This window comes from Pseudomonas sp. LS_2 (genome assembly GCF_042709235.1).
GTDB lineage: Bacteria > Pseudomonadota > Gammaproteobacteria > Pseudomonadales > Pseudomonadaceae > Aquipseudomonas.
The window spans coordinates 1-56761 of record NZ_JAVAYC010000028.1 but is presented as its reverse complement, the minus strand read 5'-3'; the positions used below and the strand labels follow the sequence as shown (position 1 = coordinate 56761).

At 65.8% G+C, this 56761-nt stretch carries 48 protein-coding genes and 1 pseudogene (1 of these 49 cut by a window edge); 25 read left to right on the top strand and 24 right to left on the bottom strand.

Annotated features, from left to right (window positions below; all coding sequences use genetic code 11):
* Positions 1-500, bottom strand: the 5' portion of a protein-coding gene (locus tag RAC97_RS20550; protein WP_375101316.1) for a transcriptional regulator. It extends 214 nt beyond the left edge of the window; only the first 500 of its 714 coding nucleotides appear in the window; the start codon lies at positions 498-500; its stop codon lies off the left edge, out of view.
* Positions 501-958: 458 nt separating this feature from the next.
* Between RAC97_RS20550 and RAC97_RS20545 the strand changes: the two genes are divergently transcribed.
* Positions 959-1156 (top strand): hypothetical protein, encoded by a 198-nt coding sequence (locus RAC97_RS20545; protein WP_375101317.1) that lies wholly within the window; start codon positions 959-961, stop codon positions 1154-1156.
* On the opposite strand, the gene RAC97_RS20540 is transcribed toward RAC97_RS20545, so the two are convergent.
* Complete coding sequence (locus RAC97_RS20540; RefSeq protein ID WP_375101318.1) at positions 1107-2288, bottom strand: multidrug effflux MFS transporter; 1182 nt, start codon at positions 2286-2288, stop codon at positions 1107-1109. The genes RAC97_RS20545 and RAC97_RS20540 overlap by 50 nt on opposite strands.
* A 133-nt stretch (positions 2289-2421) precedes the next feature.
* Positions 2422-2619 carry a heavy-metal-associated domain-containing protein gene (locus tag RAC97_RS20535; protein ID WP_375101319.1) on the bottom strand — a complete coding sequence of 66 codons (198 nt, stop codon included), beginning with the start codon at positions 2617-2619 and terminating at the stop codon, positions 2422-2424.
* Positions 2620-2764: 145 nt separating this feature from the next.
* On the opposite strand from RAC97_RS20535, the gene RAC97_RS20530 reads away from it, so the two are divergent.
* The 5 genes and pseudogenes from RAC97_RS20530 (at position 2765) to RAC97_RS20510 (ending at position 8067) form a co-directional block, all read left to right on the top strand.
* Entirely contained in the window at positions 2765-3148 is a 384-nt protein-coding gene (locus tag RAC97_RS20530) for a hypothetical protein (RefSeq protein WP_375101320.1), read from the top strand.
* Positions 3149-3201: 53 nt separating this feature from the next.
* Positions 3202-5604 (top strand): heavy metal translocating P-type ATPase, encoded by a 2403-nt coding sequence (locus RAC97_RS20525; RefSeq protein ID WP_375101321.1) that lies wholly within the window; start codon positions 3202-3204, stop codon positions 5602-5604.
* Positions 5601-6005 (top strand): Cu(I)-responsive transcriptional regulator, encoded by a 405-nt coding sequence (gene cueR, locus RAC97_RS20520; protein WP_375101322.1) that lies wholly within the window; start codon positions 5601-5603, stop codon positions 6003-6005. The genes RAC97_RS20525 and cueR overlap by 4 nt, the downstream gene beginning before the upstream one ends.
* Before the next feature lie 115 nt (positions 6006-6120).
* Positions 6121-7209 (top strand): annotated as a pseudogene (locus RAC97_RS20515) (cache domain-containing protein); the annotation flags it as partial.
* Positions 7210-7299: 90 nt separating this feature from the next.
* A complete protein-coding gene (locus RAC97_RS20510) occupies positions 7300-8067 on the top strand; it encodes a methyl-accepting chemotaxis protein (protein WP_377748366.1) in 768 nt (255 codons plus the stop codon).
* A gap of 139 nt (positions 8068-8206) precedes the next feature.
* Here RAC97_RS20510 and RAC97_RS20505 read toward each other — a convergent pair whose 3' ends face one another.
* Complete coding sequence (locus tag RAC97_RS20505; RefSeq protein ID WP_375101323.1) at positions 8207-8995, bottom strand: helix-turn-helix transcriptional regulator; 789 nt, start codon at positions 8993-8995, stop codon at positions 8207-8209.
* Positions 8996-9049: 54 nt separating this feature from the next.
* A complete protein-coding gene (locus RAC97_RS20500; protein ID WP_375101324.1) occupies positions 9050-10327 on the bottom strand; it encodes an acetyl-CoA C-acetyltransferase in 1278 nt (425 codons plus the stop codon).
* Positions 10328-10494: 167 nt separating this feature from the next.
* Between RAC97_RS20500 and RAC97_RS20495 the strand changes: the two genes are divergently transcribed.
* From RAC97_RS20495 to RAC97_RS20465, 7 genes are all read left to right on the top strand, one after another.
* The gene (locus RAC97_RS20495; RefSeq protein WP_375101325.1) at positions 10495-11847 is read left to right on the top strand and encodes a 3-oxoacyl-ACP reductase; all 1353 of its coding nucleotides are present in this window, start codon (positions 10495-10497) and stop codon (positions 11845-11847) included.
* A gap of 3 nt (positions 11848-11850) precedes the next feature.
* A complete protein-coding gene (locus RAC97_RS20490) occupies positions 11851-12702 on the top strand; it encodes a MaoC/PaaZ C-terminal domain-containing protein (RefSeq protein WP_375101326.1) in 852 nt (283 codons plus the stop codon).
* A 67-nt stretch (positions 12703-12769) separates the two neighbouring features.
* Entirely contained in the window at positions 12770-13075 is a 306-nt protein-coding gene (locus tag RAC97_RS20485; RefSeq protein ID WP_375101327.1) for a MazG-like family protein, read from the top strand.
* Entirely contained in the window at positions 13072-13821 is a 750-nt protein-coding gene (locus tag RAC97_RS20480) for a methyltransferase (RefSeq protein ID WP_375101328.1), read from the top strand. The genes RAC97_RS20485 and RAC97_RS20480 overlap by 4 nt, the downstream gene beginning before the upstream one ends.
* A gap of 22 nt (positions 13822-13843) precedes the next feature.
* Positions 13844-14476 carry a DUF4136 domain-containing protein gene (locus RAC97_RS20475; RefSeq protein ID WP_375101329.1) on the top strand — a complete coding sequence of 211 codons (633 nt, stop codon included), beginning with the start codon at positions 13844-13846 and terminating at the stop codon, positions 14474-14476.
* A 19-nt stretch (positions 14477-14495) separates the two neighbouring features.
* Positions 14496-15056: a DUF4136 domain-containing protein gene (locus RAC97_RS20470; protein WP_375101330.1), complete on the top strand. Its 561-nt coding sequence runs from the start codon at positions 14496-14498 to the stop codon at positions 15054-15056.
* 224 nt (positions 15057-15280) lie between these two features.
* Positions 15281-17236: a pilus assembly protein TadG-related protein gene (locus tag RAC97_RS20465; protein WP_375101331.1), complete on the top strand. Its 1956-nt coding sequence runs from the start codon at positions 15281-15283 to the stop codon at positions 17234-17236.
* On the opposite strand, the gene RAC97_RS20460 is transcribed toward RAC97_RS20465, so the two are convergent.
* Both RAC97_RS20460 and RAC97_RS20455 read right to left on the bottom strand, forming a co-directional pair.
* Complete coding sequence (locus tag RAC97_RS20460) at positions 17221-19863, bottom strand: ATP-binding protein (RefSeq protein WP_375101332.1); 2643 nt, start codon at positions 19861-19863, stop codon at positions 17221-17223. The genes RAC97_RS20465 and RAC97_RS20460 overlap by 16 nt on opposite strands.
* Positions 19860-20300, bottom strand: coding sequence for a TadE/TadG family type IV pilus assembly protein (locus RAC97_RS20455; RefSeq protein WP_375101333.1), 441 nt, complete (start codon positions 20298-20300; stop codon positions 19860-19862). Before RAC97_RS20455 ends, RAC97_RS20460 begins: the two co-directional genes overlap by 4 nt.
* A 77-nt stretch (positions 20301-20377) precedes the next feature.
* On the opposite strand from RAC97_RS20455, the gene RAC97_RS20450 reads away from it, so the two are divergent.
* Both RAC97_RS20450 and RAC97_RS20445 read left to right on the top strand, forming a co-directional pair.
* Positions 20378-20848 carry a prepilin peptidase gene (locus tag RAC97_RS20450; RefSeq protein WP_375101334.1) on the top strand — a complete coding sequence of 157 codons (471 nt, stop codon included), beginning with the start codon at positions 20378-20380 and terminating at the stop codon, positions 20846-20848.
* Between the two features lie 122 nt (positions 20849-20970).
* The gene (locus tag RAC97_RS20445; protein WP_375101335.1) at positions 20971-21747 is read left to right on the top strand and encodes a response regulator; all 777 of its coding nucleotides are present in this window, start codon (positions 20971-20973) and stop codon (positions 21745-21747) included.
* 131 nt (positions 21748-21878) lie between these two features.
* Here RAC97_RS20445 and RAC97_RS20440 read toward each other — a convergent pair whose 3' ends face one another.
* The 8 genes from RAC97_RS20440 to cpaB are packed head-to-tail and all read right to left on the bottom strand — an operon-like array spanning position 21879 to position 29275.
* Positions 21879-22133, bottom strand: a complete 255-nt coding sequence (locus tag RAC97_RS20440; RefSeq protein WP_375101336.1) for a DUF3613 domain-containing protein — start codon at positions 22131-22133, stop codon at positions 21879-21881.
* 25 nt (positions 22134-22158) lie between these two features.
* Complete coding sequence (locus RAC97_RS20435; protein ID WP_375101337.1) at positions 22159-22836, bottom strand: tetratricopeptide repeat protein; 678 nt, start codon at positions 22834-22836, stop codon at positions 22159-22161.
* Between the two features lie 10 nt (positions 22837-22846).
* Entirely contained in the window at positions 22847-23740 is an 894-nt protein-coding gene (locus tag RAC97_RS20430; protein WP_375101338.1) for a type II secretion system F family protein, read from the bottom strand.
* Positions 23737-24618, bottom strand: a complete 882-nt coding sequence (locus RAC97_RS20425; protein ID WP_375101339.1) for a type II secretion system F family protein — start codon at positions 24616-24618, stop codon at positions 23737-23739. The genes RAC97_RS20430 and RAC97_RS20425 overlap by 4 nt, the downstream gene beginning before the upstream one ends.
* The gene (locus RAC97_RS20420) at positions 24615-25871 is read right to left on the bottom strand and encodes a CpaF family protein (RefSeq protein WP_375101340.1); all 1257 of its coding nucleotides are present in this window, start codon (positions 25869-25871) and stop codon (positions 24615-24617) included. Before RAC97_RS20420 ends, RAC97_RS20425 begins: the two co-directional genes overlap by 4 nt.
* On the bottom strand, positions 25868-27058 hold the full coding sequence (locus RAC97_RS20415) for a pilus assembly protein (protein WP_375101341.1): 1191 nt from the start codon (positions 27056-27058) through the stop codon (positions 25868-25870). The genes RAC97_RS20420 and RAC97_RS20415 overlap by 4 nt, the downstream gene beginning before the upstream one ends.
* A complete protein-coding gene (locus RAC97_RS20410; protein WP_375101361.1) occupies positions 27055-28299 on the bottom strand; it encodes a type II and III secretion system protein family protein in 1245 nt (414 codons plus the stop codon). The genes RAC97_RS20415 and RAC97_RS20410 overlap by 4 nt, the downstream gene beginning before the upstream one ends.
* 34 nt (positions 28300-28333) lie before the next feature.
* Positions 28334-29275, bottom strand: coding sequence for a Flp pilus assembly protein CpaB (cpaB, locus tag RAC97_RS20405; RefSeq protein ID WP_375101342.1), 942 nt, complete (start codon positions 29273-29275; stop codon positions 28334-28336).
* 285 nt (positions 29276-29560) lie between these two features.
* Between cpaB and RAC97_RS20400 the strand changes: the two genes are divergently transcribed.
* Positions 29561-29782, top strand: a complete 222-nt coding sequence (locus RAC97_RS20400; RefSeq protein WP_375101343.1) for a Flp family type IVb pilin — start codon at positions 29561-29563, stop codon at positions 29780-29782.
* Between the two features lie 51 nt (positions 29783-29833).
* A complete protein-coding gene (locus RAC97_RS20395) occupies positions 29834-30241 on the top strand; it encodes a response regulator (RefSeq protein ID WP_375101344.1) in 408 nt (135 codons plus the stop codon).
* Between the two features lie 58 nt (positions 30242-30299).
* Here RAC97_RS20395 and RAC97_RS20390 read toward each other — a convergent pair whose 3' ends face one another.
* From RAC97_RS20390 to pbpC, 3 genes are all read right to left on the bottom strand, one after another.
* Positions 30300-31973, bottom strand: a complete 1674-nt coding sequence (locus tag RAC97_RS20390) for a ShlB/FhaC/HecB family hemolysin secretion/activation protein (protein WP_375101345.1) — start codon at positions 31971-31973, stop codon at positions 30300-30302.
* A 95-nt stretch (positions 31974-32068) separates the two neighbouring features.
* Positions 32069-33556: a collagen-like triple helix repeat-containing protein gene (locus tag RAC97_RS20385; protein WP_379671505.1), complete on the bottom strand. Its 1488-nt coding sequence runs from the start codon at positions 33554-33556 to the stop codon at positions 32069-32071.
* A 252-nt stretch (positions 33557-33808) separates the two neighbouring features.
* Complete coding sequence (pbpC, locus tag RAC97_RS20380; protein WP_375101348.1) at positions 33809-36148, bottom strand: peptidoglycan glycosyltransferase PbpC; 2340 nt, start codon at positions 36146-36148, stop codon at positions 33809-33811.
* Between the two features lie 68 nt (positions 36149-36216).
* Between pbpC and RAC97_RS20375 the strand changes: the two genes are divergently transcribed.
* Positions 36217-36510, top strand: coding sequence for a hypothetical protein (locus RAC97_RS20375; protein WP_375101349.1), 294 nt, complete (start codon positions 36217-36219; stop codon positions 36508-36510).
* Positions 36511-36547: 37 nt separating this feature from the next.
* Here the strand turns inward: RAC97_RS20375 and RAC97_RS20370 are convergent, their stop codons facing one another.
* Complete coding sequence (locus RAC97_RS20370; RefSeq protein ID WP_375101350.1) at positions 36548-41446, bottom strand: alpha-2-macroglobulin; 4899 nt, start codon at positions 41444-41446, stop codon at positions 36548-36550.
* 259 nt (positions 41447-41705) lie between these two features.
* Between RAC97_RS20370 and RAC97_RS20365 the strand changes: the two genes are divergently transcribed.
* Positions 41706-43043 (top strand): MATE family efflux transporter, encoded by a 1338-nt coding sequence (locus tag RAC97_RS20365; protein WP_375101351.1) that lies wholly within the window; start codon positions 41706-41708, stop codon positions 43041-43043.
* A 27-nt stretch (positions 43044-43070) separates the two neighbouring features.
* Here the strand turns inward: RAC97_RS20365 and RAC97_RS20360 are convergent, their stop codons facing one another.
* The 5 genes from RAC97_RS20360 to RAC97_RS20340 all read right to left on the bottom strand — a co-directional run bounded on the left by RAC97_RS20360 (position 43071) and on the right by RAC97_RS20340 (position 49606).
* Positions 43071-45131, bottom strand: coding sequence for a prolyl oligopeptidase family protein (locus RAC97_RS20360; protein ID WP_375101352.1), 2061 nt, complete (start codon positions 45129-45131; stop codon positions 43071-43073).
* A gap of 130 nt (positions 45132-45261) precedes the next feature.
* On the bottom strand, positions 45262-47175 hold the full coding sequence (gene speA / locus RAC97_RS20355; RefSeq protein WP_375101353.1) for an arginine decarboxylase: 1914 nt from the start codon (positions 47173-47175) through the stop codon (positions 45262-45264).
* Between the two features lie 149 nt (positions 47176-47324).
* Positions 47325-47696 carry a translation initiation factor Sui1 gene (locus tag RAC97_RS20350; protein ID WP_375101354.1) on the bottom strand — a complete coding sequence of 124 codons (372 nt, stop codon included), beginning with the start codon at positions 47694-47696 and terminating at the stop codon, positions 47325-47327.
* A gap of 303 nt (positions 47697-47999) precedes the next feature.
* On the bottom strand, positions 48000-48536 hold the full coding sequence (locus RAC97_RS20345; RefSeq protein WP_375101355.1) for an NUDIX hydrolase: 537 nt from the start codon (positions 48534-48536) through the stop codon (positions 48000-48002).
* Positions 48537-48538: 2 nt separating this feature from the next.
* On the bottom strand, positions 48539-49606 hold the full coding sequence (locus tag RAC97_RS20340; RefSeq protein ID WP_375101356.1) for a DUF2333 family protein: 1068 nt from the start codon (positions 49604-49606) through the stop codon (positions 48539-48541).
* A 249-nt stretch (positions 49607-49855) separates the two neighbouring features.
* Between RAC97_RS20340 and RAC97_RS20335 the strand changes: the two genes are divergently transcribed.
* From RAC97_RS20335 to RAC97_RS20310, 6 genes are all read left to right on the top strand, one after another.
* Positions 49856-51472 carry a diguanylate cyclase gene (locus tag RAC97_RS20335; RefSeq protein WP_375101357.1) on the top strand — a complete coding sequence of 539 codons (1617 nt, stop codon included), beginning with the start codon at positions 49856-49858 and terminating at the stop codon, positions 51470-51472.
* Positions 51473-51645: 173 nt separating this feature from the next.
* Positions 51646-53607, top strand: coding sequence for a methyl-accepting chemotaxis protein (locus tag RAC97_RS20330; RefSeq protein ID WP_377748361.1), 1962 nt, complete (start codon positions 51646-51648; stop codon positions 53605-53607).
* Positions 53608-53933: 326 nt separating this feature from the next.
* A complete protein-coding gene (aroQ, locus tag RAC97_RS20325; RefSeq protein ID WP_011535870.1) occupies positions 53934-54386 on the top strand; it encodes a type II 3-dehydroquinate dehydratase in 453 nt (150 codons plus the stop codon).
* 97 nt (positions 54387-54483) lie between these two features.
* The gene (gene accB, locus RAC97_RS20320) at positions 54484-54948 is read left to right on the top strand and encodes an acetyl-CoA carboxylase biotin carboxyl carrier protein (RefSeq protein WP_375101358.1); all 465 of its coding nucleotides are present in this window, start codon (positions 54484-54486) and stop codon (positions 54946-54948) included.
* A gap of 17 nt (positions 54949-54965) precedes the next feature.
* Positions 54966-56321 (top strand): acetyl-CoA carboxylase biotin carboxylase subunit, encoded by a 1356-nt coding sequence (gene accC / locus RAC97_RS20315; protein WP_375101359.1) that lies wholly within the window; start codon positions 54966-54968, stop codon positions 56319-56321.
* Positions 56322-56445: 124 nt separating this feature from the next.
* On the top strand, positions 56446-56761 hold a 316-nt coding region (locus RAC97_RS20310), incomplete at its 3' end, for a transposase domain-containing protein (RefSeq protein WP_375101363.1).

The following is a 56761-nucleotide window of genomic DNA, read 5'->3' as shown; positions in this document are numbered from 1 at the left end:
GGCGCCAATGCGTCGATGTACACGCCCAGGGCACTCAGCGCCTGCCTCCCCTCCCTGCTCACCGAGGGGCTCGCCTCATCCCCCTCGAGCCAACCGGCCGCGACCAGTCGATGATAGAGGTCGACCGCAAGCTCGCCGCCCAGGTGGTCACCGCAACGCCGTGCCCGACGCATCGACAGAGGCACCTGCAACGGCTTGGCCCCCACGGCTGACCCGAATTGCGAACCCAACTGCACGCTGGCCAACGCCTCGACCGCAGCGCCTACTTCAGGTGTCGCCAGTCGAAAATAGCGCTTGCGCCCACGCGCCTCGAGCCTGAGCAAGCCAGCAGCCGAGAGCAACGACAGGTGCGCACAGGCAGACGAAGAGGTAACGCCGGTGATGACCGCAATTTCGTCGGCCGGGCGGGCCGTTCCGTCGATCAACGCCCAGAGCATGGCGCTTCGTTTGGGGTCGGCCATGAGGCCGGCGATCTGGCTGATGCTGTTGGCTGCTTTCATGTTCCTTCATCTCTCTGCAAAGTCAGTCTCGTTCCCGGTTGGCCACCCATGGCACCGCACACAGGCGCATCTTGCCTGGATAAAGCTGCCCCATCATCAATGGTCGCCGGGGGCAGTATAAGCCGCTGAAACCCACGCGCCCTGCCCTCCCCAGACCATTGGGGGCGAGGGTTGCCGCCCCTTGTGGAGCAGTTGCGGAAACGGAGATAGGGGGTATTTCCCAGTGAAACGCCCGCCATTAAAAGCTTCCAGCACGCTCATGGGCGGGCTCGGCCCAGCAGGAACAGGAACAATGCCGACACAGCGTTTCGCCATGTAGCGCAAGGAAAAGCGAAGGTTCGTATCACGCAGAGATGCTTGGAGGATGACCGTCAGTCAGGACGCAGGGGGCAGCCGATGGCGTGAACCGGGGGCAGCGCTACACTGGTTCAGCGCTCGCCCACTGGAGGTTGTTCGCGATGAAGATCGTCGTCAGCACGTCGAAGCGTCACCCCAACTGCCCCTGGCAGGTCCAGCTCGACCAACACGTGGTGAGCTTTCGCAGCGAAGCCGAGGCACGGGCGTTCGTAGCGGTCCTGGAAACCCGCCTGAACGCCCCCCACGTCCTCAGGCAAGACGTCTGGACGACAGGCGTCGGGTCAACATCGCGGCACTGACCACTAGCACCCCGCACAGGCTGAGCACCAGGGTCATGGGCACCGCGCTGCCGTCGTGCAGTACCCCCACCAGCGCCGCAGCACCCGCCGCCACGCTAAATTGCAGGCAACCCATCAATGCCGAGGCGCTGCCCGCACGGCTACCCTGGCCACTCATGGCGCAGGCCGAGGCATTGGGCAGGATGCAGCCCAGGCTGGCGATGCACACGAACAACGGCACCAGCAGCGGCCACAGCTGCACAGGGCGCGTCAGCGCCACCACCAGCAGAACCAGCCCCGCCACCAGGTACAACCACACCGCGCGCGACAGCAGCACAGCCGGGCCGAAGCGGGTCAGCAGCCGTGCATTGAGTTGGGCGACCAGGATGAACCCTGCGGCGTTGGTTCCGAACAGCCAGCCATAGTGCTCCGCCGGCACCCCATAGAGCTTGATGAAGACGAACGGCGAGCCGGCGATGTAGGCGAACATGCCCGCGATGGCGATGCCGCCGGTCAGCGCATGGCCGATGAACACGCGGTCGCCCAGCAGGTTCAGGTATTGGCGCAAGGCGCCCGACAAAGGCTGGCGCGGGATATTCGCCGGCAGGCTTTCCGGCAGGCCCAGCAGGACCGCCACCAGGCAGGCGGCGCTGAACAGGCTCAAGGCCAGGAAGATCGACTGCCAGCCGGTCACATTCACCAGCACGCCGCCGAGCATGGGTGCAAGAATGGGCGCCAGGCCCATCACCAGCATCAGTTGCGAGAACACCTTGGCCGAGGCCACCGCATCGCATTTGTCACTGACGATCGCCCGCGACAGGACCATGCCCGCGCAGCCGCCCAGGGCCTGGACGAAGCGCGCCAGCACCAGCGCATCGAGGCTTGGTGCGTAGGCGCAGGCCAGCGATGCCAGGGTGAACAGCGCCACACCAAACATCAGCGGTTTGCGTCGACCGAAGCGGTCCGCCACCGGGCCATAGGCCAATTGGCCTATGGACAGGCCGAGGAAGTACGCCGCCAGGGTGGTCTGGATATGTTTTTCATCGGTGGCGAAGGCATGCGCCATCGCCGGGAAGGCAGGAAGATAAAAGTCGATCGCCAACGGCGCGAAGGCCGAAAGCGCGCCGAGAATCAACAGGGTTCGCAGGTTCATCGGAAATCCATAGCAGGCTAAGCAATACGCTAGTCTACCTGCACCCGGACGCTGCTAGATGAAAAGCTTTGTAATAAATTCAGGGCCTCATCACTGCTGCAGCGAGGCCCTGGGTTCGAATGGGTCAGTGCATTCAAGCCACTTCGGCCTGGTAACCCTCCTCACGGATCGTCGTCAGCAGTCGCTCGGCCTCCAGAGTGCTCTCCACTCGTACCTTTCCTGCGGCCAGGTCCACCTCCACTCGCGCCGCCGTATCCTGCTCCTGTATCGCGCGGGTTACGGCCTTCACGCAGTGGCCGCAGGTCATGCCTTGAACGTTGAACACTTGCATGGAACACCCTCCTCCAGTGATTTGCCGAGAGTTTCAAGCTTGCCATCAGGTCAAGGTCAAGTTCTGCGTTGAACGGCCGGGCTGGAAATCCGCTCGCCGCTCGGCCAAGCTGCGAGTCTGAAGATTTTCAAGCAGGAGAAGTTTCATGGTCAGGGCAGCATTGGGCCTCGTCGGGCTGCTGGGTGCACTGGCAGTGCCGCCAGCCAGCGCCGAGGGCAACTCGGACTTCAGCGTGCTGATTATTTCCCGCGAGCGCCTGGAAGTGGCGACTACGTGTGAAATCGGCATCTACCTTAACGACCAGCTTTCCGCTCGGCTGTTCCAGGAGCAATCCACCTCGTTCAACCTACCGCCAGGCCCGGTGGATGTTCGCCTGCGCCTGCTGCCGGGGCAGGTGCCGGGTTGCGCCAACGGCATCGAGAACCAACGCAATACGCGTCTCACGCTACAAGCCGGGCAAATCAGCAAGTATCGAATTGCCTTGAGCCAGCAAGGCCTGCAATTGCAACGGTCCGATTTGGGCTATTGACCTTGCCCACATGGCAAGGTTGAAGCTGCAGGCCTGACCCAAGGAGCAGAGCCATGTCCGCAGCCACCCTCTTCAACCTGCCCATTTCCGGCATGACCTGCGCCAGCTGCGCCGCTCGTGTCGAACGCGCCTTGGGCAAGGTCGCCGGCGCCGAGCAGGTCAGCGTCAACCTGGCCACCGAACATGCCCGTGTCCAGGCGCCCGGCGACAGCCTGGCGGCCCTGGTCGAGGCTGTGCGTCGAGCGGGCTATGCAGTGCCTACCCGCAGCCTCGAACTGCAGGTGGGCGGCATGACCTGCGCCAGCTGTGCTGGCCGGGTCGAGCGGGCACTGGGCAAGCTGCCAGGTGTCGAGCAGGTGACCGTCAACCTGGCCAGCGAGCGTGCCCATGTGCAGGTGCTGGAGAACGTCACCGATGACTCGCTGATCGCCGCCGTGGAAAAGGCCGGCTATAGCGCAACTCTTCCCCGTACGCCTCACGACGAACAGTCCGACAGCACACGCCGCCTGCGCAACGAGCGCCTGGCGGTTGCGGCGGCCTTGCTGCTGGCCCTGCCGCTGGTGCTGCCAATGCTGGTACAACCCTTCGGCCTGCACTGGATGCTGCCGGCCTGGGCACAGTTCCTGCTAGCCACGCCGGTGCAGTTCATACTCGGTGCGCGCTTCTACAAGGCGGCGTGGAAAGCCGTGCGTGCCGGGGCGGGGAACATGGACCTGCTGGTAGCGCTGGGCACCAGCGCAGGCTACGGCCTGAGCCTCTACGAGTGGGCCAAGGCCCCTGCGGACATGGCCCCGCACCTGTACTTCGAGGCCTCGGCAGTAGTCATCGCCCTGGTGCTGCTGGGCAAGTACCTGGAAAGTCGCGCCAAGCGCCAGACCGCCAGCGCCATCCGCGCCCTGGAAGCCCTGCGCCCGGAGCGCGCCCTGCGGGTGGTCGATGGCCTTGAAGAAGATGTCGCGATCAGCCAACTGCGCCTGGGCGACCGAGTGCTGGTCAAGCCCGGTGAACGCTTCCCGGTGGACGGCGAGGTGCTCGAAGGCAGCAGCCACGCCGATGAGGCGCTTATCAGCGGCGAAAGCCTGCCGGTGCCCAAGCAGCCCGGCGACAAGGTCACCGGCGGCGCGATCAATGGCGAAGGGCGCCTGCTGGTAAGCACCCAGGCCCTTGGTACCGAAACCGTCCTGGCGCGCATCATCCGCCTGGTTGAAGACGCCCAGGCGGCCAAGGCGCCGATCCAGAAGCTGGTGGACCGAGTCAGCCAGGTGTTCGTGCCCGCCGTGCTGGTACTGGCGCTGATGACCCTGCTGGGCTGGTGGCTGGCAGGCGCGCCCGTGGAAACCGCACTCATCAATGCCGTTGCCGTGCTGGTGATCGCCTGCCCATGCGCCCTGGGCCTGGCCACGCCTGCGGCGATCATGGCGGGTACCGGCGTGGCCGCACGCCACGGTATCTTGATCAAGGACGCCGAGGCCCTGGAGCGCGCCCATGCGGTGAACCGGGTGGTGTTCGACAAGACCGGCACCCTTACCTCCGGCAGCCCGCGTATCGTCCACAGCCAGGCAGCGAGCGGCACGCCACACGACCTGCTGCGCCTGGCCGCAGCCCTGCAACGTGGCAGCGAACACCCGCTGGCCAAGGCCGTGCTGGATGCCGCCACCCAGCAAAGACTGGCCATTCCTGCACTGAGCGCCAGCCGGTCGCTGACCGGCCGTGGCATTGCAGGCACGGCCGAGGGCCGCGAACTGGCCCTGGGGAACCGTCGTCTGCTCGACGAAAGCGGGCTACGGCCGGGTGACCTGGCCGAACAAGCGCACGCCTGGGAAGCCGAGGGCCGTACCTTGTCGTGGCTGGTCGAGCGCGCCCCGCAGGTACGGGTCCTGGGCCTGTTCGCCTTTGGCGACAGCCTCAAGCCCGGCGCGGGTTCCGCCATAGCGGCCCTGCACAGCCAAGGCATAAGCAGCCACCTGTTGACCGGCGACAACCGCGGCAGCGCGAAGGTGGTGGCCGAGGCCCTGGCCATCGATGACGTGCACGCCGAGGTACTGCCCGCCGACAAGGCAGCGACCATTGCCGCGCTCAAGCGCAATGGTGTGGTGGCGATGGTCGGCGACGGTATCAACGACGCCCCCGCGCTAGCCGCCGCCGACATCGGCATCGCCATGGGGGGCGGCACCGACGTGGCCATGCAGGCCGCCGGTATCACCCTGATGCGCGGTGACCCACGCCTGGTCCCTGCGGCCCTGGAAATCAGCCGCAAGACCTATGCGAAAATCCGCCAGAACCTGTTCTGGGCATTCATCTACAACCTGGTCGGCATCCCCCTGGCCGCGTTCGGCTTGCTCAACCCGGTGCTGGCCGGTGCCGCCATGGCCCTGTCCAGTGTCAGCGTGGTGAGCAATGCGCTGTTGTTGAACACCTGGAAACCCACCGGCATCCCGTCCAAGGAGGCTCCATGAATATCGGCCAGGCTGCCCGGCGCAGTGGGCTCAGCGCCAAGATGATCCGCTACTACGAGTCCATCGGCCTGCTCAAGCCCGCGACCCGCAGCGACAGCGGCTATCGCCTGTACAGCCAGCAAGACCTGCACAGCCTGGCTTTCATCAAGCGCTCGCGCGACCTGGGCTTTTCCCTGGACGAGGTGGGCAGGCTACTCACCCTGTGGCAGGACCGCGGGCGTGCCAGCGCCGATGTGAAAGCACTGGCGATGCAGCATATCGATGAGCTGAACAAGCGCATCGAGGAGCTGGTAAGCCTGCGCGACACCCTGGGCGACCTGGTCGCCCACTGCCACGGCGACGATCGGCCAGACTGCCCGATCCTCAAGGGTCTGGCCAACGGCGGCGAGTGCTGCCATTGAAACCTCGCACATGACATTCATCCGATAGCGCACTGTTCACTCAATAAACCTTCTCGCCTGCCGATAGCTTGGTATACCAACCAGCCAAGCGCACAAGAACAATCCGGGAGCGTGGATGAACATCAAGCAAAAACTGACCTGGGCCTTCGCCATCATCGCCGGCCTGCCCATCATCCTCGTGGCTACGCTGGTAGTGCTGAACCTGCGCAGTGAGGCCCGCGAGGACTTCCTGGACGGCAGCAGCCGGGAAATCCGCCAAGTGGGCAACGCGATGAACCTGTTCTTCCAGGGCATCTCGCAGAACGTCGACTACCTGGCCAGCCAGCCACTGGTGGCAGCCACCGGCAGCGATGTGAAGAAACACCTGTCCGCTGATGCCGCGCAAATCCAGCCTGGCCCCCAGGACAAGGCACTCGGTGACCTGTTCACTCGCCTGGCCCAAAGCCACCCAGACTACGCCTACGTGTCCTACGGCGTGAGCGACGGCGGCTACGCCTTCTGGCCAGGCGACCCGAAGATGGCCAACTACGACCCGCGCACCCGTCCGTGGTACCAACTGGCCATGGCCAACCCTGGCAAGACCCTGCGCACCGCGCCCTACTACTGGGCCGGCGACGACGCGGTGCTGGTCAGCACCGTGCGCGCGGTGGCCAACCAGCTCGGCAACCCCGGCGGCGTGGTCAACATCGACGTTTCCCTCAAGGGCCTCACCGAAATCGTCAAGCAGATCAAGATCGGTGAAAGCGGCTACCTGATCCTGATGGAGAACAACGGCAACGTGATGGTCGACCCGCGCGATGCCAGCCACAACTTCAAGCAGCTGGAAAGCTTCGGTGGCGGCTACGCCGAGCTCGCCAAGGCCGGCAAGGGCCTCGCCGAAGTGGAGCTCGACGGCGAGCGCTACATGGCCAACCTCTACCCGGACGAACGCCTGGGCTGGACCTTCATCGGCCTGATCCGCCAGGACGAAGTGATGCAGACCACCACCCGCCTGACCTGGCTGATCGGCAGCATCGCCCTGGTGCTGGCTGCGGTGTTCGCTGGGGTCGGCGCCGCCTTCGCCAAGCTCATCGTGAGGCCGATCAACAGTGTCACCAATGGCCTTGAGGACATCGCCCAGGGCGAGGGCGACCTGACCCGCAACCTGCAAGTGCGCGGTCGCGACGAAACCGCCCAGTTGGCCAACTGGTTCAACCAGTTCCTCGGCGCCATCCGCAGCCTGATCCAGCATATTGGCGGTGCCGCCGGGCAGATCCTCAGCACCTCGGCCAGCTCCACGCGCGTCTCCGGCGACATGGCCGAGGCGGCCGGGCGCCAGCGCGAGGCGGTGGACATGGTGTCGACCGCCTTCCATGAAATGGTCGCGACCGCCAACGAAGTGGCGCGCTCTTGCAGCCAGGCCGCGCAGTCGGCCGACAGCGGGCAGCAACAGGCCCGCGATGGTCAGCGGCAGATCGATGCGGCGGTGCAGAGCGTCGATCGCCTGAGCCAGGAGATCGAGCAATCGGCCTTGTCGATCCAGCAGCTGGAGCGCGACAGCACCGCCATCCAGTCGATCCTCGGCACCATCCGTTCGATCGCCGAGCAGACCAACCTGCTGGCGCTCAACGCTGCCATCGAAGCTGCGCGCGCCGGCGAGCAAGGCCGTGGTTTCGCCGTGGTGGCCGATGAGGTGCGAGCCTTGGCCAAACGTACCGCCGACTCCACTGCCGAAATCGACGGCCTGCTGGGCAACCTGGCCAGCCGCACTTCGCAGGTGGCCGAGCAGATGCATGCCAGCCTCGAGGTGTCGCAACAGTCGGTCAGCCGCATTGGCCTGGCGCGTGACAGCTTCGGGCAGATTCGCGAGTCGGTGGATGTGATTCGCGACATGAATACCCAGATCGCCACCGCCGCCGAGGAGCAGCACCAGGTGGCCGAGGACATCAACCGGCATATCAGCCAGATTCATGGCGATGCGCAGTTGGTGGCCGAACTGGCCCAGGCAGCGCGTCAGGACTCCGAGAGCCTGGCGGGATTGTCCAACGAGCTGGATGCGCTGGTGCGCAGGTTCCGAACCTGAGTCAACATCGGTAGCGCCCCATTCGCGGCGGTTCGGCGCCCCGACAAGCCCGCTCCTAAAGGGTCAACGATATCCTTGTGGGAGCGGGCTTGCCCGCGAACCCCGGCACAGCCGGTGCCAAACGCCCGCTATCGATACCTCAAAACCTCAATTCCCCCGGCGTCGAGCCAAACAACTGCTTGAACGCCGCGATATACGCCGAGGTAGAGTCATAGCCACAGGCCAACGCCGCCTCGGTCACACTCTGCCCCATCTCCAGCACCGCCAGCGACGACAGCAAGCGCATGCGCTGGCGCCAGTTGCGAAAGCTCAGGCCGGTCTCGCGCTGGAACAGGCGCATCAGGGTCTTCTCCGAACACTCCAGTTGCAGCGCCCATTGCTGCAAGGTCTGCGGTTGGTCAGGCGCGGCGATCAACTGGTTGCACAGCCTGAGCAAGCCCGCATGACGCGGCAGCGGCAAGGAGAACCCCACCTCGGGCAGGGCACGCAGCTGGTCGAGCAACACCGCCACCAGACGCGCCTCGGCACTGTCGCCTTCCGGGTAGTGCACCGGCAGCAGGCAAAACTGCTTGATCAGCTCGCGGGCCAGCGGCGTCACCTCCAGCACCCGGCAATTGCCAGGCGCCCATTGGCAGGCATCGCGCCGCACATAGACGCTACGCATTTCCGCCTGCATCGAGGACACCACCTCGTGCTCGGTGCCTGCCGGGATCCACACGCCCCACTGCGGCGGGGCGAAGTAGTTGCCTTCACTGGTAAAGACACCTAGCACGCCGCTGATCGCGTAGGAAAACTGCACCCAGTCATGGCGGTGACGCGGGGTCCAGGAACCGGCACCCAGGCTTTCGGCACGAGCGTACAGCGGCCTGGGCAGGTGATCCAGGTCGGGGATGGCGCGGGGTGGGCTGACAGGTTCGTGGCTCGGCATGCGGCGTATTTTCTTGTGCGTGGCCTGGCAAGCCTATCAGTTTTGCAGGCGTGCTCAGCGCTCGATGATTGCCGTCACGCCCTGCCCACCCGCCGCGCAGATCGAAATCAACCCACGCCCCTTGCCAGCCTTGGCCAGCAGCTTGGCCATGTTCGCCAATATGCGCCCGCCCGTGGCGGCGAAGGGGTGCCCGGCGGCCAGCGAACTACCTTTGACATTGAGCTTGCTGCGGTCGATGGCCCCCAGCGCGCCGTCCAGGCCCAGGCGGGTGCGGCAATACTCGTCGTCCTCCCAGGCCTTGAGGGTGCACAGCACCTGGGCGGCGAACGCTTCGTGTATTTCGTAGTAGTCGAAGTCCTGCAAGCTCAGGCCATTGCGCGCCAGCAGGCGCGGCACTGCATAGGCCGGCGCCATCAGCAGGCCCTCCTGACCTTTGACGAAATCCACCGCCGCCGCTTCGCCATCCACCAGGTAGGCCAGCACCGACAGCCCGCGCTCCTCGGCCCAGGCTTCGCTGCCCAGCAGCACCAGCGAGGCGCCGTCGGTGAGCGGCGTGGAGTTGCCAGGGGTCAGGGTGCCCTTGGCGCTGCGCTCGAACACCGGCTTGAGCTTGGCCAGTTGCTCCGGAGTCAGGTCGGGGCGCAGGTTGTTGTCGCGGGTAAGGCCCAGGTAGGGCGTGAGCAGGTCGTCGTGCCAACCCTCGCTGTAGGACGCGGCCAGATGGCGGTGACTGAGCAACGTCAGTTCATCCTGCGCTGCCCGCTCGATGCCCCAGGTTTGCGCCATCTGCTCGCAGTGTTCGCCCATCGACAACCCCGTGCGCGGCTCGCCGTTGCGTGGGAATTCAGGCTTCAGGTGGCGCGGGCGCAGCTTGAGGAACGGCCTGAGACGCTCGGCCAGGCTCTTGCCACGGTTGGCCTCCAGCAACAACCGGCGCAAGCCTTCGTTGACGCCGATGGGGGCGTCGGAGGTGGTATCGACGCCACCGGCAATACCACTGTCGATCTGACCCAGGGCGATCTTGTTGGCCACCAGCAGCGCGGCCTCGAGGCCCGTGCCACAAGCCTGCTGGATATCGTAGGCCGGGGTCTGCGGCGACAGCCGCGAGCCCAGCACGCATTCGCGGGTCAGGTTCATGTCGCGGGCGTGCTTGAGCACCGTGCCTGCGGCCACCTCGCCCAGGCGCAGGCCGTGCAGGCGGTAGCGTTCCACCAACCCTTCGAGGGCAGCGGTGAGCATCGCCTGGTTGCTTGCCGTGGCATAGGCGCCGTTGGAGCGGGCGAAGGGGATTCGGTTGCCGCCCAGAATCGCGACACGGCGGATGGAACGCATACGCAGGGTTCTCCTTGAACAATCAAGCAACAATTTCGTGGAGGCAGCTACATCTGGCTACTACCACCGCTACAGCCGTACATAGCCTAGGTGTTTTTAGCGCATTCGAACGACCTTGCCATAAAGTTGGTCCACACTTGCATGCTTGCCTTCAGGGAGACCCACACATGAGCGATCGCTATCTCGGCTTTGCCAACTCCAACCTCGGCCGTCGCCTGGTAGACGCACTCGGCCTGCCTCGCCCGGCCCCGCTGGAGCGCTGGCAGGCAGGCCGCCTGCGCCCAGTGGAAGGCGCCCTGGTGCTGGGTGGCGGGCCGCTGGCGAGCGCTGTCGAAAGCTTCGCGCCCGCCCTCACCGATGAGTGCTACAGCTTCGCCAGCGAAGCCTTGCAGGCCCCCGCCTGGGTGGCTGGGCTGGGCCCGAAGCTCAAGGCCCTGGTGTTCGATGCCAGTCACTTGTCCGACAGCGACCAGCTCAAGCAGTTGCGCGAATTCTTCCAGCCACTGCTGCGCAGCCTGGCCCCGAGCGCCAAAGTGGTGATTCTCGGACGCGCGCCCGAACAGCTGGATGACCCGCAAGCCAGCGTGGCGCAACGTGCCCTGGAGGGTTTCAGCCGCTCGCTGGCCAAGGAGTTGCGCAATGGCGCCACGGCGCAGTTGCTGTATGTCGGCCAAGGCGCGGAAAACCAGCTCGAAGGTGCGCTACGTTTCTTCCTCTCGCCCAAGAGCGCGTTCATCTCGGGCCAGGTCCTGCGCCTTGAGGCCTGTACTGCCCAGGTGGCGGACTGGACCCGCCCGCTGGCCGGTCGCCGTGCCTTGGTGACCGGCGCTGCCCGCGGCATCGGTGCGGCCATCGCCGAAACCCTGGCACGCGACGGTGCCGAAGTGATCCTGCTGGACGTTCCCCCCGCGCAAAAAGACCTCGATGCCCTCGCCGCGCGCCTGGGGGGCCGTGCCCTGGCCCTGGATATTTGCGCCAGCGAGGCACCGGCGCAGTTGCTCGAAGCGCTGTCCGAAGGCATCGACATCGTAGTGCACAATGCCGGTATCACCCGCGACAAGACCCTGGCCAACATGACCCCGGAATACTGGGACGCGGTCATGGCTGTGAACCTCAAGGCCCCACAGGTGCTGACCCAGGCGCTGTTCGACGCCGGCAAGCTCGGCCAGGATGCGCGCATCACCCTGCTGGCCTCGGTCAGCGGCATCGCCGGCAACCGTGGCCAGGCCAACTACGCAGCGAGCAAGGCCGGGCTGATCGGCTTCGCCCAGGCCTGGAAACCACGCCTGGCCGAACTCGGTGCCAACATCAACGCCGTTGCGCCGGGCTTTATCGAAACCCACATGACCGCAGCCATGCCCATGGGCCTGCGCGAAGCCGGGCGGCGCCTGAGTTCCCTGGGCCAGGGCGGACGCCCGCAAGACGTCGCCGAGGCCATCGCCTGGCTCAGCCAGCCGGGCAGCGGCGCGGTCAGCGGCCAGGCGCTGCGGGTCTGCGGCCAGGCACTGATGGGGGCCTGACCAATGAGCCACGCCTACCAGGAACTGCACAGCCCCGATTCGCGCGCCAGCCTTTACCTGCGTGCACTGGGCAAGCGCAAGATCACCGGCAGCAGCTTGCCCGTCCAGGGCCTGCGCTGCTTCCTGCGGGTCGACTCCGGCAACCTGGCCGCCTACCGCAGGCTCTGCCATTTCGCCGACGACGGCCGCCTGCCCCCCACCTATCTCCACGTGATGGCATTTGCCCTGCAACTGCAATTGCTCACCGCCCGCGACTTTCCCTTCCCACTGCTGGGCCTGGTACACGTGCACAACAGCGTGCAGGTAATACGTCCGCTAGGTGGCATCGATGGCCTGCGTTTCACCGTGCAGGCCAACAACCTGCAAGCCCATGCCAAGGGCGGCACCTTCGACCTGGTGACCGAGGCCGAGGACGGCCTGGGCGTGCTGTGGCGCGAAACCAGCCGCATGCTGGTGCGTGGCCTGAAGCTCGAAGGACAAGGCGCCGAGGACTTGCACATCGAGCCACAGGCCCTGCCAGAGGTGACGCGCTGGTACGCCGACAGCGACATTGGCCGGCGCTACGCCAAGGTCTGCGGCGACTACAACCCAATCCACCTGAGCGCCCCCAGCGCCCGCATGTTCGGTTTTCCCAAGGCCATTGCCCATGGCATGTGGAGCAAGGCCATGGCGCTGGCAGCCTTGCGTAGCCACCTGCCAGTGGCCGGCTTCGAGTTCTGCGTAGACTTTCACAAGCCCGTGCGCTTGCCGTGCGAGGTGTTCCTCAGTGCCAGCGAGACAGCCACCCAAGGGCGACTGAAACTCGAAGGGCATGCAGGCTTGCTGCATATGTCGGGGGCCTGGCGCACGCTGTAGCGCACCTGCAATTCACTTGCTTTGCTCCCTCGCGCCGCCGAAGCTATGCGCCAGAAGGAGAGCCCCGATGAACCTGCAAGAACTGACCGAACGCCTGCACCGCATCCGCGACAACAACCACTGGCGCGGCTTCCACAGCCCGAAGAACCTGGCCATGGCAGCCAGTGTGGAAATGTCCGAACTGGTGGAGATCTTCCAGTGGCTGAGCGAAGACCAGTCGCGACAGTTGCCCGCCGAACAACTTGCCCATGCCGGCCAGGAAGTGGGTGATGTGGTGCTGTACCTACTGTTGCTGTGCAGCGAGCTAGGCCTGGACATGGAGCAGGTGGTGCGGGCCAAGCTTGCCGACAGCGAAAGGCGCTTCGGCAAATGAACGACCGTCACTTCGATGAACTGGCCAGCCGCTTCGCCGAGAAGATCTACGGCGGCGCCAAGGGCGCGATCCGCCTGGCGGTGCTGCAGGCAGACCTCGCCGAGACCCTTCCCGACCGCCCCTTGCGCATCCTCGACATCGGTGCCGGCCTTGGCCATATGGCGCTATGGCTGGCCGAGCGCGGCCACCAACTGACCCTGGCCGAACCCGCGGCGCCCATGCTCGACGGCGCCCGTGCACGCTTCGCCGAGGCCGGCCAACACGCCACGTTTATCCAGGCGCCCTGGCAGGAACTGCTCGGCCAGCTCACCGAGCCGTTCGACGTGGTGCTGTGCCATGCCGTGCTCGAATGGCTGGCCGAGCCGGAAAGCATCCTGCCTGTGCTGCACCAACTGACCGCCCCGGGCGGCTGGCTGTCGCTGGCTTTCTACAACCGTGATGCATTGGTGTACCGCAACCTGCTCAAGGGCCACTTCCGCAAGCTGCGCAGCGACAAGCTGGCCGGCGAGAAGCAAAGCCTGACCCCTCAAAAACCGCTTGATCCGCGTGAACTCAAGGCGCAACTTGAAGGCTTGTGGCAGGTCGAAAGCGAAAGTGGGGTCAGGGTGTTCCACGACTACATGCCCAAGGAGTTCCAGGACAAGGCCGAGCTGCTCGACCTGCTGGAGATGGAGCTGGCCCACCGCCGCCACCCCGGCTTCGCGGGGCTCGGGCGCTACCTGCACTGGGTCTGCCGACCCCGCTGACCCCGCCTGTCGGGAGGAACACATGCCATACCGTCTGCTGTGCCTGGCCCTGCTTCCCTTCGCCCTGGCTGCCTGCCAGGGCACCAACCCCTATGTGGCGAGCTCCAGGCCACTGCCACCGGCACCGCCCCAGGCCGCCACGACCTTCGACGCCAGCGCCTACCCTGCACCGCCACGCGACTACGGGCGCTACCGCAGTTGGGCCTGGCGCAACGACCAGCTGCCCGCTGGCAGCGTCAATGCCGACCCCGCGCAGCTAGCCGCAGCCATCAGTGGCGCCCTCGACCAGCACGGCCTGCGCCCGGCGCGCGGCGCCAACGCCGACCTGCTGGTGAGTGCCGACATGCGCCTGGAGCGACGCCTGCGCCAGGTACGCGACTATGACTACGACCCCTACTACGGCCCCTACCCCTACGGCAGCGTCGGCTATGGCGGCTATCGCAATGGCTACGGCGCCTATGGCAGCGTGCCGATCGTGCGCACCTACCAGGTCGAAGTAATGGTGGTGCGCATCGACCTGTTCGATGCACGTAGCGGCCAGCCGGTGTGGAGCGCCAGCGCCGAGAGCGGCAGCGACAAGGATTCGCCACGCGAACGCGAGAACGCGTTGCGCGACTCGGTGCACAAGGCAATGGCCGGCTACCCCCCCAGTTGATCGCCCAGGAGATTTTTTCATGTTGCGCCGTTTCGCTCTGCTGTCCCTGGCCCTGCTGCTCACCGCTTGCGCCAGCAACAACGTCACCCAGGACTTCGACGCCAGCCGCGATTTCGCCGGCTATCGCAGTTGGGCCTGGCAGGAACCGGCGCTGCAATACAGCCCGGACGATCCGCGCATCAAGAGCGACCTGACCGAGCAGCGCATCCGCCAGGCAGTCGCCGACCAGCTCGACCAGCGCGGCCTGCGCCCGGCGCAGGGCAGCGCCAAGGCCGATGTGAAGGTGCGCGCCTACCTGATCGTCGAGCAGCGCCAGCAGCAGGTCACCACCAACTACGGCGGTGGCTGGGGCGGGTACTGGGGCAACTACTGGGGCGGCCCGATGTACAACGAGACCCGCAGCGTCGACTACAAGGTCGCCACCTTGCAGGTCGACTTGTTCGACGGGCGCGACGGCAAGCTGGTGTGGCGTGGCAGTGCCGAACAGGTGATGAACAACTACCCGCCAAGCCCACAGGAGCGCAATGCCGCAATCCAGAAGACCATAGCCCAGCTGATGGCCAACTACCCTCCGCGCTAACACGCGAGAACGACGCCATACCTGTAGAGGCGGGCTCGCCCGCGAAAACCGGCGACGCCGGTGCCATACACCGAGGTGCCCGATTCGCGGCGGTTCGGCGCCCCGACGAGCCCGCCCTACAGGGTAAGCGCCGGTCGCCTAGGCAGGGCAACTTGCCACCACCTTGACTACACTCCTTGCACCGCAGCTGCACTGTGTGGCCAGTGGCCTGCAAAGGAGTGCCCGTGGTTTTCCGTTCCGCTGCGCGCCAAGGTGGCGCGATCGGCTTGATGGCCGCCCTGACCCTCGGCCTGGCATTGGCGTTCATGGTGCTGGTGGTCGACAGCGGACGCCTCTATCTCCAGCAGCACAAGCTGCAACGCATCGCCGACATGGCCGCCCTGGAGACAGCCGGGCTATTCGCCGTGTGCATCGGCAGCGGCCCGCAAGCCACAGCCATCGCCCGCGCGGCGGCCACGCGCAACGGCCATGCGCCCGGCAACCCGCTGGTGGCCAGCTGTGGCTACCTGCAAACCGGTGCCAACAGCCTGCGTACCTTCACCCGCGATGCCACGCGCAACGAGGCGATCAGGGTGCAGGTCGACGAAACCGTCACCACCAGCATTGCGGCAGGGCTCTACACCCTGACCCAAGGTGAAGGCCTGCCGCTGACCACTACCCTGCGCGCCACGGCAGTGGCTTCGGCGCCGATGCCGCCGCAGGCGATGCTGAGCATCCGCAGTACCCTGCTGACCGTCGACTCGCGCCAGTCGGTTTTGCTCAATGCCCTGCTAGGCGCCCTCGGCGGCAACGTGCAACTGGATGTCGCGGGCTGGAACGGCATTGCCGGCACCGATCTCAACCTGCTCAAGTACCTCGACCAGCTTGCCGTGGACCTGAACCTGACGGTCGGCGACTACCAGCAAGTGCTCAACGCCAACGCCACCGCCACGCAATTGCTGCAAGCGGCAGTCAGGGTACTGCAGCAAAGTGGCGCGGCGGTCGATGTGGTGACCAACCTGGGCAATGTCGCGGTGGGCGTTGGCAATGGCACGCTGCTGCACCTGGGCGAAATTCTCGACATCCAGAACGGCACCGTCCAGGCCGGGCTGGATACCAGCATCCAGTTGCTTCAGCTGGTGCAGGGGGTGATCCAGCTGGCAGCCAGCGAGTCGGCCGCCAATGTCGACCTGCCGCTAAGCGTGCTGGGCCTGGTCAATGGCCGGGTACGCCTGAAAGTGATCGAGCCACAGCAGATTTCCGCGGTGGGCGACCCGCGCAGCGATGATCTGCGTGTGCACACCGCACAGGTGCGGGCGATGATCTCCCTTGACCTGCCGCTGCTCACTACGGTCTTCGGGCTGGCGAACGCCGTGCTGGATCTCGTCTCGCCACTGACCAACGTGGTCAACAACCTGCTCAGCCTGAACCTGGTCTCCACCGTTCAATCGGTGCTGTGCTTGATCGGCATTCCCTGCAATGTCAGCGACATCAAGCTGGTGCCTGAACCACTGCACGTGGATATCGGCCTGGAAGTTGCCGAGGGCACGGCCCGCCTCCCGCCCAGCCCGCCGGACAACTACAGCTGCTCGCCGAAAAGCCTGACCACCCTCACCCAAAGCGCCGGGGCGAAGATCGCCGTGGGGCGCTTCGAGTCGCCGGAGGCGTTCTTCGGCCAGGGCACCACGGCGATCAAGGCATTGCCCCTGATCGATATCGGCACCAAGGTCTGCACACGCTTTCTGATCCTGCCTGCCACCTGCCAGCCCCGCGTGCCCTTCGCGGGCGGCGGCATCGGCCTGCGGGTGGACAGCAAGGTACTCGGTAGCGGCCCGCTGGAGCACGCGCTGGTGTTCAGTGGCAATGCCCAACCGCCCAATATAGGCCAACCCGCCGCTTTCCTGCCTATGCGCAGCGCCAACGACAATGTCGTCGGCAGCCTCAGCGACACCTTGCTGGGTATTCACCTGGAGGCCTACAGGCCCACCGGCAACAGTGGCCTGGGCGAGGTGCTGGTGATTCTCGGCGGCGTGCTCGATGGCGTGAAGGCCATCCTCGAGCCGCTGATCAGGAACCTGCTCAGCCCGCTGCTCGATCCCCTGGTGAACGTGCTGCTGGAAGTGCTGGGCATCGACCTGGTCAACGCCCAGGTCGGCGCCAACCTCAGCTGCGCCAACGGCCGCGCTCAACTGGTGCTGTAGACCGGCAAGGTCACTGTGAAACAGGCGCCGCCGCCATGGTTCTCGGCCACCAGACGCCCGCCCATGGCCTCGACGATGCCATGGCTGACCGACAACCCCAGCCCCGTGCCGACACCTGCCGGCTTGGTGGTGAAGAACGGCTCGAAGATCCGCTCCAGCAACCGCGGGTCGATACCGCCACCATTGTCCTCGACCAGCAGGCACACCTGGCCGTGCTCGACCTGCTGGCGCACGGCGATCCAGGCTTCGCCTCGCGCTTGCCCGAGCAGGGCATCGCGGGCATTGACGACGAGGTTGATCAGCACCTGTTCCAGCTGGTCCTGATGGCCCAGCACTAACGCCGTCTCCTGCGGCGCCTCGAGACGCAGCATCACGCCCTTGCTGCGCAGACCTTCGTCGAGCAGTGCCACCGCCCCTTCCACCGCCCCCCAGGCAGCGAAAGGCTGGCGCTCCACCTCGGAGCGACGACCGAACACCCGCATGTGCTCGACCAGCCGTGCCGCACGCTCTACTTGCGCCTCGATGCGGTGCAGCTTGTCGTTCAGGTAGTCCGCGTCCGCCGCGCCGTTCTCCAGGCGCTTGAGGGTGTTGGCCACGGCCATGCGCATCACGTTGAGCGGCTGATTGATTTCGTGCACCAGGCCCGTCGCCAGCTCGCCCAGGATCGCCATCTTCGCGCCCTGCAACAACTGCCGCTGGCTGCGCCGCACTTCGGTGTTGTCGCGGCCCACCGCCTGGATCTCCAGCAGGCGGCCGTCGCCATCGAACAGGCCACGGTCGGCCCATACCCACCAAGCGTGTTCACGACCTGGCAACTCCAGGCAGATCTCCGCACTGCTCAGCGGGTGCTCCGGCGTCAACGTGGCCAGACGCTGGAGGAAGGCCTCGCGCTGGCTGTCCGACATCCATTGGCCGAGGTTCACACCGGCCAACTGTTCAGGCTCGCACTCCAGGTGATCGGCCAAGGGTCGATTGCCGAAGACCAGGCTCAGGTCCGGGCGGTAGCGGCAGATCATCGCTGGCGAGTCCTCCACCAGCACGCGGTAGCGCTCCTCGCTTTGCCGCACCCGCTCGGCGGCCTCGGTCGCTTCGCTCACATCCAGCCACAGCCCGACCACTTCCACCGGCTGGCCAAGGTCATTGCGCAGCAGGCGCGCCTCGTCCAGCACCCAGTGGTAGCCGCCGCGCTGGTCACGCAGGCGGTAGCGGCAACGCACCTGGCCGTCGCGCAGCAGGCTGCGGGTTCGCGCCAGCCACAGCGGGCGGTCGTCCGGGTGCACGGCGAGCCCCGGCTGGCGCGCCAGTTCGCTGTCGGCGGGCCAGCCCAGAAGCGGCATCAGGCTGGCGCTGAAGAATTCACTGTGCAGCGCGCCTTCGGCATAGCGCTGGATGTAGATCACCGCCGGCGAGCTGGCGATCAGGTTTTCCAGGCGCGCGCGGGCGGCGCCGGCTTGCAGCTCCTGGGCCTTGAGCGCGCTGATGTCGAGCAGGAAGCCACGTAGATGAAGACCTTGCAACTGGCCCACCCAATGCAGCCAACGCGGAGCATCCAGGCTGTCGTCCTGCAACAGCCGCAGGCTCAGGCTCAGGCCCTGGCCTTCGCGGGCCTGCTCCAAGGCCATCTGGGCATTTTCCCGGTCGGCCGGGTGCAGGCGTTCCAGCCACTGCTCGGTGCTTGGCTGGCATGGCAGGCCAAGGTTGGCGGCGAGGGTCGGGTCCAGGTGCAACGGGCCGTGCAGCGGCCACTCCCACCAACCGGCACCGAGCTGGCGTTGCAATTCATCGAGGTGACGGGCCTGGTGCAGCCATTGGCGCTGTCGATGGCGGGCCAGCAAGGGCTCGACCAGGGCGTGCAGCAACGGCTGCGCCTCTTCGGCGGCGGGCAGCGTGTTGCCGCCTGCGCACAACAACCATGCCTGAACGGCCTGCCCTTGCAGGTAAGGCACCAGGAACAGCGACATGCCGCACAGAGCAAGCAGCTCCGGGACCTCGCGTCCGTCGACCAGCCCCTTCGTCGGCAGCGATGCCAGGCATGGCTGCATACGCGCGTCATCCGCCCAGGGCCACTGGTCGTCGCTGCTGGCCAGGCTGCGCCAACCCGATGCTTCATGCAGCAGCAGGCGTACCGCCTGCACTCGCCAATGCTCGGCCAGACGCCGCAGCTGCTCGCCGACCGCCTCGCACAAGCGGTCTTCACCGCAGTCGCGCAGCGCCTGGCCCATTTGCCTGGCCAATAGTTGCTCGGCTTGCAACTGGCCGCCTTGCTGGCCAGCGCGCAGCAGGTCGCCGATGTCGAACAGCTGCAACAACCAGCCTTCGGCATGGCGCAGCAGCCAACCCCGAGTGTTCAAGGCATGACCCAGGACCGTGCGGAAATCCAGGTCCAACGGCTGCCCCTGCCAATCGCCCGGCTCGCCTTCAAGTACCAGCCAGCTGTGCGGCTCCAGGTAGTCGTGCACCCGCGCTTCACGCTTCGTGGGCAACGCCAGCAGGGTGCGCAGCGGGCCCGACAGGCGCAACACCCGGGCCTGCTCGTCGAGCCACAGCTGCAAGCCGACTGCCTGGGGCATGCCCGGCTCGTGCGTGGCCAGCTGGCCGCCGCGCCAGCGATCGAACAGGCCACTCACAGTTGCAGGCTCGCTTCTGCGCGCAGGCGTTCAGGCAGGCGCGGCACGTTGCCGACCACGGGCAGCACCAGCACCGGCAGGACATTGGTCAATTTGCTGCTGGGGTAGTCGATGGCCACGGTGAGCAACTTGCCGTTGAGGGTGACCTGGGTGTCGCTGATGGGCTGGAAGTCCAGTGCCCCGGGCATCCACGAAAGCTGCTGGCGCACCACTTCGCGGGCTAGGTTCTGTACGTCGCTGGCGTAGCTGGCGCTGCTCGGGTCCAGCGCCACGCAGCGGCGCACCGCCTCGCTGCTGGCCTGGTTGAACGATTGCAGCATGAGCATCGGCAAGGCGTGGCTGACCAGCCCATAGAAAACCGCGAAGAACACGATGAACACCGCGACGAACTCAATGGCTGCCGCACCTTTTTGCCGTCTTGCCGCGCTTGCTTGCATGATCGCGTCTACCCTGACGTTGAAACCCCTGCTAGACAGCATAGAAGCCTTCAACGAATAGGGATGGCGAATTGCCAATGCAAAGCATTGTTCTCCTGCTGTGGCTTGCCTTGTGCACCCAACAAGATGTCCGTGAACGTCAGATCTCCAACACCCTCACCCTGGGCGTCGCCGCCTGTGCCCTGGCCTGGCTGTTCGCTACCGGTCGCAGTTGGGTCGGCGCCGATGCCAGCGACGCCGGCTGGGCCCTGGCCATCGTCATGCTGCTCACCCTGCCCGGCTACATGCTGGGGCGCTTCGGCGCCGCGGACGTGAAGCTGATGGGCGCCCTGGCCTTGGCTACCAGCCACGAGTACGTGCTCGGCACCTTCATCGGCGCCGGCGTGACAGTGCTGGTCTGGATTCTCGGCCGACGCCGCCTGTGGACCCTGCTCAACCCCAAGGTGAAGAAGCGCCTGCAAAGCCTGGCCGAGGAAATGGGCGACAAGCAGCCCTTCGCTCCCTACGTGCTAACGGGCTTTCTTTTGACCTGCGTATGGATCCACTGACCTCTCCGGTGGTCGAATGGAGTTGTACGAAACTTGTACATAATTGCAAAGTGCAACTACTTTTGAATAGCCAGCAGGGTATTTGGCTACGGAGCAGGACCGTTTCGAACAGGGAGTTGAACGTGAACAAGTCTGCGCATGAAGTGAAGGTGCTGGTCGTCGATGACCAGCCGTTGATCGTCGAGGAGCTCTGCGAGTTTCTGGAAAGCCAGGGGTACCACTGCGTACCCGCCCATTCGACGAACGAGGCCATCGAGCGTTTCAAGGCCGACGAGGCAGTGGGCCTTGTACTGTGCGACCTGCACATGCCCGGACGCGACGGCATTGAGCTGGTGCGTGCACTCAAAGGCCTCGCTGGCCAGCAGCGCCTGTTCGAGGCGATCATGCTGACCGGCCGTGCCGATAAGCAGGACGTGATCCGCGCCCTGCGCGAGGGCTTCGCCGACTACTACCAGAAGCCCATGGACCTGCCCGAGCTGCTCGAAGGTGTGCAACGCCAGGAAGACGCCCTGCTGGAGCGCCAGCGCAACTTCCGCGAGCTGGGCAGCCTGAACCAGCGCTTGCAGGAGCTGGCAGAATCCATCGACGATCTCTACCACGACCTGGAAAAAGCGCGGGGCCAGGGCGTACATCGGCGTGCCGGCGACACTGACGAGGCGGAGGCCGAGCTACCTGCGGTGTTCGAGAAGCTATCGCCTCGGCAACTGGAAGTGGCGAAGCTGGTGAGCAAGGGCAAGACCAACTACCAGATCGCCTGCGAGCTGGGCATCACCGAGAACACCGTGAAACTGTACGTTTCCCAGGTGTTGCGCCTGACCCACATGCACAACCGCACCCAGCTGGCGCTGGCGCTGACGCCGCGTGCTTCGCCGGTGCCACAGCGCTTTACCACGCATTGAGTAGTGATTGACACCGGCTCTGCCGGTGTTCGCGGGCAAGCCCGCTTCTACAGGATTCATGCTGTCCCTTTAGAAGCGCGCTTGTTCGCCAACAGGCCGGCGCTGACACAACACACACCGCAGCGCAAACCTCACTCCCCCGACGACTTCATTTTGCTCCAGCTAAACACCTCTGGGATCGGGTGCTTGTAGCTGTCCAGCCAGCGCTGCATCGACTGGTCGCGTTCGCGCGCGGTCTGCACCTGCGGCTGCACCGAGGCCTGCGTGCCACTGGACTGCACCCGTAGCAAGGCCTCGGTCGCGGTTTCCGATGGCGGACGGCGCGCAGGCTCCTCGGCCTGGACGGTAAGCGGCAGGAGCATCGCCAACAATATGTATCGAATCATCTGCTTCTCCTTTCTCTGCGATGCGTCAACCCATCGGCAGCGCGCTACGCCCGGTCGCCTTCAACTGCTGGGCACGCGCCTGGGCCTCGGCGAACTGCGCGGGCTTCAAGCGCAGTCGGGCCACCAGGTCCGAGGCTTGCTGCCAGTTGTCCTGCAACAACGACAAGGTCACCAGATTCACCGCCGGCAACGGGTCGTCGTCCTTGAGCTCCAGGGCGGTAAGAAACTCGAAACGCGCTTTGTCGTGCTGGCCCAGGCTCATCAGCACCACGCCCAGGTCGTTACGGATCTTCTCGTCGGTGGGCGCCAGGCGCACGGCACGCTGCAAATTGCGTAGCGCCTGGACGTCGTCGCCACGGGCCGAGGCGAGCTGGCCAAGGCCGTGCTCGGCCTCGGCGGCCAGGCAACCGCCAAGCAGGCTGCGGTACAGCGGCTCGGCCTCTGCAAGACCCAGCAAGCGCGACACCTTGGCCTTGCGCAGGCGCACCTGGTCGAGGCTTTCCGGAAGTTTCTCCAGGTGCGCCAGGCTGGCGTGCGGTCGCCCTTCGTTGAGCATCTCGTCGGCCATGCTCAGCGCCAGTTGCTGGTCGGCGTCCGGCTTGCCGCAAACGCCACCGCCCAGCCACTGGGCCAGGCCTTCCTGCTGCTGCCCCGCGCACCCGGCCAGCAGCAACAGGCTGGTGACTACCAGGAATCCCTTCATCCCTTCCCCCCTATGACCCCAAGGCCCGCGCCAACGCAGAAAAACCCGGCCCTGCCAAGACGATGAGCAACGCCGGGAACAGAAACACCATCATCACCGCCGACATCTTTGCCGACATCTTCGACACCCGCTCCTGTAGCCGGGTCAGGCGACGGTCGTCGAGCAGCGCTTTGAGCGCTTGCAACGACTTCATCGCGCCACTGCCCTGCACCAGCAACTGCTGAAGAATTACGCAGGTGTCGATGAATTCGTCCACCGCCAGCAGGCGTGCGGTCTTCTCCAGCTCCGGGCCCAGCGACAACCCCGAGTCGACGCGCTGCAACACCTGGCGAACTTCCTCGCTGATTTCCGGTACCAGGGTGCGGCCCTCCTGGCTCAGCACACGCAGGGCCTGCTCCACCGCCAGGCCCGTCTCGAACAGCAGGCGCAGCAAGGGGATCACCAGGCACACCTCCTGGGCGATGCGCTGCTGGCGCCGCGCGGCGGCGGCGGCCAACAAACGCTTGGGCAACAGGTAGCCAACCCCTGCCGCGCACAGCGGCAGCACCAGCCAGTGCACGGGCCCCGGCGCGACCACCCCGTGTTGCACCAGCAAGGTCAGGCCCACCGCCAGCAACGGCAGGCCCAACTGCAGGGCCGCGAACAAGGCCCGCTGGCGGCTACGGCGCCAGCCGAGCTGGTCGAGCAGGCCCTGGGTTTCGCCATCCAGGCGTTGCAGACGCCGCCCCAGCGGGCTGCTGCCCAGCCACTGCAACCAATCGCCCAGGCGCTCCTCGCGGGCCATGCGCCCCTGCAAGCGCCGCGCGACCCGGCGTCGGCCACGCCACTGCCGGGTCGCCTGCGAAGCCAGCAGGGCGCCGCCCGCGAACAGGCACAGCGCGCTCACCACCAGAGCGGTGTTCACAGGCTCCTCATCATGCGCCACAGCACCAGGCAACCTAGGGCCTGCAAAGCGAACGCAAGCAGCAGCATCAGTTGTCCATGGCTGTCGCGCCACATGCCCAGCAGGTAGGTTGGGTTGGCCAACAGGAAATACCCGATCATCCCAAGGGGCAAGGCCGCCAGCACCCAGGCGGTCACCCGTGTTTCACCGGTCATTGCCTTGAGCTGGCGTCGGCCTTGTTCACGTTCGCGAATCAGCTTGATCAGGTTGTCCAGCAGCTCGCTGGCATTGCCGCCATAGCGCTGGTTGATGCGCAGGGCCAGGGCGAACAGGTGCAACTCGTCCAGGTCATACAGCTCGGCCAGCTCCTTGACCGCATCGTCCAGCGCCACGCCCAGCTGCACATTGCGCCGCACCCGGCCCATGGCCGAGCGCAGGGGTTCACGCGCACCGTCGATGCCGCCAAGCACCGCATCGCCCAAGGTGCGCCCGGCCTTGAGACTGCGCACGCTGTAATCCAGCAGACTCGGCAGTTGTTCCACCAACTGGCGCGCGCGACGCCGACACCGCCAGCTCAAGCCCAGGTAGGCCAGCAGCGGCAGGCCGACCAGCGCCATGCCCGCCGCAGCCCAGCCTGCCAACACGCCCGCCAGCAGTACCAGGCCCAGCCAGGCCAGCAGCCAATTGCGTGGCCGCACCTCCCAATGCGCCAGGCCCGCACGCATCAACAGCGGGTCCAGCCAGTCGCGCCGCGCGTTGCCGCTGCGTACGGCGCGATAGGCACGGCCCAGGCGCAGCAGGATGCGCTCCTCGCCGCGCTTGTGCAGCCCCAGGCGGAACAACAGCAGCGCCGCGCCCAGGCACAAGGGCGACAGGGCCAGCAGCAGCGGCCCGATCACAGCACGCCCTCGTGGCGCAGCTTCACCCCGGCCGGGTTCGGCGCCTCGCGCAGGAAGCCCTCGTCCGTGCGCCGGTCGAGGCGGAACAAGGTGTTGGTGACATACACATCGTCGCGCACACCGACCACCTCCAGCACCTCGGCGACACAGCGTCGGCCATCGGCCAGGCGGGTGAGCTGGATGACCACGTCGAGAGCCGCACAAATCATTTGCCGCAGGGTCTTTTCGGCGACCTGGCGTCCAGTGAGCCCCACCAGGGTTTCCAGGCGCAGCAGCGCATCCTGGGCGGTGTTGGCGTGCACGGTGCTCATCGAGCCGTCGTGACCGGTGTTCATCGCCGTGAGCACATCGATCACCTCGGCGCCGCGAATCTCGCCCAGCAGGATACGGTCCGGGCGCATGCGCAAGGCGTTGCGGATCAGCTCGCTGGCCTTGATCTCGCCGTGGCCCTCGGCATTCGGCGGGCGGGTTTCCAGGCGCACCACGTGGGGATGGTGCAGTTGCAGTTCGGCAACATCCTCGATGGTCACCAGACGCTCCTGCGGGGCGATCATCTGGCTGAGGATGTTCAACAGCGTGGTCTTGCCGGTGCCGGTGCCGCCGCTGACCAGGATGTTGCAGCGCCTGCCTACGGCGCGCTCGAAGAAGTCGAAGATGTGCTGGTCGATGGCCCGGGTGGCGAGCAGGTCGGCGCCCTTGAGCATGTCCTGGCGAAACTTGCGGATCGACAGGCACGGGCCGTCCAGCGCCACCGGCGGGATGATCGCATTGACCCGGCTGCCATCAGGCATGCGCGCATCGACCATCGGTGACGACTCGTCCAGGCGTCGCCCCAGCGGCGCGAGGATGCGTTGCATCACCCGCTCGACATGGTGGGCGTCGATAAAGCGCAGGTCGGTCTGCTGCAACAGCCCTGCACGCTCGACGAACACCCGGTGCGGTCCGTTGACCAGGATCTCGGTGACGCTGGCATCGCGCAGCAGCACCTCCAGCGGGCCGAAGCCGGTCAGCTCGTCGACCAGTTCCTCGGCCAGGCGCTCCATCTCGTAGCGCGACAGTGCCAGGCGCAGGCGCGCCACGTAGTCGCCGACCTGCTCCAGGACGAACTGCGCCAGCGCCGGGCGCGCGCCTTCCAGCAAGTTGCGCCCGCTGTCCTCGATGGCATCGATGACGAAGCGGTGCAGTGCACGCTTCAAGGCCTGCGGGTCGGCACCGGCGTGGCGCTGGCCGCCGAACAGTTCGTCGCCGCTCATTTGCTGCCCCATAGCCGACGCAACCAGGGGAAGCTCGGCGTCGCCAGGTTTTCCGAGCGCCGCGCCAGGCGCTCGCCAAGGCCGCGCAGGGCTTGGGTCAGGCCTTCGCGCGGGGCCAGCTCGAACAGCGTCAGGCCCTGGTTCTTGGCGTTGAGCCGCACTTCGGGGCTGTAGGGCATGACCTTGAGCAGCGGCAGCGCGTAGCGCTTGGCCAGGGCCTCGGCATCCGGCGCCACATGGCGCAGGAAGCGATCCACCAAAAGGCTTGCGTGCTCCAGCTTGATGCCGCGGTCGCGCCACAGTTCCAGCACCTCGAGGTTGCGGCGGCAGTCGAGGATGTTCTGGTCGGTGTAGATGATCAGCTTGTCGCAATGGCTGATGACCGTGCGCAGCGCCTCGCTGTCGGGATGCCCGGTGAGGTTCACCACGATGTGCTGGAAATGCTGGCGCAGGGCGCTGAGCAGCATGTACAGCTCGGCGGCGCTGGTCTGCCCGAGCGGCTCGTCGCTGTCGGCGTAGGCGAGGATGCGCAGGCCGCCGTTGTCACGGGTGAAGGCGCTGTCGATCAGGGTGGTGTCGAGGCGGCGCAGGTGGCGCAGGGCATCGCCGAAGTAGAACGAGGCCTCCAGCCCAAGCAGCGCGAGGCTGTCGCCGCGGGGCAGGCCAAGGTCCAGCAGCAGGGTCTGCTGCCCGCTCTCCTGCACCACCCGCGCCAGGTGGCTGGTCAACAGCGCGCCGTCGGCGCTGCGCTGGGCGCCATAGAGCACGGTCAGGCCGCCGAGGCTCGGGCTGTTGGTGACTGTCGGCAGGCGCTTGCCGAGCCGCCGTACCAGCCCGGCCACCTCACTGGCCCGCGAGCCATAGGCGACGAAGTCGCGGGCGCCGGCGCGCATGGCGTGCAGCACCAGCTGGTTGTCCATGCCATCGCCAAGGGCAACGATCGCCAGCATCGGCTTGGCCTCCAGCACGCCCTCGATCAACGCGCACTGCTGCACCAACTGTTCGCGGTCCAGGCCGATGAACACCAGGTTGCTGAAGGTCACATCGACCAGCGCCAGCAGCTCGTCGAGGGTGTTGGCGTTGGCGCCGATCACCTGGCCCAGCGGCGTCAGCGCGCCTTGCAACCAGTGCAGGTCATCCTCGTTGCGGGTGATCGCCAGGTAGGTGTGGTTCAGGCTGTCGTTCATCGTGATAACCCGCTGCGGCGGTCAAAGTTGCCGTTTTCCAGGAAAAACAGGCGGCCCCAGCTGGGGTCGTAGGTGCGCAGGCCCTCGCCGGGCAGCTCGGGCAGGCGGGCGTTGGCGGCCAACGGCTGGACCAGGTGCGGGGTGACGATCATCAGCAGTTCGGTTTCTTCGCGGTTCACCGTGGACTGCCGGAAGAACGCACCGATCACCGGCAGGTTGCCAAGGCCCGGGAACTTGTCGACGCCCGAACGAGTGTTGCTGCTGATCAGGCCGCTGATGATGAAGCTCTCGCCATCGGCCAGGGAAATGCTGGTATCGGTTCTGCGTACGTTCAACGCCGGTACGGCAGTGCCGGCAATCACCACCTGCCGGGAGTAATCCAGCTCGCTGACTTCCGGTGCCACCTTCAGGGTGATGCGGTCGCGACTGATGACAGTCGGCGTCAACGCGAGGCGTACGCCGAACTCCTTGTACTCGATCGACACGTTGTCGCTGCCGGAACTGGGCACCGGGATGGGAATTTCCCCGCCAGCCAGGAAGCTGGCGGTCAGCCCGCTTAGAACGGTCAGGCTCGGACGCGCCAGGGTGTAGGCGAAGCCGCTGCTTTCCAGGGCGTTGATCGCTGCCAGGAAGCGACTGCTGCCACCGCCCCAGACGATATTGAACACGCCATCGTTGAGTGGCATCTCTGGCCGCGTGCCAGATACGCCGCCAGGCGTAATGGTAGTATCCGGCACCGTGCCGGGTGAGCCGATCAGGCTATTGTTCGAACCACTAAAGAACAACCGCGCCCCCGCCTCCTTGTACTTGCTGCGCCGCACTTCGACGAAGCGGATGTCCGCCTGTACCTGAATCGGCAACCCGGCATCCTGGCTGGGCAGCAAGGCATCCTCGGCCATGTCGGCACTGGCCCGGCCCTTGACGAACAGCATGGCCCGATGCGGCGAAGGCGAGCAGGCGGTCCACAGCATCAGCGTGGTATTCCCTGGCCCCACGGCGGTGAGCAGCACGGCGCGCTCGCCACTGGCCTGCACGTCGGCCACCCTTGGCTCGCCCACCGCCACCCGGCTGATCGCCAGGGGCAGGCGCAGCTCCTGTTGCAGGCCTTGGTCCATCTCGACCACTGAGGGCAGTTGGGCGAACGCATCGCAGCCCTTTGCCGCGGCCAATGCCTGGGGCGCCCAAGCGGCGAGGCAGTACACGCAGCACGACAATGTGAGTGGACCCAGGGGGCTACGCATCACGAAACGACGCATCGCGGCATCCTTGCTTGGTTCAGGGGGTCGGGTTCGCCTCGGCGCCCTGGGCGCCACGAATGATCTGCATGCCCGCGGCGCTGGCACTCGGCGCGGCCTTGGCCAGCGGCACCTGGGACAGTTGGCTGAAGCGGTAGAGGTCGCGATTGGCAGTGTCCACCTGCTGCTTGCCCTGGGGCTCGGCCCAGTAGCGCGCCAGCAGGTGTTCATCGGCGCTGCGCACGGCCAGGCGCAAGGTGCCGGCCTGGGCCGCGAGCATCAGGCGGCTGGCCAGCGCCTCAGGGACGGCCAGGGCCACGGTGCGGGTGCCACCGCCCAACCCCGAGGCATCGCGGCGCGCGGCCTGCTCCTCGGCGGTCTGTGCCGGACGGCCATCGTTGCCAAGGCCCGTCTGCTCGCCGACGCTCAGCACCCGCAGTGCAGGCAGCACGACTTGCGCGGAGGCCTGCGGGTTGTGGTTGTCCTCACGCAGGAACAGCAGCACGTCGACGTAATCGCCGGGGCGCAGTTGCCAGGCCGCGCCGACCACTTCGTCCACGCCCACCACCACGGCCCGCTCGTTCGTGCGAATCATCCGCGCCAGCGGCCCGCCCGCCAGGAAACTCGACTCGTCCAGCCAGCTACCTGCCGCCAATGGCCTGGCGCTACTGCGGCCAACGACCTGGTCGATACGCTGGAAGGCACCTGCAGGCAGCACTTGCAGGTGCTCCACCAGCAGGTCATCCGCACTCAGCGGGGTATTGGCGGGCACGGCCTTGCGCAGCACCACGATGGGCGAACCTCGCGGTTCGGCTGGCTGCGGGGGAGCGGGCATTTGCGCCACCGCCGGTTGTTCGGCGCTGGCCACGGGCGGCGCGACAGGCGCCACGGGCGGGCGGCTGAGGACCAGGCCCCAGTATCCGGCAAGCAACGCGGCGAACAGGAACAGGGCAGCCAGAACCATGGTCAAGCGACTGCTCATACCTGCCCTCCCTGCATCGGCGCCAGTGATGTCAAAAAGTAACTATTTCGCTATTGGACGGTAGCCTAGACCGTCTGTTTCGCCATGAGCGTGGGCGGATTTTTTCCGCTCGCCAAATTGACGCACAAGAAAAACAAAGGCTTAGCCAAGCGTTTGAAAACCAATACTTTTGGACTAGCTCCTTTTTACATTTGCAGGGCCGTGAGGCTTGGCGATGCTGTGATGTCAAAGGGGTGTCATTTTGCTGCGCCCCGCCACCGCGCCCCTTGGGCAAGGAGCTGTGCCATGTTGCGAAGAATCCTCTCCCATTGCCGAACCTTCATCCGCCGCAAGGACGGCGCTTCAGGTATCGAGTACGCGATCATCGCGGCGATGGTCGCCGTGGCACTGGCTGCGTTCGTCACCCCGATATCCACCCAAGTCACCGCCACCATGAACACCATCAAGACGGCGATCACGCCACCGAGCAGTGGCTCGGGTGGTTCTGGTGGCGGCTCAGGCGGCTAGCGCCTATCGTTGTGCTCGTCCGCCGCCGATCACAAGGACAGGAGCCCTCCCATGCCGACCTCTTCCCAGCGCCAACAGATCCTACTGGTAGACGACGAGGAAGAGGCCCTGCTGGAACTGGCCGAGCTGCTGGAAAACGAGGGCTTCAATTGCCATACCGCCACTTCGGTGAGCGTGGCCCTGCAACACCTCACCCGCCACCCTGACATCGCCCTGGTCATCACCGACCTGCGCATGCCCGAGGAAAGCGGTATCAGCCTGATCCAGCGCCTGCGTGACCACACTGCCCGCCAGCACCTGCCGGTGATCGTGATGTCCGGCCACGCCGACATGGACGATGTCAGCGACCTGCTGCGCCTGCAGGTGCTCGACCTGTTCCGCAAGCCGATCTTCCACGCCCGCTTGCTCGAGACGCTGGACAACCTGTTTCCCAAGCCGTTGCTGAGCGTGGTGAAGTAGCCCGCGCCTGAAATCGACACTGCCCGCTCCTCCTGAAGGGTCGGCATCGCACTTTCAGTCAATCCAGCTGATAACTGAAACTTACGGTAAACCGCGGCCGCCGGTTCAGGCTGTCAAGGGCGATGTCCGACATCGGCTTGGCCACTTCCAGCGCGACGTTGTAGTGGCGCAGGTCACCGAAGCGCATACCCACGGCTGCCGACGACAGTTTCGCCTTCTGCACCTCCAGCTCGTTGAACCAGGCCCGCGCGGCATCGAACACCGCGTAGGGTTGCAGCACTTTCAGCCAGGCCCCCTCGCGCCGGAAGCTGTAGTTCAGCTCGTAGGCCAGCCCCCACCCCTTGTCGCCGGAGGCCTGGTCGCTGGGGTAGCCGCGGCCGAAGTTCTGCCCGCCGAACACCGCGCGCTCGCTGTCGGGCAAACTGTCCTTGCTCCAGTAGGCGACAGCCGAAGCCACGCCCTGCCAGCGTTCAAGGAAGTTGTCGCTCTGCATCCCGGACACCCGCACGCGCAGGAAATCCAGGTCGTAGCCGGCATCGGTGCGCGCGCCAAAGTGGTCCAGCCCCTGGTATACGCCGGCGCTGAGGATACGCAGGCGCTGCGCCTGGGCCTTGCGCCAGTCGCCCTCGAACGAGAGGGCGCGCAGGTTGGTCTCGCTGCCCAGTTCCAGCGGCTGGCCAACCACTCGGTAGTCGATCTGGTCGTTCACCGCATAGAAGCGCCCGACCACATCCAGCCATTCGCCGGGGGATGCGATCAGTGACTGGCTGAGGCCGATCGAGTAGCGCTCGTTCTCGCGATGCTGGCGCAAGTCGATACCGTTGCCCAGGCGGATCCGCGCCCTGGGGTCGCTGCGGTAGCGCGACGCCGACAGCAGCAACTGGCTGCCTTCATCGTCGACGAACTGGCTATAGTCGAGCCGGTAGTAATGCTCCTTGTCATCGCCCGGTGGCACTAGCACGGCGGCGCTCAACTGCTCGGCGAAGCGGGTCTGGGCGTTGCTGGTCACGCTCAGCAGCGCTTGCAGGTCCTCGCGGCTGCCATCGTTCAGGTTCATCGCGCTGGTGAAGGGTTTGCGCGCGGCCTGGGCGATCAACCGCGTGCCGCCGTCGGTGGTGCCGGGGGGCGGGACCTGGGCCTGGAATGTGACACCAGGTAGGCGGCTGGCCAGGCTGGTGTAGCGCTCGAAGGTCTTGCGGGTAAGCGGGCGCTCGGCCTTGAGCTTGACCATCAGGCGGTCAAGATAGGCACCGGCTGCGCCGAGGTCGCCGTCGACCTGGTAATCGCGGATATAGCCCTCCACCAACACCACCCGGACACGGCCGCCGGCGAAGTCCTGGGGCGGGAGGTAGGCGTAGGACAGCAGGTAGCCATCTTGCTGGTAGCGCTGGGTCAGGCGGCGCGTGACCTCGATCAGCTCGCTCAGGCTCACCTTGCGCTTGAGCAGGGGGCGGTAATGTTCGCGCAGTTCCGCCAGCGGGTATACGGTGCCGCCCTCGAAGCGCACCTTGTCGACCTGCACTTCGGTGCTCATCAGCAACGGCTGTTGCTGCGGGCTCGCGGGTGGCGGCACTTGCAAGCCAGGCGCGGGCGGTCGATAGGCTTCCACCGGCAGGTTCGGTGTGGGCAGGCGGCGTTCGGTTTCGTTGCTGTTGAGAAAACTCGGCAGGGGTTCGGCACGGGCCACGCAGACCCCGGACAGCGCCAGCATCGTCACGACCAAAGCACGCATTCGGACACTCCATGATCCGGTGGATGGCAACAAGCCGTGTCCGTTGCAGGACACGGCTTGCTACAAGCGTAGGTGCTGGCAAAGCGCCCGTCGACTCAACGCTGCCCGCCGAGCGCCCCCGCCAGGCCACCCAGTGCGCCGCCCAAGCCACCAGGTTGCGAGCCGCCGCCATTGACCAGGCCGCCGACCTGGCCGACCGTGCTGCCGGTCGCCGCAACCGTGGTGCCCAACTGGCTGACGACTGGGCTGGCCGAGGCGTTGTTCAACTGCGAACCGACGTTGCTCACCGCGCCACCCACCTGGTTCAACAACCCGGCCACGGGTGCGCCAAGCCCGGTTGCGCCACCTACCTGCTGGGTGAGGCTGGCCACACCGCTCACCACGGGGTTGACCCCAACGCCCACCTGCTGGGTCAGCGCCGCCACGGGAGCACCGGCGGCCGTATTGGTAACGCCATTTCCACCCACGACCGTGCCGAGGCTGGCGACGGTATTGCCCAGTTGCCCCACGGTGCCACCCACCGAGGCAATGGTCAGGTTGCTGGAGCCCGCACCGAGCCCGCTACCGGCACCGGCGACCACGCCGCCGACGGTTTCCAGCAGGCCGGTACGCGCTCCACCGGTGGTCGGCGCCAAGCCGCTGCTGGTGCTCACGGCGCCGCCCAGCGTGCTGACCGTGCGGCCGATGGTGGTGGCAAGTGGGTTGCCGTCGCCCGTGCCAGCCACTTGCTGGCCGGCTTGGTCCAGGGCGCCGCCGACCTGGTTGAGGGTTTGGTTCAGCGGCCCGGCCAGGCCAGTCTGGCGTGTGGCATTGGCGGCGGTGTTTTCCACCAATGAAACCACCGGCACCAATGCATCGCTCACGCCTTGGGTGGCGCCAGCCAGAGGGCCGCTGGTGCCGATCGGGGTGAGCGTGTCGCCAAGCATGGTCACGGCTTGGCCGACCCTGTCGACGCCTTGCCCGGCACCGGCGACCACCTGGTTGACGATCGGCACCTGCTCGACCAGCGAACTACCTGCCAGCCCTTCCAAGCCCTGGCCAAGCCCGGAAACACCGGTGCCAAGGTCGGAGGTTGCCGCACCGACCACCCCTACCGTGGTGCCTACGGCGTTGTTGCCGGTACCGAGCTGCCCGAGACCTTCACTAAGGCCGCTGCCGACCGAATTCACAGCATTGCCGGTGGACGACACCAGCGAGCCGACACCGCCGGTCAGCGATGTGTCCCCGGCGATGGGCATTGAGCCAACCATCTGGCCGAGGTCGACGAGCCCGTCGCCAAGGCCAGTGACGGTATTGCCTACCTGGTCCACGACCTGGCCGGTCACCAGCGGGCTTGCGGTGCCGCCGCCAGTATCGCCGCCACCCGTACCTCCACCGCCAGTACCGCCACCCCCCGTACCTCCGCCGGTACCGCCTCCACCTGCGCCGCCACCATCAGTACCGCCCCCTGCTGCCGCTGAATCGCCGGATGAGCCATCAACCCCGCTGTGGCTGCCGCCACCTCCGCTGCTGCACCCTGCAAGCCCCAGCGCCATGGCCAATGCCAGGGCGGTACCAGTCCTCATCCACGCTTGACTGTTCATGTGGTGACTCCTGCCGCTGTCTGTTGTTGTGCGATATCTGTTGGCAGGTATCGCTAGCCTTCTGACATCAGTGAAGCCGCGGAAGGGCAGGCAGCTAGATCGTAACTTGGTATTAGTTCTGCTGGGAGGGACGTACCACTGGGTTAAAAGTCCTTTTAATTCAGTACGTTAGGAGGACTCGGCAATTAACACTACCGACGGGTTAGTGCCATCTGACTAGTCTTTCGCAATGGAACGGCCTCCCAGGAGACGTCACTCACTCACCTCGAATACCACCCGAGCGGTCTGGCCACTGTCGTCCAGTGCACTGAGCTCGACCTGCCCTGCTCGCTCCAAGCGCACCTGCAGGCTGTCCTGCCCCTGGGTTTCACCCAATGGCTGGCCGTTGAGGAACCACCAGCGCCGTCCATTACCACCAAGGGCAGATACCCTTACCTGCAGTTGCTCGCTGCTGGTGGCCGGGCGGCGCAGGTTGTCACCGGGGCGCACCCCTACGATCGACAATGGCGGGGCGTTGGTCGGCACCTGCGGCGGGCAGTGTGGGTCAGCCGCCGGCACGCGTGCAGTACGACGCTCTACCCTCGGCAACCAGGGCTCCAGCGGCGCAGGCCATAGCGCCACTTCGCGCGCCTGCGCACCTGCGCAGGTGGTATCCACTCGCAGCCCCTTTGCATTGACCCATAGGGTTTCGCGCAGCCCCAGGCCCAAGGGTTGGTCGGCAGCCTGCAAGGTCGGTGGCGTGGTGCCGTCCAGCGTCCAGGCGAAGCGCTGGCGTCGACACGATGGGTTCTGGCGACTCAGCGGCTGGCCTAGCGGCCAGCAGATCGCCGCCACGCCCACACTGGAGGGCACTGGCTCCACCGGCGCAGCGATACCGCGCTGGCTGTCACGGTTGCTCAGCAGGTCATGCACCTGGAGCATCAGCGGCGCGGCGGAAGCCAAACCGAACTGGCCGGGCACCGGGGTGCCGTCCGGGCGGCCGATCCACACGCCCACCAGGTAGCGCGGGCCGACACCAATCGACCAGGCATCGCGAAAGCCATAGCTGGTACCCGTCTTCCAGGCCAGTTGCGGGCGCTGTACCCACTCGGCGCGGGGGTCGCGGTCGGGGCGGGCCTGGCCACTGAGGATGCGCCGGGTGATCCAAGCCGCGCCTGGGGACAACAAGCGTTGCTCCAGCAGCGGGTCCTGGGGTTGCAGGCGAATGCGTGCGCTATGGCCTTCACGGGCCAGGGCCGCGTAGCCGCCGACCAGGTCCTCCAGGCGACTGCCCGCGCCGCCGAGAATCAGCGACAGGTTCGGCTCGGCCAGCGGCGGCAGCACCAGCGGCACGCCGGCCATGCGCAACTGTGCGGCGAAGCGTTTCGGCCCATAGGCTTCGAGCAACTGCACTGCCGGTAGATTGAGCGACAGCGCCAGCGCGGAACTGGCCGATACCGGACCGCTGAAGCCCATGGAGAAGTTGCCGGGGCGATAGTCGCCATAGCGGCGGGGCACATCCTGCAACAGCGACTCGGAATGGATCAGGCCATCGTCCATGGCCATGCCATAGAGGAACGGCTTGAGGGTCGAGCCAGGCGAGCGCAAGGCATGCACCATGTCGACATGGCCGAAGCGCCGCGCATCGTTCATGTCGATGGAACCGAGGTAGGCGCGCACGGCCATGGTCTTCGACTCGACCACCAGAAGCGCTCCCGAAGTACGCTCGGGCAGGCGCGCACGCCAGCCCAGCAACAGGTCTTCGAGGCGTCGTTGCAGCGCAGCATCCAGGGTGGTGTGGATCAGCGCCGGGCTGCCTGGCGTGTTCAGGCGCCGAGCCAGCAGCGGCGCCAGGGCGGGCTCCTGACGAGGGGCGAGCAAGAGTGGCTCTTCGCGAGCCTCGTCGATACGTTGCTGCGGCCACACCTGGTATTCGGCAAGGCGTTGCAACACCTTGTCGCGGGCCCGCTGCGCACGTTCGGGGTGGCGATCGGGGCGCAAACGGCTAGGTGCCTGGGGCAGCACGGCAAGCAACGCAGCCTCCGCGGGCGTGAGGTGCTTCGGTGACTTGCCCAGGTACGCCCAGCTGGCGGCGGCCACGCCTTGCAGGGTGCCGCCGAAAGGCGCTCGGTCGAGGTACAGCTGGAGGATTTCAGCCTTGGACAGGTGCCACTCCAGCTGCGCGGTGCGCCACAACTGGCGCAGCTTGCCGGCCAGGGTCCGGTCATGGGGGTCGAGCAGGCGTGCCACCTGCATGGACAACGTGCTGCCGCCGGACACCACGCGCCCGCTGCTCAGGTTCAGCCAGGCCGCACGCGCCATTGCCAGCGGGTTGGCCCCAAGGTGGTGGTAGAACCAACGGTCCTCGTAGGTCAGCAACGCCTCCAGGTACAGCGGCGACACTTCAGCGGCGCTGACCGGGTAGCGCCACACGCCTTCGGCATCGGCGAAGCGCCACAGCGGCGTGCCGTCCTCGGCCAGCACTACCCGCGCCTGGTCGGCGGCCGGCATCGGCAGCGGCCAGAGACGGTCGGCCAGCCACAGCAAGGCCATGAGCGAAAAAAGGCTAGCGACGAGCCCGCGCAGTGCGCGAGTGAGAACTACGCTTGGCATCGGGAACCGACCTGGCCAGGTGATGGCCAAAGCCTTGGAACCACCGATTCGTTCATCAGGAAGCGACTATGCATGTAGAAGGTTTTTTCGAGTGGCTGGGCCAGGCACTGGGGTCGATTATCCGCTTCATCGTCGATGGCCTGAGCGGGTTGTTCAACCTGCTGGCCAATGCCGGGGGTAATTTCATCGATGGCCTGGCGCGTACCCTGGGCATGGACACCTCGCTGGTGAGCATACTGGCGCTGATCGTCGGGCTGTTGCTGTTGTATTCGGCGGTACGCGCGTTCATGCGGGCTTCGATCGTGCTGGGGATCATCTGGGCGTTGTTGGGGTTGTGGGTGTTGAGCTGGGTGGTGCGTTAAGAGGCGGGGCCGCTGTGCGGCCCCAGCGTCAGGGCAGCTAGCGTGCCTTGACCAGCATCTCGCCCTGGCTCTCCCCCACCGCCTGCAGGTTCGGCCGGTACATCGACTCGACCTGCGGCGGTGGAATGCGATAGCTGCCCGGCGTTACCGCGCGAGCCAGGTACAGCAGGTGGGTGGTGCCGTAGCTGTCGAGCTTGAGCGCCGCCACGTAGCGGTCGTCGCGGTATTCCTGGTGCACCACGCTGGCGTTCTGCATCGACTCGCGCCATTGCTTCACCGCGCCGCTGGCGTTGTCCAGGCTGGCGGCGCTTTGCGCGAGGTTCTGGTTCTCGAGTTCCAGGCCTGCGGGCAGCAGGTCGACCACCAGGGCATCAGGCACCTGGCTCTGAGCCTTGAGTGCCAGGTGCACCAGCACCAAGTCGCCGCTGCGCAGGTTGCGCAGGTCCAGCGGCTGGCCGTTCACGCCCAGGTACTCGCGGCGGATTTCCAGGCCGTTGCTGCTGACGGCAGGCGCCTGGCGTGGGTAGCCGGACAAGGTCAGTTGCTGGTAAAGGGTCGCGCTGCCCTGGTTCTGGATGCTCAGCGGAGAGACCAGCAGCGGGCCTTCGAGCTTCATGCCCGACTCGGCATTGCTGAATTCACGCATTTCCCCGGCGCTGTCCAGGCGCGCCTGCCAACTGCCCTCAGGCTTGCCGAGCAAGCCGCGACCGGCGAGGAACAGGGCGTTGCGTTCCTGGGTGGAAAGCCAGCGGTTGGCCGCCAGCTCATCGGACAACGCGAACAGCCGCTGGTCGACCTGCTCGGCGGCCAGGTTGTTCTCTTGCAGCAAGGCGAGGATCAGCGCCTGGTCGCGCACGGCGCTGCCGTAGTCGGCCAGCCAGCCCTTGCCGCGACCGGCCGCCAGGCCCGCTTGCAGGGCCTGCTGGGCGCGAGGCTGGTCGCCCATCTTGTGCAGTGCCACCGCCAGTTGCACCAGCGGCAGGCCGGAACGCGCATCGCTGCGGCGCTCGAACAGGCCACGCAGCGCGCCCAGCGGCGCCTGCTGGCTGCGCGCCAACACCTGTGCGGCGTAGGCCTGCACGGCGAAGCGGGTGTGCTCGACGTCTTCGCTGTAGTCGACTTCGATCAGGTTGCGCTCCTGCACGTAACGCAGCAGACGCTCGTTGGCCCTCTTCAGCGCCTCGGCGGGCACGCCATAGCCTTGTTCGCGAGCACGCAGCAGGAAATCGGTGACATAGGCCGTCAGCCAGTATTCCTCTTCACTGTCGGCGTTCCACAGGCCGAAGCTGCCGTTGTAGCGCTGCATGCCCAGCAGATGCTCGATGCCCATCTCGATCTTGCGCTTGCGCACATCGCCCGGCTCGCCCTTGATGCCCAAGCGCTCGAGGCTATCGGCGTCGGCGTAGAGCGAGGGGTACAGGCCGCTGGCGGTCTGTTCCAGACAACCGTAGGGGTAGGCTTCCAGAGCGCGGATCTGCTCGGCGAGGTTAAGGGGTGGGCGACTGGAAAGCGCCAGAGTTGCCTCCAGGCCTGCGGGTTCGAATTCGGCCAGGTCGCTTTCCGGCAAGGACCAGGCCTGGTCCTTGAGGGCCACGCGATAGTGCTTGAGCATGGCCGGGTAGGCTGGGCGCACGCCCAGCGTCCATTCGCGCTCGAAGGCCATGGCAGGCTCACCCGGCAATTGCAGGCCGCTGACCTCCACTCGCACCTTGCCTTGGCCCAGGCCGCCCTGGGCCTGCACTGGAATCATCAGGGTAGTGCGTTGCCCCTCGGCCAGGGCGATGGTCTGCCGGGCCGCGCCAGTCAGGCCGAGCTGGCCCTCGGCGTGAAGTTGCACGTCCAGTTGCTGGGCGCGGCCGGACAGGTTGGCCAGGTCCAGGGCCAGGCGGGTCTGGTCGCCACCTGCCAGGAAGCGCGGTGCCGACAGCTCGGCGATCAGCGGCGCGGCCACCACCGTCTTGCCTTCGGCAACACCGAAGTGCTCGTCGGTCCACGCCTGGGCCATCAGCCGCAGTTCGCCGTTGAAGTCGGGAATATCCACGCTGGCCTGGCCCTGACCATTAGCGTCAAGGGTCACCGGCAGGCTCTGCTGGGCGACGATGGTGACGGTGGTATTGGGGCGCTTGCCGCCCTTGGCCATCGCCGCATCGCCACCGAACGCCAGGCTGGCCAGGCGGCCCTGGCCGGCTTCGATCAGTTGCCCGTAGATGTCCAGTTGGTCGGCGCCATAGGCCTTGCGGCCGAACAGGCCGGTGAAGGGGTCGGGGGTCTTGAAGTCGGTGATGTTGAGAATGCCCACGTCCACCGCCGACAACAGCACATGCACTTGCTTCGGCACGCTGCCATCGGCATTGACGGCCTTGAACTTCACCGTCAGGGGTTGCTTGGGGCGCATCTTCTGTGGGGCATCCAGGGTTAGCGCGAGTTTGCGCCCGGCGCGGTCCAGCGGTAGGTGCAGCACCCCCACGGCACGCTTGGGCGTGGCGTTGACCTTGCGCTCACCCGGGCGGACCACCAAGGCGCTGAGGTACAGGTCATGGCGCGCCCATTGTTTGTCGAGCTGCACGTCGAAGGTCTTGCCCTCGGCGGGCACGTCGATTTCCTGCCACCACAACGGGCCGTCGCTGGACTCGATCATCAGGTAGCCGCTGCCGGCGGCAGGCGGGGTGACAGTCACCCTGGCGGTACCGCCATCGGCGTAGGACGGTTTGTCCAGCGCCAGTTTGACCTGGTCGGGGCGCACGGCGCCGCCCTCTGCGTTGTCCTGGGCACGGTAGCCGGCCCAGAAGCGCTCGCTGGACACCAGGCCCGTCTCGGGGTCTTCCACCTCGACCCGGTACGGTCCCCATTCCACCGGGAAGGTCAGCTTGGCCGTGCCGCCTGCCTTGACCTGCACGGTCTCCTCGGCCTGGGTCAGGAATTTCTCGTTGTAGTTGTAGCTCCAGCCATCGCTCTGCGAATAGTTCCAGTAGTAGTCGCGGCGCTCGCGCACCAGACGCACCTTGAGGCCGTCGGCGGCGAGCTTGTTGCCCTCGCGGTCGGCCACCAGCACTTCGAATTCCACCGGGGCGTCGCTGTCGGTTTCCTCGCCGTCGAACAACCCGCGCAGGCCAGGCAGGCGCTCGGCGGGCCAGATGGGTTGCTCCAGGCGGCGAGTGATCGGACGGCCACCGGACTCCTGCAGGCTGGCCTGCACGGTCAATTGCAGGGGCGAGCGGGCCTCGGCCCAACGGCTCTCGATTTCCAGCGTGGCCTTGCCTGCCTGGTCGAGGGTGACTTCGTCCAGCTCCAGGTCCTGGCTCAGCTCGTTCTCGGTGACAGAGCCGAACCGGTAACCCGGCAACTTCGCCACCGCCTCGCGCAGCGGCCTCACATAGGCTTGTCCGCTCAGGCGATTGCCCGCTGCCGGAGCGCCGTAGAGGTAGCGGCCATCGACCTTGACCTGTGCGGTCTGCTCCGGGCTCAGCGGCGTCGGGCTGCCCTTGAGTTCCAGGGCCAGGCGTTCGGGCAGGAAATCTTCGACGAGGAACTCGTGCACCTGCTTGCGTCCACCGCCCAGGTCGAGCAGCAATTGCCAGCGCCCGGTCGGCGCCTCGGTGGCCAGCTGCAGCGGGTATTGGAACAGGCCATTGGCGTCGGCCTCCCAGATGAACTTGCGACTCACCTGCTCATCGGGGCGGCGCACTTCCACTGTGACCGGCTGCGGTTTGACCGGCTTGCCGTCCTGGTCGCGCAGCAGGCCGTTGAGCAGCACCGTTTCGCCAGGGCGGTACAGGTCACGCGGGCCGAACACGAAGAATTGCAGCGGGTTTGCCTGGGGGCCGGTGATGTCGAACTCGGCCAGGTCCAGGGCAGCGGTGTTCAGGCGCAGCAAGGTGGTGTGCACGCCTTGGGTGGCGATCAGGGTGTCTGCCTTGGCGGTGATCGGCAGTTGCGCGTGGCCCTTGCCGTCGGTCTTGGCCTGGGCAAGTAGCTTGCCTTTGTCATCGTGCAGTTCGAGGCTGACATCGGCCAACGCCTTGCCGCCTTCCAGGGCCTGGGCGAACACATCCAGGCGGTCGCGGTAGCGGTGTGCGGACAGGCCGATGTCGCTGAGGGTGAACAGGGTCGCGGGCTGGGAATAGTCATAGGTGCCCGAGGCGCGCATCACCGCCAGGTACACGCCCGGCTCCTGTAGCGGCTTGATCCCGGAGATGGGCAGCAACAGGGTTTCGCGGGTGTTACGCGCGGGGTCGAGGTCGAAGCGGCCGCTGTAGACCAACTCGGCCATGTCCAGGGTTTCCTTGGACTGGTAGTAGTACAGGCTGCTGTTGCGGCCCCAGTTGACCAGGAAGCTGGAGAGCATGTCCGGCTTGATCCGGAAGAATTCCACATCGACCTTGGCGACGTTCAAGGCGATCACCGGCAGCCCTTCGGCCAGGCGCGTGGGCAGCAACGAGCCGCGGCTGGCGAAGCCGACAGTGGGCTGCATGTCACGGGTTTCCAGGCGGCTGACCGACGCTGCGGCGAGCGTCTGGCCGTTGACCGCCAGCAGGCCTCGGTCGACGGTCAGCACCAGCTTGCGCTGCGGCTCGAGATGGCGCAGACGTAGCTCCATCTGGTTGTCCGAGAGCTCCCAGGCACCCTCGAGCTTACCGTTGACCGTGTCGACCAGGTGCACCTTGCTGGCGAAGTCCTGGTTGGCGTCCAACGGCACCGAGAAACTCACCGACAGGGTGCTGGCGCCGTCGAGCTGCACTTCCGAGACATCCAGCACGGCCAATTCGCGGCCTTCGTAGCGCTTGGCCAATACCGCCGGGTCTTCACGCTTGGGGGCCTGGGTCTGGGCAACGGCAGCAGGTTTTTCCGCCGGGGCGGGGGCACCGTTCTTTGACGAGGAATCACAGGCACTGAGCAACGCCAGCGCGCAGGCCAGCAACAATCCTTTGTTGAACATGGGAGGGAAAACTCTTCGGCGGCTGGGTGGTGAAGGGGGAAATATAGCCCATGGGCCAGCAGCGCATGTGGCTAGGCGCGCCAGGTGAGACGAGGTTCGCGCAGATAAGTTGCATGACGGGTAGAATTCCTGGCCCTGGATTTCTAGCGCCAGTACCGACCTTTTCGCGGGCAAGCCCGCCACAGGGTCACCGTACCTGTAGGAGCAGGCTTGCCCGCGAAAAGGCCGGGCCTGACAAACCAAAGGCCGCACATCCCATATGCCCCGACTATCCAACGACTGGCAGCACCGCCCCACCCACCTCAAGGTCTGGGCACTGGCTGCGCCGATGATCCTGTCCAACATCACGGTGCCCCTGGTGGCGCTGGTCGACAGCACAGTGATCGGCCACCTGCCCCATGCCCACCAGCTCGGCGCGGTGGCGGTGGGGGCGACGCTGTTCACCTTCATGGTCGGCCTGATGGGCTTCCTGCGCATGGGTTCCACCGGTTTCGCCGCCCAGGCTGCCGGACGTGAAGACGGCGCTGCGCTGCGCCAGGTGCTGGTGCAGGGGCTGCTGCTGGCGGTGGCATTTGCATTGCTCATTGCCCTGCTCGCACTGCCCTTCAGCCAGTTGGCGCTGCAAGCCATGCAGCCGAGCGAGGCGTTGCGCCAGGGGATCGAGGCGTTCTTTCACACCCGCCTGCTCGGGCTGCCGGCGGCCCTGGCGAGCTATGCCCTGGTCGGCTGGTTCCTCGGCACCCAGAGCGCCCGCGCGCCGCTGGCGATATTGCTGCTGACCAACCTGCTGAACATCGCCCTGAACCTATGGTTCGTGCTGGGCCTGGACTGGGGAGTGCTGGGCTCGGCGCGAGCCTCGGTGCTGGCCGAATGGAGCGGCGCCCTGTTGGGCCTGGCCCTGACCCGCCCGGCCCTGCGCGTCTACCCGGGGCGCATCGCCTGGGCCGCGCTCAAGCGCTGGCAGGCCTGGCGGCCGTTGCTGGCGGTGAACCGCGACATCTTCCTGCGCAGCCTGGCCTTGCAGTTGGTGTTCCTGCTGCTGACGATGCAGGGCGCGCGCCTGGGCGAGGCCACTGTGGCCGCCAATGCCTTGCTGCTCAACGGCCTGCTGCTGACTGCCTATGCTCTCGACGGCCTGGCACATGCGCTGGAAGCCCTGTGCGGGCACGCCATCGGCGCCCGCGACCGGCAGACGCTGCGGCGCTCCCTGGTGGTGGCCGGCGGCTGGTCGCTGCTGGTCAGCCTGGTGTTCGCCGGGGCGTTCCTGCTGGGCGGGCACCTGTTCATCGATTTGCAGACCGACATCGACAGCGTGCGCGCAGCGGCCTACCCGTTCTTGCCATACCTGGCGCTGTTGCCGCTGGTCGCGGTGTGGAGCTACCTGCTCGATGGGCTGTTCATCGGCGCCACCCGGGCGCGGGAAATGCGCAATGCGATGCTGCTCAGTGTAGTGCTGGCAGCACCGCTGGCGTTGGGCTTGAGCGGGCTCGGCAACCACGGGCTGTGGCTGGCATTCCTCGCGTTCATGGCGCTGCGCGCCCTGACACTGGGCTGGGTGGGGTGGCGGTTACAGCACAAGGGGCTGTGGGTGAGCTGAGAGAGGACGCTTTACGCCCCGCCAGGGTCAGCGTACCGCGACATGCAACCCGGTCCAGTACGCCGCGAAGGCCCATTGCTCGGCGAGCTCATCGATCACGCTGGCAATCGGTTTCCCCGCCCCATGCCCGGTATTGCCGTAGACCCGCGCCAGGTGCGGCTTGTCGCCGATATCGGCAGCCTGCAAAGCGGCGACGTACTTGAACGTGTGCGCCGGCACCACGCGGTCGTCGCCGTCGGCGGTGGTGACGAGGATCGCGGGGTAAGGCTGGCCGGGAGCGATGTTGTGATACGGCGAGTAGGCACGCAGGGTGTGGAAGTCCGCCTCGGTGCCTGGGTCGCCGTACTCCCCGACCCACAACTGCCCCACGGTGAAGGTGTTGTAGCGCAGCATGTCGAGCACGCCCACCCCGACCAGGGCGGCGTCGAACAGCCCAGGTTGCTGGTTGACCACTGCGCCCACCAGCAGCCCGCCATTGGACTCGCCCTGGATCGCCAGGCCATCGGCAGTGGTGATGCGCTGGGCCTTCAGGTACTGGCCTGCGGCGATGAAGTCGTCGAATACGTTCTGCTTGCGCGCAAGGCTGCCCGCCGCGTGCCAGTCCTTGCCGTACTCGCCGCCGCCACGAATATTGGCCACTGCCAGCACCCCGCCCTGTTCCACCCAGGCGTACTGCGCCGGGGACCATGCCGGGATAAGGCTGATGCCGAAGCCACCGTAGCCATACAGCAGGGTCGGCGCCGGTCCGCGCAGGTGCTTGGGGCGCATCAGGAACATCGGCACCCGGGTGCCGTCCCTGGAGGTGTAGAAGTGCTGCTCGACCACCACCTGGTCGAGGTCTGCCGCTACCTGCGGCTGGGCCCATGCCTGGCTGGCGCGCTCGGCCACGTCATAGCGGTAGATCGTGGTCGGCGCGTCGTAGCTGGTGAAGACGTAGAAAAACTCCGTGCCCTGTGGGTCGCCACGAAAGCCCCCGGCACTGCCGATGCCAGGCAAGGCCACCTCGCCTTCGGCGACGCCGTCCAGCGTAAAGCGCTGAATATGCGTGCAGGCATCGACCAGGTAGGCCACCAGCAGCCGACCACCGGCCAGCGCCACTTCGTTGAGCACACCTTGCTGCTCACCCACCAGGTCGACGAACGCCACCTGTGCATCCGCCAGCTCGACGCTGACGATCTTGCGCCGCTGTGCACCACGGGTGGTGACCAGCACCAGCCGGGTTCCGACGTTGCCGACCACGCCCCACTCGTTGTCGTGGCTGGCGTCAAGCTGGCGCAGCGGCCAGTCGGGCGTGGCCAGGTCCACCACCGACAGCGTCATGCTGTTGGTGCCTGGCGTCGAGTAGATCGCCAGGTAGCGGCCATCCGCGGTGACATCGAACAGGTGCAGCATGTGCGGCTGGTCAGGGGTGGCATGCACCAGCCGATCCTGCGCCTGCGCCGTACCGAGCACGTGGTAGTAGATCGCATGGCCGCTGAGCCTGGTCTCGAACGCGGCCTCGTCGGCAGGCTGCGGGTAGCGCGAATAGAAGAAACCGCGCCCATCGCCCGACCAGCCAAGCGAGGTGTAGCGCGCCCAGTGCAGTTCATCGTCGAGCACCCGGCCCGTATCCACCTCGACCACACGCAGGGTACGCCAGTCCGAGCCGCGTTCCTGGACGGCATAGGCCACATGGGCACCTTGCGGGCTGACGGACCAATCGGCCATGGCCGTCGAGCCATCGGCAGACCACTGGTTCGGGTCGAGCAACACGCGGTCCCCGCCATGCACGCTGCCGCGCACCAGCAACGTGGCCTGGGCTTCGAGCCCGGCGCTTCGGGTATGGAAGTACTGCCCGCCACGCTTGTAGGGCGCGGTGGCGCGGTCGTGATCGAACAAGGCGCTCAGGCGTTCGACAAACACCTCGCGGCCAGGCAGCCCCTCGAGATAAGCCTGCGCGCAGGCGTTCTGTGCAGCGCTCCAGCTGGCGACCTCGGCGTGATGGCGGGTGTCGCCCTCCAACCAGCGATACGGGTCGGCAACAGGCTGGCCGAACAGCTCCTCGGTGAGCTCGAGGCGACGGGTGTGGGGGTAGGCAGGCGTGCTCATTCCAGGCGCTCCACGGCGTTGAGGGCGAGGATGCGACGCAGCCTCATGGCACTAAATGACAAGCCTTCTGCCACTTAGTGCCCCCCCCCAACAACTCCCTGGACTGGAAACGTGACCAGGTGTAACTGCCTCAGGAAGACAGGTACGAGGAGCGGGTCAGGCCCAGGCGCAGTGCGTCGAGGAACTGCGTGCGCTCGCGGGCGCTGATCTTGGCGCTGGCCACTTTGTCGCGGTAGTGGGTCATCAACTCCTCCGGCGACAGGTGCACGTAGCGCAGCATGTCCTCGATGGTGTCGTGGGTCTCGATACCGGCGTGGTACACGCTGCCATCGGCGTTCTGGTAGATGTTCACCGAGTCGGTGTCGCCGAACAGGTTGTGCATGTCGCCGAGGATCTCCTGGTAGGCGCCCACCAGGAACACGCCCAACAGGTAGTCCTCGCCCTCGCGCACCGCATGCACCGGCATGCTGGTCTCGATGCTCTGCTCGTCGACGTACTGGTTGATCTTGCCGTCGGAGTCGCAGGTCAGGTCTTGCAGCACCGCGCGGCGCATGGGCTCTTCGTCCAGGCGGTGCAGCGGGATGATCGGCAGCACCTGGCCAATCGCCCAGGTGTCGGGCAGGCTCTGGAATACCGAGAAGTTGCAGATGTACTTGTCGGCGAGCTTGTCATTGAGCTCGTCCAGCACCTGGCGGTGCGAGCGCTGGCGGGCCTTGAGCGAGTTGTGCAGGCGGCGGCACACGGCGAAGTAGCACTGCTCGGCCAGGGCTTTCTCGGCCAGGGTCATCTTGCCGTCGGCGTACTGCGCGGCCACGTCGCCCATGTAGTGGGTGGCGCGCCAGTAGGTCTCGGTGACCATTTCGATGTCGGTCGGGCCGAGCAGGTCGACCAGCCACTGCACGGTCTCGGGCAAGGCTTCCTTGTTCTCGATGGTCGGCACGTCGTCGTTGTGCTTCTCGACGTCGGTTACCTGGACCACCAGCATGGCGTGGTGCGCGGTCAGTGCTCGGCCACTCTCGGAGAAGATGTGCGGGTGCGGCAGGCCCTGGGCGTCGCAGAACTCCTTGAGCATGCCGACCACGACACCGGCGTAGTCGTCCATGTCGTAGTTGATGGAGCTGGCGTTGCGCGAATGGGTACCGTCGTAGTCCACGCCCAGGCCACCGCCGACGTCGATGTGATCGACCGGCAGGCCGAGCGCACGCAGCTCGCCGTAGTAGCGGATGGCTTCCTTGAAACCGTGCTGGTAGTCGGCCAGGTTGGCGATCTGCGAGCCCATGTGGAAGTGCAGCAGGCGGATGCCCTGGTCGAGCCCGGCATCACGGAAACGCTGCACCACCGAGATGAGTTGGGCGGCAGACAGGCCGAACTTGGACTTCTCGCCCCCGGTGTCGGCCCACTTGCTCGAGGCCAGCGACGACAGGCGCACGCGCAGGCCAACTTGCGGCTTGACCTTGAGCTCGGCGGCTTCCTCGATCACCAGGGCGACCTCGGACTCCTTCTCGATGACGATGAATACGTTGTGGCCAAGCTTCTGGCCCATCAACGCCAGGCGAATGAACTCGCGGTCCTTGTAGCCGTTGCAGACAATGGTGCCGCCTTTCGGCGCCAGCGCCAGCACCGCCAGCAGCTCGGGCTTGGAGCCGGCTTCCAGGCCGATGGAGACGTTCTGGGTGGCGATGATGTTCTCTACCACCGCTTCCTGCTGGTTGACCTTGATCGGGTACAGCGCGGTGTATTGGCTCTGGTACTCCAGGCGCGCGATGTTGGCGTCGAAGGCGCCGGTCAGCTGGCGTACGCGGTCTTGCAGGATATCCGGGAAGCGCACCAGCAGCGGCAGCGACAGGCCGCTCTGACGCAGCTCGTCGACCTGCTCGAACAGGTCGATCGGCGCGCTGTTGGGGCCGTTGGGGCGTACTTCGACACGCCCGGCTTCATTGATGGCGAAATAACCTGCGCCCCAATGGCGGATACCATAAACACTGCGGCTGTCGGCCACGGTCCATTGGCTGCCATCGTCTTTGCGTGTGCGTCGTACGGACATTCAAGTCCCCCATAGATAAGTCGAAGACACTGCCCCGCTCGGGGCGGACGCAGTGTAGAAGCTGAAAATGACGATTCATCCGTGCCCTGGAATAGACCTTGGTCACGTCAACGAGTTTAGGCTTTGCAGGAAAAGTGTCGCGGCAGGCATCAGCCGCCGGACTTCTTCGCCTTGAAACCTTGCTTGGCCAGTTCCGCGAGCAGCAGCTCGACGTGGTCGCCCTGGATTTCGATCACCCCGTCCTTCAAGGCGCCGCCAGTGCCGCAGCGCCGCTTGAGGTTGGCGGCCAGCGCCTTGAGCTGCTCCAGAGGCAGCGGCACACCGCTGACGGTGGTCACGGTCTTGCCGCCACGGCCTTTGCTTTCGCGGCGCACACGGGCGACGCCGTCGCCCTCGGGGATGACTTGCTGCTTGCATACGCAGTCATCCACCGGCTTGCCACAGTCCGGGCAGTGCCGGCCAGCATCGGTGGAATACACCAGTCCGCCCAGGGCGGCGAAGGAAGAAGCTTTCTTGGACACTTTTGTTCCTCTTTGCTGAGGACAAAAAATGGTCGGCGGGTGCCGACCGCGAAGCCCCACTCTGGCAGGGGCGGCGCTAACTGGCGCAAGTGCTGCGCCAGCCCGGAAAGGGCGCGCAGTTTAACGATAAATGCATCGCTTGCTAAGTACCGGATTGCGCCATTTTGCGAATGTTTTGCGACCTGGGGGCGAACTACCGCGATGGATGGCACCGGCTGCGCCCGCGAACCGGGGTATAAACCTCGGCAATGCACCGCAGTGTGCGCTTGGCGAGCAAACCCACAGGGGTTATGCGGCTACCCGTTACGCCAGGCCGGCCTTGTAGCGCTGCAACGCCGCCAGCGAGTCCGGGCAGTAAGGCAGCACCTGCCCTTCGGCTTCGGCCTGCTCGACACTGATGAAGCGCGCCTCCATGACCTCTTCGGGCTGCAACCGCAGCGGCCCGTCCCAGACCGCCGAGTACACTGCGCACCACAGCCGGTTGCCCGGCAGGTCGAAGTGGAATTTCTCGTGGAAGGTCAAAGCGACGCCGCTGACGCCCAGCTCTTCCGCGAGCTCGCGGGCAGCCGAATGGTCGTACGACTCCCCGGCCCCGACCATGCCCCCGGCGGCGACATCCCAATAGCCGGGGTACAGCGCCTTGCTCAAGGTGCGCCGATGCACGCACAACTGGCCGGCACCGTTGAACAGCAGGATGAAGGTGCAACGGCCAATCAGCCCGCGCTCGCGCAACTCGGCACGAGGCAGTTCGCCGAGCACGTTGTCGTGCTCATCCACCCAGGTGACATGCTCAAGGTCAGAAGCCGCGCGATGCGCGGCTTCCTTGGGGTCGATGGCCATCCTCAGCCCTGCGAGAGCAGCTGGCGCAGGTCGATGACGGCAGCGTTGGCGCGGGAAATATAGTTGGCCATTACCAGCGAGTGGTTGGCCCACATGCCGAAGCCACTGCCGTTGAGCACCATCGGGCTCCACAGCGCCTCCTGGGACGCCTCGAGCTCGCGGATGATCTGGCGTACGCTGACGGTGGCGTTCTTCTTCGCCAGCACGTCGGCGAAGTCCACTTCGATGGCGCGCAGCAGGTGCGACAGCGCCCAGGCCTGGCCTCGGGCCTCGTAGAACACGTTGTCGATCTGCAGCCACGGGGTTTCCACCACTTCTTCATCGACCTGCGGCGCCTGGCCCGGCTGAACGGCTTCGGTCTTCAGGGTGTTGTTCAGCTTCACCCGGCCAACGCTGGCCGACAGGCGCTGGGACAGCGAGCCCAGGCGAGTGGCGACATCGCCCAGCCAGTTGTTCAGGTTATCGGCGCGGGTATAGAAGATAGCGCCCTGGTCACCAGAGGCCAGGCGCGCCTGATAGCGGCTCAGCGACTTGATGCCTTCCTCGAACTCCGACTCGCTCGAAGGCAGAATCCAGCTCTTGTTGTCGAAGTTGAAGCGCGGCTCGGCCTTGGCCAGGTCGGCGTCTTCGGTGGACTGCGACTGGGAGCGGGCAAAGTCCTTGCGCATGGCACGGGACAGGTCGCGCACCTGCACCAGCACGCCGTATTCCCAGCTCGGCATGTTGTCCATCCACAGGCCTGGTGGGAAACGGTCGTTGGAAATGTAACCGCCGGGCTTGCCAAGCAGGGTGCCGGCCACGGTCTTGAGGGTTTCGACGGTGGTGTAGCCGACCACCATCTGCTGGCCATTGCGCTCGGCCGCAGCCTGGGCGCTCTGCTGCACCGGGAACAGTTCGGGCTCCTGGCTCCAGTACCAGCCAAGGCCGATGCACACCAGCAGGTACAGCCCGATCAGGGTAGCCAGGGCGCGGCTCCACAGGCCGCCGAGGTAGCTACGGGTGGCGGCGCCGCGGCCTTCGGCACGCTCGCGCGGCTCGGCCTTGGCCTCGCGATTTTTCCAGTCCAGCATGGCGTTGTCCTTATCAATCATGACGGTTCAGGGGCTTGGACCACAGGCTCGAGCCAGGGTGCCACGGCAAGCCCGCGAGCAGGCACTATAAAGCAGACACCGCCGTACGCATAAGCGACCAGTTGGTCGGGATATGAATATTTGTCCGCTCACGCTTTGTTGATGCAGGGCACTCGCAGGCAGGAAAAGAACTGCTAGCATAGAGCCATCATTGAACCTGCATACCAACCTCCAACAAGCAGCCAGGACATGAGCCAACCAGTCGAGCCCAACCAAGAGCGCTTGAAGCAACACTTCGCCCAGCGGGTCATCCTTCAGGCCCGGCAGATTCTCGAGATCTGGCAGCGCCTGCAGCGTGGCGAGTGGTCGAGCAGCGGCCTGGGCGAGCTGTGCGAGGCCAACCTGCGCCTGCAACGCTATGCCGAACGCTTCGAGCAACCCGAGCACAGCAGTCTGTCCACCTCCATCGGCCAGACCCTGGACGCCATCGAGGCCAACCAGACACGGCTGAATTCGGCGCTTATCGGTGAGCTCAACCGCCTGATGCAACGCCTCTCGCGCACCGGCCTGCGCAAGGGCGACCAACTCGACGACGTGCCCCTGCCGCCGCTGCGCAAGCCGGTGTACATCCTGCTGCAAGACCACGACCGCGCCGAGCGCCTGGCCCAGCAGCTGGAGTTTTTCGGCCTGGGCGTACAGCCCCTTTACAGTGCCGAGGCTTTCAATGCCTCGATGGTCGAACGCCTGCCCTCGGCCATCGTGATGGACGTGGATTTCACCGGCAGCGGCCAAGGCATTCGCTTGGCCGCCCAGGCGCAACAGGACCAGGCGCTGAACATCCCCCTGCTGTTCTTCAGCCACCAGGAGCCGGACACCGCGACGCGCCTGGCGGCGGTGCGTGCCGGCGGCCAGGAGTTCCTTACCGGCACCCTCGAGGCGTCGAGCCTGCTGGAGAAGGTCGAACGCCTGACCGGCCCCACCCAGTACGACCCGTTTCGCGTGCTGGTCATCGACGACTCGCGCGCCCAGGCCATGCACACCGAGCGCCTGCTCAACAGCGCCGGCATCATCACGCGCACCCTCAGCGAGCCGCTGCGCACCATGAGCGAGCTGGCGGATTTCCAGCCCGATCTGATCATCCTCGACATGTACATGCCCGACTGCACCGGCATGGAGCTGGCCAAGGTGATCCGCCACAACGACCGCTATGTGAGCGTGCCGATCATCTATTTGTCGGCCGAGGACGACCTGGACAAGCAGCTCGACGCCATGAGCGAAGGCGGCGACGACTTCCTGACCAAGCCCATCCGCTCGCGTCACCTGGTGACCACCGTGCGCAACCGCGCTGCCCGCGCCCGCCACCTGAAGGCGCGCATGGTGCGGGACAGCCTCACCGGCCTGTACAACCACACGCATATCCTCCAGTTGCTGGAAGACTGCAGCTTCCGCGCCCGGCGCGAGGCGCAGCCGCTGAGCTTCGCCATGCTCGACATCGACCATTTCAAGAAGATCAACGACCGCCACGGCCACCCCATGGGCGACCGGGTGATCAAGAGCCTGGCGCTGTTCCTCAAGCAGCGCCTGCGCAAGACCGACTTCATCGGCCGCTATGGCGGCGAGGAATTTGCCATCGTCATGCCCAATACCGGTCTGGAAGCCGCACATAAGGTGCTCGACGAGATCCGTCAGCGCTTCGCCGAGATCCACTACCCGGCGCAGCCACAGGACTTGCAGTGCACCTTCAGCGCCGGGGTAGTGACGCTGGACGACCACCTGGATGCGTTGACCATGGCCAGCGTCGCGGACGAGGCGCTGTACCGGGCCAAGCATGCGGGGCGTAACTGTGTGGTGAGGGTGGAGCCTTAACCTGGCGGTACACGCGCCCGCGTATCCCCGCGCATGAACAGAGACCCTTTTCATCACATACAGGCCTTGTGCCACTTTTTTGTGGCGCCAACCCCCTGGCGTCATCACCGCGTCACAAAACCGCAATAACTTCAGGCACCTACCTCTCCACTCCCCGCAGGAAGTTCGCGGCTATGCGCCTGAAGTGGCTGACCAATTTCAACACCCTCTTGCTGGTGACCGTGTGCATCGCCCTGGGCGCGACCTTGTGGTGGTCACAGAAAGCCCTGGAGCGCCCCTACCAGATGATGGAGCGCTACCTGGGGTTGTCCCAGCGTTTCCAGAACAACGCCGCCAGCAACATCCAGGCTTACCTGGGCAGCGGCGATGCCCTGCGCCATGCGGCAGCAGTGGAAGCCAACACGCAGTTGCAGGCCGAGCTCAGCCAATGGCCAGCGGAATTGGCCGACAAGCTGCGTCCCAGCCTGGACAGCCTGCAAGCCTTCAGCGCCAACGAACTGCTGGCCGCCGGCAAGCTGGCCGGCGACCCGCAAGCCCTGCTGTTGCAGGCCGAGCGCGAACTGGGCGCCCACTTCGAGCAACTGGCGGGCTACGCACGGGACAGTGGCAGCCCGGACGCCGCACGCTACCTGGGGCCGCTGCTGGACGCCTCAGTGCACCTGGGCCGTTTGTCCCTGGCGAGGGACAAGCTGGTCAGCAGCGGCCGTGCGGAACTGGCCGACGAAGTCGAGCGCGAATTGCAGCTGATCCGCGCCCAGGCGCAGGTGGTCGACGGCCTGCCGTTGCTGGGCGTGACCCGTGCCGCAGAATCCAACGCCGACGACTTCGCCGCGATGATGGGCCTGGAAAGCCAGGGCAGCGCGCAGCAGGAAGACGTCGCGGTAGGCCTCAAGCGCGAGCTGCAAAGCCTGCTGGGCCGCTACCCCGCCGAGCTGCAACGTACCCGCGAGCAGATCGAACGCCGCTCCGCGCTGGCGGCAAGCACCGGAGAACGCCTGGAAGCGGTGCGCCTGGCGATTGCCGGGTTGGAGCCGGAGGTACGCGCCCTGCACGGCAAGATATCCGGCGAGGTACGCATCATGCAGGGGTTGATGATCGGCCTGATCCTGTTGATCGCCCTGCTGGTCGACACCCTCCAGCGCCGCTTGGCACGTACCCTGACCAGCCTGGCACCGGCGCTTTCACGCTGGGCCGAAGGCGACTTCGCCGAGCCGATCGCCCTGGGCAAGACCAACCGCGAACTGCGTGATATCCAAGAGTCGCTGAACCGCCTGCGCCAGTACCTGGTGGAGCTGGTCGGCACCCTGCGCCACAACGCCGAGCAGGTCGCTGGCAGCAGCCATGCCCTGGCCGGCATGAGCAGCGCGCTGCACGACGGCGCCGAACGCCAGGCCGGTGACACCGCGCAAATCCGTGATGCCCTGGGCGAGCTGGAAGCGACCATCCAGCAGGTGGCCGGCGACGCCAGCGCGGCCGCCGAGGCCAGCCGTGATGCCGGCCGCGCCGTGGAACAGGGCCAGGCGGTGATCGGCCAGAGCCTGTCGGGGCTGCGCTCGCTGGTCGACGAGGTGCAGGGCAACGCCCAGATGATCGAACAGCTGGCCGAGGAATCGGCCACCATTGGCGGCGTGCTGACGGTGATCCGCTCGATCGCCGAGCAGACCAACCTGCTGGCACTCAACGCTGCCATCGAGGCGGCGAGAGCGGGGGAAATGGGCCGTGGCTTTGCCGTGGTGGCCGACGAAGTGCGCTCGCTGGCCCAGCGCACCACGGGCGCTACCGGAGAAATCCAGGCATTGATCGACCGCCTGCAACAGGCGGCGCGCGAGTCGGTGAACGGCATGCGTACTCAGCTCGAACATGCCGAGGCCACCGCCAACCAGGCCCAGGCGGCCGATGGCGCGCTGGACGAGATTGTCAGCGCCATCCGCACCATCGCCGACACGGCAGGGCGTATCGCCGACGTCACGGCCCAGCAGAGCGGCGCAGTGAGTGAGATTCGCGACCATAGCGAGCGTATTCATGCCTTGGGCGAGGACAACCTGCAACGTATCGGCGAAGGGCGTGAGCAGGGTGAGCAACTGTTGCAACTGGGCGGGGAGCTGAACACGGCGGTGCGGGCGTTCAGGGTCTGAGCTATCCGCGTGCAGGTCCGCGAACACTGGCGCTGTCGGTGTCATCGAGCGCGGCGCTGGCGTTTGAGCCGACTCCGCAGGCAGGTCGGCACGCTCCACCCCGCGAGCCCGCCACGAGATGCCTTTTTGTCCTGCCCATGGTCTATAACTTCCCCGCAGCGGAAAATTTCTCCGCAAGAGTGACCAAAGACGGTTCTTTGGTCACATACTTTGCGTGAATCTCGCTCATCGTGCTGGCTATTGCCGGGAACTGGACACTCACCTCCCACTTGCGGCATAGTCGCCGCGCTATGTCGAATTGCCCTACAAGACCAAGGAATACGCAGATGGCCACCCTACTGGTGCTGCACGGCCCCAACCTCAACCTGCTCGGCACCCGCGAGCCAGGCCACTACGGCGCCGCGACCCTCGCCCAGATCAACCAGGACCTCGAGCAGCGCGCTCGCGCCGCTGGCCACCATTTGCAGTACCTGCAGAGCAATGCCGAGTACGAACTGATCGACCGTATCCATGCCGCGCGCAACGAAGGCGTGGACTTCATCCTGATCAATCCGGCTGCTTTCACCCACACCAGCGTCGCATTACGTGACGCATTGCTGGCGGTGAGCATCCCATTCATCGAAGTGCACCTCTCCAACGTGCACAAACGCGAACCGTTCCGACATCACTCCTACTTTTCCGATGTAGCCGTAGGGGTGATCTGCGGCCTTGGCGCCACCGGCTACCGGCTGGCCCTGGAGTCTGCACTGGAACACCTGGCTGCCAACGCACAGCCCTGATGACGCAAGGCCTTGGCCCACTGGGCCGAGGTTACGAAGAAACGTTTTCGACACGTTTTCAATTTGAGCCCGACCGAACCTTGGGAGTTGATGATTAATGGATATTCGTAAAGTCAAAAAGCTGATCGAACTGCTGGAAGAGTCTGGCATCGACGAACTGGAGATCAAGGAAGGCGAAGAGTCCGTCCGCATCAGCCGTCACAGCAAGACCCCGGCTGCCCAGCAGTACTTCGCGCCGCCGCAGTTCGCCCCGGCACCTGCCGCCGCCGCTGCCCCGGTAGCCGCCGCTCCAGCCGTCGAAGCCGCTGCCGCAGCCCCTGCACTGAAAGGCACCGTGGTTCGCTCGCCGATGGTCGGTACCTTCTACCGCAAGCCTTCGCCGACCTCGCCGAACTTCGCTGAAGTTGGCCAGAGCGTGAAAAAAGGCGACACCCTGTGCATCGTCGAAGCCATGAAGATGATGAACCACATCGAAGCCGATATCGGCGGTGTCATCGACGCCATCCTGGTGGAAGACGGTCAGCCGGTTGAGTTCGACCAGCCGCTGTTCACCATCGTTTGAATCGCGGAGAACCAACGATGTCTGGGAAGCTGGAAAAAGTCCTGATCGCCAACCGTGGGGAAATCGCCCTGCGTATCCTGCGTGCCTGCAAAGAGCTGGGCATCAAGACCGTTGCCGTTCACTCCACGGCTGACCGCGAACTGATGCACCTGGGCCTGGCCGACGAATCGGTCTGCATCGGCCCGGCATCCTCCAAGGAATCCTACCTGCACATCCCGGCGATCATCGCTGCGGCCGAAGTGACCGGCGCAACCGCCATTCACCCAGGCTATGGCTTCCTCGCCGAGAACGCCGACTTCGCCGAGCAGGTGGAAAAATCCGGTTTCGCCTTCATCGGCCCGAAAGCCGACACCATTCGCCTGATGGGCGACAAGGTTTCGGCCAAGGACGCGATGATCAAGTCGGGCGTGCCGACCGTACCAGGCTCCGATGGCCCGCTGCCGGAAGACGAAGAGGTCGCTTTGGCGATCGCCCGTGACGTCGGTTATCCGGTGATCATCAAGGCCGCCGGCGGCGGCGGTGGTCGCGGCATGCGCGTGGTGCACAAGGAAGAGGACCTGATTGCCTCGGCCAAGCTCACCCGCACCGAGGCCGGTGCTGCCTTCGGCAACCCGATGGTCTACCTGGAGAAGTTCCTGACCAACCCACGCCACGTGGAAGTGCAGGTGCTGTCCGACGGCCAGGGCAACGCCATTCACCTGGGCGACCGCGACTGCTCGCTGCAGCGCCGTCACCAGAAGGTACTGGAAGAAGCACCGGCCCCGGGCATCGACGAGAAGGCCCGCCAGGAAGTCTTCAAGCGTTGCGTCGATGCGTGCATCGAGATCGGCTATCGCGGTGCGGGCACCTTCGAGTTCCTGTACGAGAACGGTCGTTTCTACTTCATCGAAATGAACACCCGTGTTCAGGTGGAGCACCCGGTCTCGGAAATGGTCACCGGCATCGACATCGTCAAGGAGATGCTCAGCATCGCCGCTGGCAACAAGCTGTCGTTCCGCCAGGAAGACGTGGTGATCCGTGGTCACTCGCTGGAGTGCCGGATCAACGCCGAAGACCCGAAGAAGTTCATCCCGAGCCCAGGTACCGTCAAGCACTTCCATGCCCCAGGCGGCAATGGCGTGCGGGTCGATTCGCACCTGTACAGCGGCTACTCGGTTCCGCCGAACTATGACTCGCTGATCGGCAAGCTGATCACCTACGGCAAGGACCGCGACGAAGCCATGGCGCGCATGCGCAATGCCCTGGACGAGATCGTCGTCGACGGCATCAAGACCAACATCCCGCTGCACCGCGACCTGGTGCGTGATGAAGGCTTCTGCAAAGGCGGCGTGAACATCCACTACCTCGAGCACAAACTGGCCAACCAGGACTGATCGAGTAGCGCGATGAAAAAACCCCGGCCAGGTGCCGTAATGCTGTTCAGTTAAGCATTTGAGTCCAAGCCGGGCTTTCTAGAGAATCCGATACCAGCCTCCTGGTATCGGATTTTTTATGCCCATTCAGCAGCAATTGCTCGACCTCGGTGATCTCTTCAATTTCTCTGACCTCAGCACGTTCACCCAGAACATCCCTATCGAATGGGTCGCCAGTGCGCTTAATCTTTCTGCGCAAGCCACCATACGGCGCCGGCGCCTGCCGAGTGATCAGGTGCTTTGGCTGGTGCTGGGCATGGCCTTGTTCCGCGATGAGCCCGTGCATGAGGTGGCCAGACGCCTCAATATCTGTGCCCAAGGCCTGGCTTCCGATCAGTTGCTGGCGCGCAGCGGCGTAACCGAAGCGCGTAAACGACTGGGTGCTGACCCGGTCGAATTCT

Excerpts from the sequence above, each read along its gene's own strand:
- RAC97_RS20360 (WP_375101352.1), bottom strand. The coding sequence starts at position 45,131 with ATGAGCACGCCTGCCTACCCCCACACCCGTCGCCTCGAGCTCACCGAG.
- RAC97_RS20415 (WP_375101341.1), bottom strand. The coding sequence starts at position 27,058 with ATGAACGACAGCCTGAACCACACCTACCTGGCGATCACCCGCAACGAG.
- RAC97_RS20470 (WP_375101330.1), top strand. The coding sequence starts at position 14,496 with ATGTTGCGCCGTTTCGCTCTGCTGTCCCTGGCCCTGCTGCTCACCGCT.
- accB (WP_375101358.1), top strand. The coding sequence starts at position 54,484 with ATGGATATTCGTAAAGTCAAAAAGCTGATCGAACTGCTGGAAGAGTCT.
- RAC97_RS20400 (WP_375101343.1), top strand. The coding sequence starts at position 29,561 with ATGTTGCGAAGAATCCTCTCCCATTGCCGAACCTTCATCCGCCGCAAG.
- RAC97_RS20345 (WP_375101355.1), bottom strand. The coding sequence starts at position 48,536 with ATGGCCATCGACCCCAAGGAAGCCGCGCATCGCGCGGCTTCTGACCTT.
- RAC97_RS20500 (WP_375101324.1), bottom strand. The coding sequence starts at position 10,327 with ATGCGTTCCATCCGCCGTGTCGCGATTCTGGGCGGCAACCGAATCCCC.
- RAC97_RS20340 (WP_375101356.1), bottom strand. The coding sequence starts at position 49,606 with ATGCTGGACTGGAAAAATCGCGAGGCCAAGGCCGAGCCGCGCGAGCGT.
- aroQ (WP_011535870.1), top strand. The coding sequence starts at position 53,934 with ATGGCCACCCTACTGGTGCTGCACGGCCCCAACCTCAACCTGCTCGGC.
- RAC97_RS20525 (WP_375101321.1), top strand. The coding sequence starts at position 3,202 with ATGTCCGCAGCCACCCTCTTCAACCTGCCCATTTCCGGCATGACCTGC.
- RAC97_RS20385 (WP_379671505.1), bottom strand. The coding sequence starts at position 33,556 with ATGAACAGTCAAGCGTGGATGAGGACTGGTACCGCCCTGGCATTGGCC.
- RAC97_RS20435 (WP_375101337.1), bottom strand. The coding sequence starts at position 22,836 with ATGAAGGGATTCCTGGTAGTCACCAGCCTGTTGCTGCTGGCCGGGTGC.
- cpaB (WP_375101342.1), bottom strand. The coding sequence starts at position 29,275 with ATGAGCAGTCGCTTGACCATGGTTCTGGCTGCCCTGTTCCTGTTCGCC.
- RAC97_RS20330 (WP_377748361.1), top strand. The coding sequence starts at position 51,646 with ATGCGCCTGAAGTGGCTGACCAATTTCAACACCCTCTTGCTGGTGACC.
- pbpC (WP_375101348.1), bottom strand. The coding sequence starts at position 36,148 with ATGCCAAGCGTAGTTCTCACTCGCGCACTGCGCGGGCTCGTCGCTAGC.
- RAC97_RS20455 (WP_375101333.1), bottom strand. The coding sequence starts at position 20,300 with ATGCAAGCAAGCGCGGCAAGACGGCAAAAAGGTGCGGCAGCCATTGAG.
- RAC97_RS20490 (WP_375101326.1), top strand. The coding sequence starts at position 11,851 with ATGAGCCACGCCTACCAGGAACTGCACAGCCCCGATTCGCGCGCCAGC.
- RAC97_RS20545 (WP_375101317.1), top strand. The coding sequence starts at position 959 with ATGAAGATCGTCGTCAGCACGTCGAAGCGTCACCCCAACTGCCCCTGG.
- cueR (WP_375101322.1), top strand. The coding sequence starts at position 5,601 with ATGAATATCGGCCAGGCTGCCCGGCGCAGTGGGCTCAGCGCCAAGATG.
- RAC97_RS20480 (WP_375101328.1), top strand. The coding sequence starts at position 13,072 with ATGAACGACCGTCACTTCGATGAACTGGCCAGCCGCTTCGCCGAGAAG.
- RAC97_RS20475 (WP_375101329.1), top strand. The coding sequence starts at position 13,844 with ATGCCATACCGTCTGCTGTGCCTGGCCCTGCTTCCCTTCGCCCTGGCT.
- RAC97_RS20420 (WP_375101340.1), bottom strand. The coding sequence starts at position 25,871 with ATGAGCGGCGACGAACTGTTCGGCGGCCAGCGCCACGCCGGTGCCGAC.
- RAC97_RS20370 (WP_375101350.1), bottom strand. The coding sequence starts at position 41,446 with ATGTTCAACAAAGGATTGTTGCTGGCCTGCGCGCTGGCGTTGCTCAGT.
- RAC97_RS20510 (WP_377748366.1), top strand. The coding sequence starts at position 7,300 with ATGGCCGAGGCGGCCGGGCGCCAGCGCGAGGCGGTGGACATGGTGTCG.
- RAC97_RS20365 (WP_375101351.1), top strand. The coding sequence starts at position 41,706 with ATGCCCCGACTATCCAACGACTGGCAGCACCGCCCCACCCACCTCAAG.
- RAC97_RS20450 (WP_375101334.1), top strand. The coding sequence starts at position 20,378 with ATGCAAAGCATTGTTCTCCTGCTGTGGCTTGCCTTGTGCACCCAACAA.
- RAC97_RS20440 (WP_375101336.1), bottom strand. The coding sequence starts at position 22,133 with ATGATTCGATACATATTGTTGGCGATGCTCCTGCCGCTTACCGTCCAG.
- RAC97_RS20485 (WP_375101327.1), top strand. The coding sequence starts at position 12,770 with ATGAACCTGCAAGAACTGACCGAACGCCTGCACCGCATCCGCGACAAC.
- RAC97_RS20495 (WP_375101325.1), top strand. The coding sequence starts at position 10,495 with ATGAGCGATCGCTATCTCGGCTTTGCCAACTCCAACCTCGGCCGTCGC.
- RAC97_RS20535 (WP_375101319.1), bottom strand. The coding sequence starts at position 2,619 with ATGCAAGTGTTCAACGTTCAAGGCATGACCTGCGGCCACTGCGTGAAG.
- RAC97_RS20375 (WP_375101349.1), top strand. The coding sequence starts at position 36,217 with ATGCATGTAGAAGGTTTTTTCGAGTGGCTGGGCCAGGCACTGGGGTCG.
- RAC97_RS20395 (WP_375101344.1), top strand. The coding sequence starts at position 29,834 with ATGCCGACCTCTTCCCAGCGCCAACAGATCCTACTGGTAGACGACGAG.
- speA (WP_375101353.1), bottom strand. The coding sequence starts at position 47,175 with ATGTCCGTACGACGCACACGCAAAGACGATGGCAGCCAATGGACCGTG.
- RAC97_RS20530 (WP_375101320.1), top strand. The coding sequence starts at position 2,765 with ATGGTCAGGGCAGCATTGGGCCTCGTCGGGCTGCTGGGTGCACTGGCA.
- RAC97_RS20505 (WP_375101323.1), bottom strand. The coding sequence starts at position 8,995 with ATGCCGAGCCACGAACCTGTCAGCCCACCCCGCGCCATCCCCGACCTG.
- RAC97_RS20410 (WP_375101361.1), bottom strand. The coding sequence starts at position 28,299 with ATGCGTAGCCCCCTGGGTCCACTCACATTGTCGTGCTGCGTGTACTGC.
- accC (WP_375101359.1), top strand. The coding sequence starts at position 54,966 with ATGTCTGGGAAGCTGGAAAAAGTCCTGATCGCCAACCGTGGGGAAATC.
- RAC97_RS20390 (WP_375101345.1), bottom strand. The coding sequence starts at position 31,973 with ATGCGTGCTTTGGTCGTGACGATGCTGGCGCTGTCCGGGGTCTGCGTG.
- RAC97_RS20540 (WP_375101318.1), bottom strand. The coding sequence starts at position 2,288 with ATGAACCTGCGAACCCTGTTGATTCTCGGCGCGCTTTCGGCCTTCGCG.
- RAC97_RS20335 (WP_375101357.1), top strand. The coding sequence starts at position 49,856 with ATGAGCCAACCAGTCGAGCCCAACCAAGAGCGCTTGAAGCAACACTTC.